At 64.9% G+C, this 56,916-nt stretch carries 53 protein-coding genes, 1 tRNA gene and 1 pseudogene (1 of these 55 cut by a window edge); 26 read left to right on the top strand and 29 right to left on the bottom strand.

Annotated features, from left to right (window positions below):
* Positions 1-586 precede the first annotated feature (586 nt).
* Positions 587-1,447 carry a DMT family transporter gene (locus AB7008_RS02365; protein ID WP_248881040.1) on the bottom strand — a complete coding sequence of 287 codons (861 nt, stop codon included), beginning with the start codon at positions 1,445-1,447 and terminating at the stop codon, positions 587-589.
* A gap of 161 nt (positions 1,448-1,608) precedes the next feature.
* On the opposite strand from AB7008_RS02365, the gene AB7008_RS02360 reads away from it, so the two are divergent.
* Complete coding sequence (locus AB7008_RS02360) at positions 1,609-2,967, top strand: PLP-dependent aminotransferase family protein (protein WP_441261176.1); 1,359 nt, start codon at positions 1,609-1,611, stop codon at positions 2,965-2,967.
* Positions 2,968-2,974: 7 nt separating this feature from the next.
* On the opposite strand, the gene AB7008_RS02355 is transcribed toward AB7008_RS02360, so the two are convergent.
* From AB7008_RS02355 to AB7008_RS02340, 4 genes are all read right to left on the bottom strand, one after another.
* A complete protein-coding gene (locus AB7008_RS02355; RefSeq protein ID WP_028158512.1) occupies positions 2,975-3,580 on the bottom strand; it encodes a GDYXXLXY domain-containing protein in 606 nt (201 codons plus the stop codon).
* Positions 3,577-4,848 carry a DUF2157 domain-containing protein gene (locus AB7008_RS02350; RefSeq protein WP_441258366.1) on the bottom strand — a complete coding sequence of 424 codons (1,272 nt, stop codon included), beginning with the start codon at positions 4,846-4,848 and terminating at the stop codon, positions 3,577-3,579. Before AB7008_RS02350 ends, AB7008_RS02355 begins: the two co-directional genes overlap by 4 nt.
* A gap of 165 nt (positions 4,849-5,013) precedes the next feature.
* Entirely contained in the window at positions 5,014-5,850 is an 837-nt protein-coding gene (locus tag AB7008_RS02345) for an alpha/beta fold hydrolase (RefSeq protein ID WP_441258365.1), read from the bottom strand.
* A gap of 36 nt (positions 5,851-5,886) precedes the next feature.
* Positions 5,887-6,492, bottom strand: coding sequence for a hypothetical protein (locus AB7008_RS02340; RefSeq protein WP_441258364.1), 606 nt, complete (start codon positions 6,490-6,492; stop codon positions 5,887-5,889).
* A gap of 278 nt (positions 6,493-6,770) precedes the next feature.
* On the opposite strand from AB7008_RS02340, the gene AB7008_RS02335 reads away from it, so the two are divergent.
* Positions 6,771-7,166 (top strand): VOC family protein, encoded by a 396-nt coding sequence (locus AB7008_RS02335; protein ID WP_014490564.1) that lies wholly within the window; start codon positions 6,771-6,773, stop codon positions 7,164-7,166.
* 17 nt (positions 7,167-7,183) lie between these two features.
* On the opposite strand, the pseudogene AB7008_RS02330 reads toward AB7008_RS02335, so the two are convergent.
* From AB7008_RS02330 to AB7008_RS02315, 4 genes and pseudogenes are all read right to left on the bottom strand, one after another.
* Positions 7,184-7,318, bottom strand: a pseudogene (locus tag AB7008_RS02330) (IS5/IS1182 family transposase); the annotation flags it as partial.
* Between the two features lie 163 nt (positions 7,319-7,481).
* Entirely contained in the window at positions 7,482-8,438 is a 957-nt protein-coding gene (gene pip / locus AB7008_RS02325; protein WP_441258363.1) for a prolyl aminopeptidase, read from the bottom strand.
* A gap of 122 nt (positions 8,439-8,560) precedes the next feature.
* Positions 8,561-9,541, bottom strand: a complete 981-nt coding sequence (locus AB7008_RS02320) for a Bug family tripartite tricarboxylate transporter substrate binding protein (RefSeq protein WP_441258362.1) — start codon at positions 9,539-9,541, stop codon at positions 8,561-8,563.
* 80 nt (positions 9,542-9,621) lie between these two features.
* Positions 9,622-11,262: an FAD-dependent oxidoreductase gene (locus tag AB7008_RS02315; RefSeq protein WP_441258361.1), complete on the bottom strand. Its 1,641-nt coding sequence runs from the start codon at positions 11,260-11,262 to the stop codon at positions 9,622-9,624.
* Between the two features lie 116 nt (positions 11,263-11,378).
* Here AB7008_RS02315 and AB7008_RS02310 point away from each other — a divergent pair, with 116 nt between their 5' ends.
* Positions 11,379-12,272, top strand: a complete 894-nt coding sequence (locus AB7008_RS02310; protein WP_441258360.1) for a LysR family transcriptional regulator — start codon at positions 11,379-11,381, stop codon at positions 12,270-12,272.
* A gap of 39 nt (positions 12,273-12,311) precedes the next feature.
* Here the strand turns inward: AB7008_RS02310 and AB7008_RS02305 are convergent, their stop codons facing one another.
* The 8 genes from AB7008_RS02305 to AB7008_RS02270 form a co-directional block, all read right to left on the bottom strand.
* On the bottom strand, positions 12,312-13,187 hold the full coding sequence (locus AB7008_RS02305; protein WP_028158517.1) for an ABC transporter permease: 876 nt from the start codon (positions 13,185-13,187) through the stop codon (positions 12,312-12,314).
* On the bottom strand, positions 13,184-14,017 hold the full coding sequence (locus AB7008_RS02300; protein ID WP_441258359.1) for an ABC transporter ATP-binding protein: 834 nt from the start codon (positions 14,015-14,017) through the stop codon (positions 13,184-13,186). Before AB7008_RS02300 ends, AB7008_RS02305 begins: the two co-directional genes overlap by 4 nt.
* On the bottom strand, positions 14,014-15,063 hold the full coding sequence (locus AB7008_RS02295; protein WP_028158519.1) for an ABC transporter substrate-binding protein: 1,050 nt from the start codon (positions 15,061-15,063) through the stop codon (positions 14,014-14,016). The genes AB7008_RS02300 and AB7008_RS02295 overlap by 4 nt, the downstream gene beginning before the upstream one ends.
* Positions 15,063-16,202, bottom strand: coding sequence for a 3-isopropylmalate dehydrogenase (gene leuB / locus AB7008_RS02290; protein ID WP_304492354.1), 1,140 nt, complete (start codon positions 16,200-16,202; stop codon positions 15,063-15,065). The genes AB7008_RS02295 and leuB overlap by 1 nt, the downstream gene beginning before the upstream one ends.
* Positions 16,199-16,846 carry a 3-isopropylmalate dehydratase small subunit gene (gene leuD, locus AB7008_RS02285; protein ID WP_304492353.1) on the bottom strand — a complete coding sequence of 216 codons (648 nt, stop codon included), beginning with the start codon at positions 16,844-16,846 and terminating at the stop codon, positions 16,199-16,201. Before leuD ends, leuB begins: the two co-directional genes overlap by 4 nt.
* A complete protein-coding gene (leuC, locus tag AB7008_RS02280) occupies positions 16,847-18,280 on the bottom strand; it encodes a 3-isopropylmalate dehydratase large subunit (RefSeq protein ID WP_439711330.1) in 1,434 nt (477 codons plus the stop codon).
* A 142-nt stretch (positions 18,281-18,422) separates the two neighbouring features.
* Positions 18,423-19,376, bottom strand: coding sequence for a LysR family transcriptional regulator (locus AB7008_RS02275; protein ID WP_247306859.1), 954 nt, complete (start codon positions 19,374-19,376; stop codon positions 18,423-18,425).
* A 159-nt stretch (positions 19,377-19,535) separates the two neighbouring features.
* Positions 19,536-19,625 (bottom strand) — tRNA-Ser (locus tag AB7008_RS02270).
* Between the two features lie 237 nt (positions 19,626-19,862).
* Here AB7008_RS02270 and AB7008_RS02265 point away from each other — a divergent pair.
* Complete coding sequence (locus AB7008_RS02265; protein ID WP_304492352.1) at positions 19,863-20,726, top strand: alpha/beta fold hydrolase; 864 nt, start codon at positions 19,863-19,865, stop codon at positions 20,724-20,726.
* Positions 20,727-21,004: 278 nt separating this feature from the next.
* Here the strand turns inward: AB7008_RS02265 and AB7008_RS02260 are convergent, their stop codons facing one another.
* Positions 21,005-22,129, bottom strand: coding sequence for an ROK family protein (locus tag AB7008_RS02260; RefSeq protein ID WP_441258358.1), 1,125 nt, complete (start codon positions 22,127-22,129; stop codon positions 21,005-21,007).
* 331 nt (positions 22,130-22,460) lie between these two features.
* Between AB7008_RS02260 and rplU the strand changes: the two genes are divergently transcribed.
* The 3 genes from rplU (at position 22,461) to AB7008_RS02245 (ending at position 23,954) form a co-directional block, all read left to right on the top strand.
* A complete protein-coding gene (gene rplU, locus AB7008_RS02255; RefSeq protein WP_014490581.1) occupies positions 22,461-22,850 on the top strand; it encodes a 50S ribosomal protein L21 in 390 nt (129 codons plus the stop codon).
* 97 nt (positions 22,851-22,947) lie between these two features.
* The gene (gene rpmA / locus AB7008_RS02250) at positions 22,948-23,217 is read left to right on the top strand and encodes a 50S ribosomal protein L27 (protein WP_011083253.1); all 270 of its coding nucleotides are present in this window, start codon (positions 22,948-22,950) and stop codon (positions 23,215-23,217) included.
* A gap of 143 nt (positions 23,218-23,360) precedes the next feature.
* On the top strand, positions 23,361-23,954 hold the full coding sequence (locus tag AB7008_RS02245; protein ID WP_041960618.1) for a GNAT family N-acetyltransferase: 594 nt from the start codon (positions 23,361-23,363) through the stop codon (positions 23,952-23,954).
* 182 nt (positions 23,955-24,136) lie between these two features.
* Here the strand turns inward: AB7008_RS02245 and AB7008_RS02240 are convergent, their stop codons facing one another.
* A complete protein-coding gene (locus AB7008_RS02240) occupies positions 24,137-25,051 on the bottom strand; it encodes a DMT family transporter (protein WP_041960617.1) in 915 nt (304 codons plus the stop codon).
* Between the two features lie 118 nt (positions 25,052-25,169).
* Here AB7008_RS02240 and AB7008_RS02235 point away from each other — a divergent pair, with 118 nt between their 5' ends.
* The 3 genes from AB7008_RS02235 (at position 25,170) to AB7008_RS02225 (ending at position 28,669) form a co-directional block, all read left to right on the top strand.
* On the top strand, positions 25,170-25,652 hold the full coding sequence (locus tag AB7008_RS02235) for a MaoC family dehydratase (RefSeq protein WP_304492350.1): 483 nt from the start codon (positions 25,170-25,172) through the stop codon (positions 25,650-25,652).
* A gap of 85 nt (positions 25,653-25,737) precedes the next feature.
* The gene (gene obgE, locus AB7008_RS02230) at positions 25,738-26,778 is read left to right on the top strand and encodes a GTPase ObgE (RefSeq protein ID WP_441258357.1); all 1,041 of its coding nucleotides are present in this window, start codon (positions 25,738-25,740) and stop codon (positions 26,776-26,778) included.
* Positions 26,779-27,034: 256 nt separating this feature from the next.
* Positions 27,035-28,669, top strand: a complete 1,635-nt coding sequence (locus AB7008_RS02225) for an alkaline phosphatase family protein (protein WP_304492348.1) — start codon at positions 27,035-27,037, stop codon at positions 28,667-28,669.
* A gap of 137 nt (positions 28,670-28,806) precedes the next feature.
* On the opposite strand, the gene AB7008_RS02220 is transcribed toward AB7008_RS02225, so the two are convergent.
* Positions 28,807-29,772, bottom strand: coding sequence for a Bug family tripartite tricarboxylate transporter substrate binding protein (locus tag AB7008_RS02220; RefSeq protein ID WP_304492347.1), 966 nt, complete (start codon positions 29,770-29,772; stop codon positions 28,807-28,809).
* Between the two features lie 195 nt (positions 29,773-29,967).
* Between AB7008_RS02220 and proB the strand changes: the two genes are divergently transcribed.
* The 10 genes from proB to AB7008_RS02170 all read left to right on the top strand — a co-directional run bounded on the left by proB (position 29,968) and on the right by AB7008_RS02170 (position 39,657).
* A complete protein-coding gene (proB, locus tag AB7008_RS02215; RefSeq protein ID WP_028169669.1) occupies positions 29,968-31,089 on the top strand; it encodes a glutamate 5-kinase in 1,122 nt (373 codons plus the stop codon).
* A gap of 229 nt (positions 31,090-31,318) precedes the next feature.
* A complete protein-coding gene (locus tag AB7008_RS02210) occupies positions 31,319-32,614 on the top strand; it encodes a glutamate-5-semialdehyde dehydrogenase (protein WP_441258356.1) in 1,296 nt (431 codons plus the stop codon).
* Between the two features lie 23 nt (positions 32,615-32,637).
* Positions 32,638-33,282, top strand: coding sequence for a nicotinate-nucleotide adenylyltransferase (locus AB7008_RS02205; RefSeq protein ID WP_441258355.1), 645 nt, complete (start codon positions 32,638-32,640; stop codon positions 33,280-33,282).
* Between the two features lie 208 nt (positions 33,283-33,490).
* Positions 33,491-33,847: a ribosome silencing factor gene (gene rsfS / locus AB7008_RS02200; protein ID WP_014490594.1), complete on the top strand. Its 357-nt coding sequence runs from the start codon at positions 33,491-33,493 to the stop codon at positions 33,845-33,847.
* A gap of 93 nt (positions 33,848-33,940) precedes the next feature.
* The gene (gene rlmH / locus AB7008_RS02195) at positions 33,941-34,423 is read left to right on the top strand and encodes a 23S rRNA (pseudouridine(1915)-N(3))-methyltransferase RlmH (protein WP_441258354.1); all 483 of its coding nucleotides are present in this window, start codon (positions 33,941-33,943) and stop codon (positions 34,421-34,423) included.
* A gap of 32 nt (positions 34,424-34,455) precedes the next feature.
* Positions 34,456-35,793, top strand: a complete 1,338-nt coding sequence (locus AB7008_RS02190; RefSeq protein ID WP_441261175.1) for a murein hydrolase activator EnvC family protein — start codon at positions 34,456-34,458, stop codon at positions 35,791-35,793.
* Positions 35,790-37,145 (top strand): S41 family peptidase, encoded by a 1,356-nt coding sequence (locus tag AB7008_RS02185; RefSeq protein ID WP_014490597.1) that lies wholly within the window; start codon positions 35,790-35,792, stop codon positions 37,143-37,145. Before AB7008_RS02190 ends, AB7008_RS02185 begins: the two co-directional genes overlap by 4 nt.
* 145 nt (positions 37,146-37,290) lie before the next feature.
* Positions 37,291-38,514, top strand: a complete 1,224-nt coding sequence (locus AB7008_RS02180; RefSeq protein ID WP_041960610.1) for a divergent polysaccharide deacetylase family protein — start codon at positions 37,291-37,293, stop codon at positions 38,512-38,514.
* A 72-nt stretch (positions 38,515-38,586) separates the two neighbouring features.
* Entirely contained in the window at positions 38,587-39,093 is a 507-nt protein-coding gene (locus AB7008_RS02175) for an RNA pyrophosphohydrolase (RefSeq protein WP_028158539.1), read from the top strand.
* Positions 39,094-39,156: 63 nt separating this feature from the next.
* Complete coding sequence (locus AB7008_RS02170; RefSeq protein WP_028158540.1) at positions 39,157-39,657, top strand: RNA pyrophosphohydrolase; 501 nt, start codon at positions 39,157-39,159, stop codon at positions 39,655-39,657.
* A gap of 147 nt (positions 39,658-39,804) precedes the next feature.
* Here the strand turns inward: AB7008_RS02170 and AB7008_RS02165 are convergent, their stop codons facing one another.
* The 6 genes from AB7008_RS02165 to AB7008_RS02140 all read right to left on the bottom strand — a co-directional run bounded on the left by AB7008_RS02165 (position 39,805) and on the right by AB7008_RS02140 (position 46,721).
* Positions 39,805-41,466: an adenylate/guanylate cyclase domain-containing protein gene (locus AB7008_RS02165; protein WP_441258353.1), complete on the bottom strand. Its 1,662-nt coding sequence runs from the start codon at positions 41,464-41,466 to the stop codon at positions 39,805-39,807.
* A 149-nt stretch (positions 41,467-41,615) separates the two neighbouring features.
* Positions 41,616-42,023, bottom strand: coding sequence for a F0F1 ATP synthase subunit epsilon (locus tag AB7008_RS02160; RefSeq protein ID WP_014490602.1), 408 nt, complete (start codon positions 42,021-42,023; stop codon positions 41,616-41,618).
* A gap of 96 nt (positions 42,024-42,119) precedes the next feature.
* Positions 42,120-43,562, bottom strand: coding sequence for a F0F1 ATP synthase subunit beta (gene atpD, locus AB7008_RS02155; protein ID WP_014490603.1), 1,443 nt, complete (start codon positions 43,560-43,562; stop codon positions 42,120-42,122).
* A gap of 52 nt (positions 43,563-43,614) precedes the next feature.
* Positions 43,615-44,490: a F0F1 ATP synthase subunit gamma gene (locus AB7008_RS02150; RefSeq protein WP_028150465.1), complete on the bottom strand. Its 876-nt coding sequence runs from the start codon at positions 44,488-44,490 to the stop codon at positions 43,615-43,617.
* 141 nt (positions 44,491-44,631) lie between these two features.
* Positions 44,632-46,161, bottom strand: a complete 1,530-nt coding sequence (gene atpA, locus AB7008_RS02145; RefSeq protein ID WP_028158542.1) for a F0F1 ATP synthase subunit alpha — start codon at positions 46,159-46,161, stop codon at positions 44,632-44,634.
* Positions 46,161-46,721: a F0F1 ATP synthase subunit delta gene (locus AB7008_RS02140; RefSeq protein WP_041960608.1), complete on the bottom strand. Its 561-nt coding sequence runs from the start codon at positions 46,719-46,721 to the stop codon at positions 46,161-46,163. The genes atpA and AB7008_RS02140 overlap by 1 nt, the downstream gene beginning before the upstream one ends.
* A gap of 636 nt (positions 46,722-47,357) precedes the next feature.
* Here AB7008_RS02140 and AB7008_RS02135 point away from each other — a divergent pair.
* Complete coding sequence (locus AB7008_RS02135) at positions 47,358-47,864, top strand: septal ring lytic transglycosylase RlpA family protein (protein WP_028158544.1); 507 nt, start codon at positions 47,358-47,360, stop codon at positions 47,862-47,864.
* 358 nt (positions 47,865-48,222) lie between these two features.
* On the opposite strand, the gene AB7008_RS02130 is transcribed toward AB7008_RS02135, so the two are convergent.
* Positions 48,223-50,433: a primosomal protein N' gene (locus AB7008_RS02130; RefSeq protein WP_041960607.1), complete on the bottom strand. Its 2,211-nt coding sequence runs from the start codon at positions 50,431-50,433 to the stop codon at positions 48,223-48,225.
* Positions 50,434-50,556: 123 nt separating this feature from the next.
* On the opposite strand from AB7008_RS02130, the gene AB7008_RS02125 reads away from it, so the two are divergent.
* The 5 genes from AB7008_RS02125 to AB7008_RS02105 all read left to right on the top strand — a co-directional run bounded on the left by AB7008_RS02125 (position 50,557) and on the right by AB7008_RS02105 (position 55,594).
* Positions 50,557-51,522 carry a tyrosine recombinase XerC gene (locus tag AB7008_RS02125; protein WP_212450931.1) on the top strand — a complete coding sequence of 322 codons (966 nt, stop codon included), beginning with the start codon at positions 50,557-50,559 and terminating at the stop codon, positions 51,520-51,522.
* A 190-nt stretch (positions 51,523-51,712) separates the two neighbouring features.
* Positions 51,713-51,943: a hypothetical protein gene (locus AB7008_RS02120; RefSeq protein WP_441258352.1), complete on the top strand. Its 231-nt coding sequence runs from the start codon at positions 51,713-51,715 to the stop codon at positions 51,941-51,943.
* A gap of 4 nt (positions 51,944-51,947) precedes the next feature.
* Complete coding sequence (locus AB7008_RS02115) at positions 51,948-53,351, top strand: class I SAM-dependent methyltransferase (protein ID WP_441258351.1); 1,404 nt, start codon at positions 51,948-51,950, stop codon at positions 53,349-53,351.
* Positions 53,352-53,356: 5 nt separating this feature from the next.
* Positions 53,357-54,895, top strand: a complete 1,539-nt coding sequence (locus tag AB7008_RS02110; RefSeq protein ID WP_441258350.1) for a sulfatase — start codon at positions 53,357-53,359, stop codon at positions 54,893-54,895.
* A gap of 108 nt (positions 54,896-55,003) precedes the next feature.
* The gene (locus AB7008_RS02105; protein ID WP_212099826.1) at positions 55,004-55,594 is read left to right on the top strand and encodes a DUF4337 domain-containing protein; all 591 of its coding nucleotides are present in this window, start codon (positions 55,004-55,006) and stop codon (positions 55,592-55,594) included.
* A gap of 186 nt (positions 55,595-55,780) precedes the next feature.
* On the opposite strand, the gene AB7008_RS02100 is transcribed toward AB7008_RS02105, so the two are convergent.
* Positions 55,781-56,311 carry a hypothetical protein gene (locus AB7008_RS02100; RefSeq protein ID WP_014490615.1) on the bottom strand — a complete coding sequence of 177 codons (531 nt, stop codon included), beginning with the start codon at positions 56,309-56,311 and terminating at the stop codon, positions 55,781-55,783.
* A gap of 33 nt (positions 56,312-56,344) precedes the next feature.
* Positions 56,345-56,916 carry the 3' portion of a dihydrolipoyl dehydrogenase gene (gene lpdA, locus AB7008_RS02095; RefSeq protein WP_304492336.1) on the bottom strand. The gene runs 829 nt beyond the window's last position, so the window shows 572 of its 1,401 coding nt (coding positions 830-1,401); its start codon lies off the right edge, out of view; the stop codon is at positions 56,345-56,347.

Raw genomic sequence — 56,916 nt, 5'->3', positions numbered from 1 at the left:
GCGGCAGACCCAGACGCCATTGACCAGCACGCGGGCGCACGTCGGTGCCGCGACGGCAGCACCTACGGCCGCGCCACCGACTACGGCGCGGCGCGTTGTTCGCCGCGCGACGCCAGCGACACTCACTGGGGTCGCTGGCCGCCCTACGCGGGCCTGTGCGCTCTGAACCGAGAATGAAAGACCATCCTCTTCCGACCACTGCACCGAGCCAATGGCTGCGCAGGCAATAACGGCGCCGGCTAACCAAAAATGAGTTCCGTGTCGCATGAGGTGCTCCTTCCCTTGCTTTCTGCGGATTTCTGTCAGTCGCGTGAGAATGCCGATCACCGTCCCATCAGCGAAGCGGGCAGACCAGCCAGGCGGATGCTGTCACTGTGATCGCGAAACAGGGCACACGATGCACCGAGGAGATAACTCTCCCATCCAGTACGACACTGCATGCGAGAACAGACGTTGATCTAGATCAACGTTGGCGGTCGCATACCGACCGCACCAGGTGATGGTCGCGAGCCAGTGACCAGGTGGAAGCGCGTTCGATCAAGCTCATCAACTTCAGACCTTGGTCGGGGAACTGCGATGCACCGCCTCAGGCATATCGCCGCGCGAAGAAGACGCAGACGACCACGAGTGCGGTCGCGGCGATCATGCTCCATGCGACCGGCTCGTGCAGCAGGAAGCCGGCGAGCGCGAGGCCGAAGAACGGCTGAAGCTGCTGCAACTGACCGACCCGGGCAATGCCGCCGACCGCAAGGCCGCGGTACCAGAAGATGAAGCCGACGAACATGCTGAAGACGGAGACGTAGGCGAGCCCGATCCAGGCGGGCACGCCGACACCGCTCCACGTCGGCGGCCATGTCAGGATGGCGACCGGCACCATCAGCGGCAGCGCGAGCAGCAGCGCCCAGGAAATCACCTGCCAGCCGCCGAGGCGGCGCGACAGCGCGGCGCCTTCGGCATAACCGAGCCCGCACAGCACGATGGCTGCGACCATCAGGAGATCGCCGGTGAGCGAGGCCGAGCCGCCGTTCGACAGGGCAAAGCCCGCGACCGTGGCGCTGCCCAGGACAGCGAACAGCCAGAACAGCGGCTGCGGCCGCTCGCCGCCGCGCAGCACTGCGAAGATCGCCGTCGACAGCGGCAAGAGCCCAATGAAGACGATCGAATGCGCGGAGGTGATGTGCTGGAGTGCGAGCGCCGTCAGCAGGGGGAAGCCGACCACGACGCCGATGGAGACGATGGTGAGCGAGACGAGATCCTTCCGCTGCGGCCGCGCCTGGCGGAGCAGGAAGAGCACGGCCACACCGATGAGTGCCGCGATGACCGCGCGCGCCGACGTCAGAAACAGCGCGGAGAAGCCGCCGACCGCCACGCGCGTCGCCGGCAAGGAGCCGCTGAAGATGATGACGCCGAGAAGCCCGTTGCCCCAGCCACTGCCTGCAGATTGCATGTCCGTCTCGCTTTTTGGGTCACGATCATCGGCCGTCGCCGGTGGCGAGACCAGCGACAATCCAGTACAATCTGGCGAAACTGTATGGATATGGAAGGTAATACACATTGGGCGGCGAGGCAGAAACGAAGGGACGGGGCGGGACGCGCACCAGCGACGTGATGGGCGCGATCCGCGCCAAGGTCGCGGCCCGCGCGCTCGGTGCCGGCGACCGCCTGCCGTCGATCCGCAGCCTTGCCGCGACAATGGGTGTTTCGCCGTCCACCGTCGTCGAAGCCTGTGATCGGCTGGCCGCCGACGGCCTGATCCGCGCCCGTCGCGGCTCGGGCTTCTATGTCTCACCGGCTGTCACCCCGCCGCTGGCGTTGACCGAGGTCGAGCCCCGCCGCGACCGGGCCGTGGACCCGTTCTGGGTGTCACGGCAATCGCTCGACACGGACGATGCCGTGCCAAAACCCGGCTGCGGCTGGCTGCCACCGGAATGGATGCCGGAAGCGGCGTTGCGCCGCGCCACCCGCGCGCTTGCCCGCACCGATGCGGGCGTTTTGACCAATTACGGCAGCACGAGCGGCTCCCCTGCCCTGCGCCGACTACTGCTCACGCGCCTCGCCGAAGACGCGATCGAGGCCTCGATCAACCAGTTGATGTTGACCGGTTCGGGCACGCAGGCAACCGACCTGATCTGCCGCTTCCTGCTCCGTCCCGGCGACACCGTGCTGGTCGACGATCCCTGCTACTTCAATTTTCGCGCGCTGCTGCGGGCGCATCAGGCGAAGATCGTCAGCGTGCCCTTTACGCCGTCGGGCCCCGATGTCGCGCGCTTCGAGCAGATCCTCGCGGCTGAGCGGCCGCGGCTCTACATCACCAATTCAGCGCTGCACAATCCGACCGGCGCGACGATCTCGCTCCAGACCGCGCACCGGCTTCTGACTGCGGCCGCGACGCACGACCTCACCATCATCGAGGACGACATTTTCGGCGACTTCGAGCCGGAGCGCTCGCCGCGCCTTGCCGCGCTCGACGGATTGAACCGCGTGATCCGCATCGGCAGCTTCTCCAAGACGCTGTCGGCCTCGGTGCGCTGCGGTTACATCGCAGGGCGGGCGGATTGGATCGAGCACCTCGTCGACCTCCAGGTCGCGACCAGTTTTGGCGGCCCGAGCCCGGTGGCAACCGAAATCATCGCCAAGGTCCTGGCCGGCGGCAGCTATCGCAAGCACATGGACGAGCTCCGGCAGAAGCTCACGCGGACGCGCCGCGACGTTGCGCGAAAACTTCAGGCGCTGGGCATCGAGCCCTGGCTGATGCCTCGCGGCGGCTTCTTCCTCTGGTGCCGGCTCGCGGGTGGGCAGGATGCCACCGCCGTCGCGCGCGCCGCGCTCGAGGAGGATGTGGTGCTCGCGCCGGGCAACGTCTTCAGCGTGTCGCAAACGGCATCGGACTTCCTGCGCTTCAACGTGGCGCATATGAGCGATCCGCGGATGTGGGACGTGCTGCGGCGGGCGCTGAAAGCCAAATGATCAGCGCCTAGTACAACGGCTCCTCATAGACCGGCTCGCCGTCGAGCAGCAGGCGCTTGATGGCGGCGCGGCCTGAGGGGAGTACAGCGGCGACGACCCGGAGTTTCTGCTGGTTGCGGGCCTGCTCGAGCTTCCTGCCCTCGCCTTCGGGCACGAAATAGCTTTCGAGACCGTATTTGATCGCCAGCTTGTCGCAAAAGGTGCGACCGGTCGAACCGCAGGAATAGCTGACGCGGCCACGGATCAGGATTTCGGGAGCCGTGACCGTGACCGGTTCGGCCGACACTGACACAGCCTCGTACAGCCCATTGGCATTCGGCGCGAGCTTGACGAACACGACGGGCTTGCGCTCGGCCGCCGGCTGACCGGCAAGCGTGCCCGCCGGCAGTTGCGAGATGTCGTAGCGGAGCACGACATAGTCGCCGCGCAGGAGATCGCGGGGATCGACCGGCTGCGTCTGCAACGTCACCTCACGGCCTTCGCGCAGGATCTGCATGCGATCGGCGACCATCAGCACCAGCAGCGTGCATTGAACCAGGACGGTGACACCGAACAGCACGGCTTTCGGGATGCGTTGCCAGAGTTTTGTCACGGACGCGGTCAGCTCCATCATCGCTGGGCCCTCGGCAGCGCGCGATTGAGCGCGGTGGCAAATACGACGGCAACAACACCGGCCGCGGCAAGGAAGGCCGAGCGGCGCAGCAGCGAGCCCTTCACCGCCCAGGTGATGCCCGCGATGACGCCGGCGATCCCGAGCCAGCCGGCGACGATCCGCGGACGCACATCATCGAGCACACCGGAGACGACGAGGCATAGCATGGCGCAAAGCAGCGCGGCATAGGCGAACCAGGGCTCGCCGGCCGTGGATGCCGGCCAGATCGGCGCGGCGAGCAGGACCAGCCCGATCGAACATGCTGCAAGGATTTCACCTGCACGCCTGGTGATGCCGGCGGACGCAAGCGCGAGGATCACGCCCGCGGCCCCGCACAGGATCGCCCAAAGCGGCTGGGCCGGCACCGTGCTGTTCCGGAAGCGGATGATGTCATCGACCGTTGTCACCTCGAGGCAAGCAACGGCCGCCAGCGAAAACGCTCCGTAGATCGACAGGACAGTCCCGAGACGCCGCGCCCGCGGCAACGGCGCAGCGGCGATCGCGAGCCCGGCGCCGAACAGCAAGGCGGCGCCGTTCGCGAGCACGAACGACGGCTGGGCACCGTCGAGCTCGAAGCGGAGCGACGTCGCGATCCACCACGGAAGCAGCGCGACCGCGACGAGATGGGCCGCCACGCGGGAATTCCATGCAAGCGCGAGCGCGGCAGCGATCAACCAGACCGCCACGAACGGAAGATGCAGGACGTCAGGCGCATCATGGCTGCGCATACAGGTCCAGATGCAGGCGGCGACGAGGGCGACCGCGAGCGCGCCGCGCGATCCGGTCAGCAGTGCGGCGGCAAATGCTCCGATCGACCACAGCAGCATGCCGCCGGCGAAGTCCTCGCCGAGATGATACATCTGGCCGACCAGCGCGATGCCCGCGCCAAAGATGATCGCCCCGATGCTCGCGCAGAGATCGGCGAGAACCGTGCGGCCCGTCGTGGCGAACCACGCTCCGAGGCCGCCGGCGACGACCATGCCGGCGACCAGGATCGCGAACCGCAGTAGCCGCGCGATCTCCGTCCAGTGCGCCGCGACGAAGGCGAGGAAGGCGGCTGCGATCAAGAGGCCGCCGACGATGGCAACGACGACGGCGATGTTGATGCCGGGCGAGAGCGGCGGCAGCGCGCTGCGGATGGAGGTGGCCGCCGCCGGCGCGATCACGCCATCGGCTTCCCATTGCGCAAGATCAGCCTCGAGGCGCTGTCGGTAGGTTTTGTCGAACATCGTCGTGAAACACCTCGCTCCCTGCCGGCTGGCGGGATGCTGTTGGTCGGGCCGCGACGGTATCAGGTTCAACCTGTGACCGCTCTGGTTGCGGGGGCACCGGGCGCGTGCCCCCACGCGACGGCGGCTTCGCGTTCACGGTCGAACCGAGTAAGTAACCGGCCGTCATGATGATGACCCGCCATGCAGAAACTGACGAACTCGAGGCAGGACGAGATCGACCGCACTCAGTTCGGCCTCATGGGTCAAGCCGTCAAGGATCACGAGCTGTACTTTGGTCGACTGCAATGCAGTCCCGATGGTCTGCGCGTTCCCGAGCGCGGCCGGGTTTTCCCGGCCAACGATCCAAAGTGTCGGGCAAAGAAGACGCCCTGGATCGATATCTTCCCAATCCAGCATCGCCGCGAGCCAAGCCACCTCAGGGCCGGCGCGACCACTTTGAAGATAAGCCCGCTCGGGGGGCGTCAACGCTTCGACATCGAGACTGCCTTCCTCTTGAGCCTTGAGGATTGGCGCCCATCGATCGCGGACGCCGGTAATGGTGGTGCGAAATTCACCGACGGCGCCTGAGCCAAACGGTATGCCCACCATGACGAACCGAAGCACGCGCTGGGATCGAGCGGCAAGATAACGCCCTACGTTCGCTCCGTAGGAATATCCCCAGAGCATAAGCCGTTCGATACAAGCGTGATCGACGACCGCGAGAATATCGTCGCAGTGCCGATCAACGGAGTAGGCGATTGGATCCCGCGGCCTTTCGCTATCGCCGTGACCGCGAATGTCTATGGCCAGTACGGTGAAGTTGGACTGGAGCTCGCTGACGTAGCCGGCCGCGTGCCAGACCTGACGCGACTGCATGCCGCCGTGGAGGAGCACGATCGCGGGTCCGGAACCGGCGCGTTCATAGGCAATGCGGCTGCCGTCGCTGGTCGTTGCGAAGAGACTTGTCATATGTCGATGGCTTTCTGAAAGAATTGACGCGAAAGCGGCGCGCGGATTCATTCCGCGGGCGCGATCGTTGAGGGGACGTCGATGGTGCTAGAGATTCCGCGCCGCCGGCCTGCGACCGATCGGAAGGCGACCACGGGTCGCTGTCAGCCGCAGATGGCAGAGGGTGCGCCAGGCGGGCGTGCCATAGCTTGCGAGGAGATCGCGCCGGGTTTCCTCCCACAGCGGTGATTCAGGATCGAGCCCCAGCATGCGCACGAAATTCTCGTCGCCCACGACGACCTGCCAGGCGTACGGAAACAGAAAGCGGGTCGCGCCATGCTTGCAGAAGGCACGAGCTTCGGCGTAGCTCGCAAACCAGTTGTTCAGCAGAAGCTGGCAACGGAAATCGTACCACAGCCCGCCCATATCATCCGTTGGCTTGGCCTGCCCGCCAAGCACATGACGTGCATGTTCCCAATCCTGGAAACCGAGCTCCGTGCAGACTATATTGAGAGCGTGGTTCAACTTCCATTTCGCGGGCCACGCCCAGCGCCGCCGCCTCGATATCCAGCGTGCATAGAAGATCACGTCCGGCGATTCATTGGTCAGATCGTTCAAGCGTAGCCGCGCGCGAATTTTGATTTCACGCAGCAATTCATCGCACGTACTTGGGAATTCGAGCGTTGCAGCACCCGACGAGAATACGGTGTTCATGACAACCCCAATGAGGCGTCCGACACTCCCGCTATTGCCGAACAAAGGGCTCGTCATCGTTAGCCTTCCCGGATGCCGATCGAAGGATCGTATCGCCGGAAGAAAACGGACAACCTCTCGAAGGGTGAGAGCCTCTTGTGCGGGAAGGCGCCCCTTCGGCACCTGCGCGAGGTTATAAGGTCGTCTTCAAAAGGACGCAAGCTGGTCGGAACGGCGGGCCGTGACGACTTTGAACCTTCCGTCCCCACGTATCAGCGGTCTAACGCAAAGGGATTCGCATGCCTCCAACTCACGCACTGACATCCATCCTTCCCTGCAACGACCTCGCCGCCTCGGAGAAATTCTACGCCCGGCTCGGTTTTACGCGCGCGGACGGCGACAAGCCGGCGGACGGTGAGGACAGCTATCGCATCCTCTCCGATGGAAAGGGTGGCCATCTCCATCTCACCGATGCCGTCGAAGGCTGGCTGATCAGAGGCCGCAACCCGTTCGGCCTCTATCTCTACACCGAGGCCGTCGACGAACTCGCGCGAGAGTTTTCGGGCGAGTTGGCCAACGGACAGGGGCCGGAGGATACGCCGTGGGGAATGTACGAGTTTGCGCTGTCGGACCCGGACGAGACCCTGGTCAGGATCGGCTGGCCGTCACGGCTGCGTCAGAACAAGCAAGCTTGAGCGGCGGAGAGGAAGGCCTAGGACGTGGACTCATTGGCGCCGAGCCATAGCCCGATTGAAGCGAGTTGGACGAAGGCGAGATAGTTGGCGGCAAGCTTGTCATAACGCGTCGCCACACGACGGCATTGCTTGATCCTGTTGAAGAAGCGCTCAGTGCTGATGCACGCGGACAATCGACGTGTCGCAGACGCTCTTCTTACGTGGAGTAGCAAGCACCCAGCGTGTCGATGATGCGGCCCCAGAGACCAGCCCGCCACCAACGGATGATTCTCCTCTTCTGCGCCCGGATTTATTCCGACTTCGTCGTTGCCCTCTTTACAGTGCTGTCGCGAAGCGATCGGTGGCGCGCACCAGTTGATCGAGGATACCGGGCTCCGACCAAGCATGACCTGCACCCTCGACCAGATGGAATGCGGCATCAGGCCAAGCCCTGTGCAGCGCGTACGCATATCGGGCTGGACAGGGCATGTCGTAGCGGCCGTGAACAATGGCTCCCGGGATACCGCGGAGGCGGTGAGCGTTGCGCAGAAGTTGCCCATCCTCCAGCCAGCAATCGTGAACGAAATAGTGGTTCTCCAATCGCGCAAACGCGAGCGCAAATCGGTCGTGGCCAAACGATGTCGAGAATGCTGGATTAGGCAGCAGCGTGATCGTTTCGCCCTCCCAAATAGCCCAAGCCTTGGCTGCCTCGAGCTGGGTGGCTCGATCGTCGCTCGTCAGCCGGCTGCGATACGCCGCAATCATGTCGCCTCGCTCGCTCAGGGGTATCGGTGCCTGGAACTTTTCCCACTTCTCCGGAAAGATCTCTGAGACGCCGAACTGATAGTACCATTGCAGCTCCGCCTTGGTGACGGTGTAGACGCCACGGAGAACAAGCTCGCTGACGCGGTCGGGATGCGTTTCTGCATAAGCTAACGCGAGAGTCGATCCCCACGAGCCACCGAACACGAGCCATTTGTCGACGCCTGCAAGTTCACGCAAGCGCTCGATGTCCGATACCAAATGCCAAGTCGTATTCGCTTCGAGCCCCGCATGCGGGGTTGATTGCCCACATCCTCGCTGATCGAAGAGCATGACATCATATCGATTGGGATCAAACAGACGCCTATGTTCAGGGGACAAACCTCCGCCCGGTCCGCCGTGCAGGAAGACCGCCGGCTTCGCGCCCGGCGTCCCCACCCGTTCGTAATAAACCCGGTGACCTTCTCCAACGTCGAGGGTGCCAGCGCTATAGGGCTCGATGGGTGGGTACATGGACCTCAACTGACTCATACGACCTCCGTTTGGCACCACGAGGTTCGATTAGCACGCCGCGATCATGGTGGTTTCGGTTATAGGAGCAAAGCGGACGAAGCCACCAGTCACATGTCGCACCGGGTCTATGGGTACGCGGCCTAGTTCGCCTTGATGCCGGCCTCGCTGATGAGCTTGCCCCATTTCGTGCTCTCGCTCTGAATGAAGCGGCCGAACTGCTCCGGTGAGGTCGGGGCGGGCTCTGCGCCGAGGGTCCGGATCTTCTCGGCCACCACCGGATCTTTCAGGGCTTTTGTGAAAGCCTCGTTCAACCTGGCGACGACGTCCGCAGGCGTGCCCGAGGGAGCAACGAGCCCGAACCAGCCCACGGATTCGAAGCCCGCAATACCGCTCTCGGCCAGGGTCGGCACATCGGGCAAGGATGGGAGGCGGCGCGCCGAGGAAACGCCGACGGCGTTGAGCTTGCCTTCGAGAATCAGTTGCCTCGATGCGGGGATATCCAGCACCGCGAAGGGGACATGTCCCGCAAGGACATCAACCGCCGCCGGCGCCGTCCCGCGATACGGAACGAGCTCCATGCTGATCCCCGCCTTCTGCGTGAACAGCGCTGCCGTCAGATGCATCGCGGTCGAATTGCCGCCATGCCCGATCGACAGTGCGCCTGGCTTTGCCTTGGCGAGCGCGATCGTCTCCGTCGCGTTGTGCGCAGGCACGCTTGCGGACGCGACCAGCACGAAGGGAATTTCGGCCAGCAGCGTGATCGGCGCGAGATCCTTTGGGTCGAACGGCATCGACGAATTGAGGTGCGGGTTCACCGTCAGCGCGCCCGCCGGCGCAACGCCGAGCGTGTAGCCGTCGGGCTTGGCCTGGGCGACCGCGGCCATGCCGATATTGCCCCCAGCGCCTGCGCGGTTCTCGATCACCAGGCTCTGCTTGAGCTCGGCAGTTACCAAGGGCTCGAGCGCACGGATGACGGTGTCGGCGCTGCCACCGGGAGGGAAGGTCACGATGATCTTGATCAATTGCTCCGGATAGGCCGCCTCGACCGCCTCCAGCGGCAACACGGCGAAAGTCGCGGCCGTCAGCGTGACCAGAATGCGGCGCCTTGCAACGTGAAACAATTTCTCCTCCCCCCATTACGTATTCTTGTTTGTAGGCACGACCAGGCTGCCGTGCGGTTGGCAGGCAGCCTGCTATTCAATCACGCCGCAGCACCAGTGATGCGCGCAAGCAGGCCTTGCGGATCTTCAGGCGCGGCCTGCCCGCGCCAGGCGATGTGCTGGTCGGGCCGCGCCAGGACGAGCTTCTCGGCAAAGGCCCCGTTCGCCTCATCCGGCGCGATGTCGACCAGCGCGAGCGGCATGCCGCGCTGTTCTGCGGCAGAGAGCAGCCGCGCCACATCGATCGCCGGGTCAAGCCGAAGCAAGGTGTAGCCCGCTCCGAAAGCATCGTAGAGCGATCGTCCGTCGCGCAGGAAAACATGCGGCGCGCGGGCGCCCGGCACGGTGGAGGGCGTAAAGCTTCCCATCGCATAGGCCGGCGGGGTTTCGCCGTCATAGGCGATGATCGGCGAGGCATCGTAGTAGTAGCCGAAGTTGAGGCCTGCGCAGCAATATTGCTGCACGTTGAGATCGTAGGCCGCTCTCGCAAGCGAAGCGCGCGCCGCGTGGCCGCGCGGCGTGTCGTCCTCGATCTCCGCCGACACGCCGCCGCGCTGCGCCATCATCTTCATTGCATGGTCCATGGCAAAGCGCGACACCTGGTCGGTAATGGGCTGACGCTCCGCCTCATAGGCATCGAGGATCGAAGCCGGTGCCCAGCCGTTCAGATGCGCCGCCAATTGCCAGCAGAGGTCGACGGCATCAGCAATGCCCGCATTCATGCCGTAGCCCGCATAGGGCATCCACAGATGCGCGGCGTCGCCACAGATGAAGACCCTGCGGTCGCGGAAGCGATCGGCCACCAGCCGGCGCCCGACCCAGTCCTCCTTGCTGAGGATTTTGTACTCGAACCGCGCGTCGACGCCGAGAATGGCGCGGATCGACCAGTCGCGATCGACCGAGTCGAATTCAGGCTCGTCGGACCTCAGATGATTGTGAATCAGCCAGCGGTCGTGGCCGTCGATGGCGACGGTGGTGCCGGAACGGCGCGGGTTGAGCGAGAGCACCATCCAGGCCGGCTTGTGCGCGCCCATCAACTCCCTCAGTTGCGGCGCCTCGATGAAGGTCGATTGCACGCGCTGGATCACCGGCGTGCCGGACAGGCTGGCGCCGATCGATTTGCGAACGAGCGAACGGCTGCCGTCGCAGCCGACCACGAAGTCGGCTTCGATGCGGAGCGCGTTTCCACTGTCGAGATCGCGACCGAGCGCGACCACACGATCGCCGTCCTGCTCGATATCGGTGATTTCCGTGCGCGCCAAAATGGTGATGCGCGGCTGAGCGGCGGCGTGGCTGAACAAGATCGGCTCGAGATAGACCTGGTTGATCCGGTGCGGCGGCTCCGGCGTCGGCCACCAGGTGTCGGGGCCGCCGGTGGCGCTGTAGCGGCGCGCGCGCGAGGGAATGTCGATGCGGCAGAGCTCGATGCCGGTCGCGGTGGTCCGGTAGGAGCAGTCGTTCGGGAAGTCCGCGGGCAGGCCCGCGTCGCGCAGCTTTGCGGCGACGCCCAGCCTGCGGAAGATTTCCATCGAGCGCGCCGAGACGTGATTGCATTTGACGCTGGGCGGATCGCCGGCGTGGCGGATCTCCGCGACAACGACGTCGATCCCGCGCGAAGCCAGATCCATGGCCGCGGTCAGTCCCACGGGCCCGGCGCCCACGACCAGCACCTGTGTCCTCATGCTCGTCTCCATCCCCTTGCACCACCACGGATTCGTTGCCCGCGCAGCATGCATTTTATTGCAGGCTCTCTTATGCGATAAGTCGGAAAGAACTCATCAATTCATGAGCTTTTCCGATGAATGTCACCTTGCGACAATTGCGGACCTTCACCGGCGTGTATCGCACGCGCAGCATCACGCGGGCCGCCCGCGAGCTCGGCATCACGCAATCGGCGGCGAGCCTCCTGATCCAGCAGCTCGAAGTGCAGCTCGGCGTCAAGCTGTTCGACCGCTCCACGCGTTCGGTGCAGCCGACGCTGGCCGCCGACGAGGCCTTTCACGCCGCCGAGCGCATGTTGAGCGATGCGCTGGGCCTGTCACGGCGCATGCATGACCTCGCGCAGGCGCGCGCCGGTCGCGTCGCGTTCGTCGCGTCGGCGGGCGCCGCTTCGGCACTGCTGCCGCAGGTTCTCGCGAAATTCCGCGCAGGCCATCCCGAGATCGACATCGACATGCGCGACGTCGCCGCCGACGACCTCGTTCCGCGCCTGATCGCAACCGATGCCGAGTTCGCGATCGGCAGCGTCGAGGGTGAGTTCGCGGAGATGACGATCGAGACGCTGACCCGCGGACGGCTGAGCGCGATCGGCCGTCGCAACGCCGACTTCGCCGCGCGGCGCGCGCTGACATGGGACGAGCTGGCGCAGCTTCCGACTATCGCGATGCGCCGCGAGACGCGAATCCGCATGCAGATCGACCAGGCCCTCGGTGCGCAAGGCAGGCACCTTTCTCCGACCTATGAGGTCACGCTGATCAACACCGCGCTCGCCATGACCGCCCAGGGCCTCGGCCTCGCCATCCTCCCCGCTACGATGCTGCCGGCCGATCAATTCCCGACGCTGATCGCGAGACCACTGATACGCCCGGCGATCACCCGCCCAGTGTCGCTGCTGCAGCGTCAGGGACGGACGCTGTCGCCGGCGGCGCAGGCGTTTGTGGCGACGGCTCGGATGGTGCTGGCGGGGCCGTGATCGAGGCAGCGTCTGGAGAGACCGCCCTGTGGTTCACAGCTACTCCGCGAGATTATGCTGCTGCCAGCGCAACAGATAGGCCTGCAATCGCCAGATCAACGCGGACAGCGCGACGCCCACTAGCATCAGCACGACGACGGCAACCATCATTCCCGATGCCTCCGCGCGCGCCTCGGATTCGATGATCAGACGGCCGATCCCGCGTTCCGCGCCGATGAATTCGCCGACGATCACGCCGATCAGGGCGAAGGAGATCGCGGGCGTCAGCGAGGCGAAGACCCAGGCCATGGTCGAGGGGATGACCACCGTGCGGGTGATCTGCCACTCGCTGGCGCCGAGCAGCCGCGCCGCGTTGACAAAGCCCTCATCGATCGAGCGCGCCCCTTCGAACGTATTGAAGAACACCAGGAAGACGACCACGATCCACGACGTCACGATCTTCGAGGTATCGCCGATGCCGAAGGCCAGCACGATGATCGGCGCCAGCGCGATGCGAGGGATCGAATTCACCGCCGTGATGAACGGCTGGAAGATCGCGCTGAGCCGGTCCGAGCGGCCCAGCACGAGGCCCGCCGCAAAGCCGCTGCTGACGCCTGTCACGAAGCCGAAGAACGTGTTCTTCAAGGTGACGGCGGTCGCGATCCAGAGATTGTTCTCGGATCGCGCCATGCAGCGGGCGAATTCGCCATTGAACCAGCCGTTGAACACGCCGAGCTTCGACTTGAGGCAGCTCAGGATCAGGAAGTGCTCGAAGATGTCGGACGGCTTGGACACGAAATAGGGGTCGAGCAGATCCGGCACCAGCCAGGGAAGGCGGCCGTGCAGATCGTACCCCCACTGCCAGATCGACAGGAAGCCGACGCAGATCAACATCTGCCAGGCCAGGGTCCTGCCGGGGCGGCGCGCTCGTCTCATGGCTTGCGGCCCTTGATGAACTCCTCGCCGAGCGAGTGCCAGATCAGCTGAAACAGTTCGGCATAACGCGGCGTCTCCCGGATCTTCACGGCGTTGCGCGGGCGGGCGAAATCCACCTCGAAACTCTCCTTGATCCGGCCGGGCCGCGCGGAAAACAGAATGATGCGGTCTGCCAGCGTCAGGGCCTCGCCGAGATCATGGGTCACGAACAGCACGGTCTGCTTTTCCCGTTCCCAGATGCGCAGCAGCACGTCGTGCATGTCGATCTTGGTGTGGGTGTCGAGCGCGCCGAACGGCTCGTCCATCAGCAGAACCTGCGGCTCGACGACCAGCGTTCGCATCAAGGCGGCGCGCTGGCGCATGCCGCCCGACAAGGCCGACGGATAAGCGCTGCCAAAATCCTGCAGCCCGGCCTGCCTCAGGCATGCATCGATGCGCTCCTTGCGCTCCGCGATCGGAACGCCGGCCAATTGCAGGCCGTAACCGATGTTGTCGGCGACGGTGCGCCAGGGAAACAGGGTGTCGCGCTGGAATACATAGCCGACATTGGGCGTCGCCTGTCCGGGGACGACGGGCGTACCATCAATCAGGATCTGACCGCTGGTCGGCTTGACCAGGGTTGCGATCATGTTGAGGACGGTGCTCTTGCCCGAGCCGGATGGTCCCAGCAGAGCGACGAATTCGCCGCGTCGGACATTGAAGGAGACGTCGCGCACGGCCTCGATCGCCGTACCCGCCAGCTGGAAAGTCTTGCACAAACCGCGCACGTCGATGCGCCGCGTGTCAGGCGGCGCATCGACGTGCGGCGTGTGTAAAGCCTGGATCGTCAAGCCGGATAGGCCTTGCGTGCCGCTTCGATGAAGCTGGTGTTAACGACGTCGGCCATCGCGAGCGGCTTGATGCCGGTCATCTCGCGGAACCAGACCTTCTGGCCGCGCGCGAAGCTGGCGGCATCGATGATGCCTTCGTAATCGGTGACCTTCTTCATGACGCCGCTGTCGAAAATATTCGCATCGCGCGACGTGCTTCCGACGTAAGGCTCGATCATATCGTAGATCTCTTCGGGAGAGTGCCCCTTGATCCACAAGGTGGCGCGCCACAGCGCCGTGACGAACGCCTGCATCTTCGCCGGGTCCTTGTCGATGTTCGCCTGCAGCGTGAAATGAGACGTCACCGGGACCTTGCCGCCGATGTACTTGGTCCAGACCGCCTCGTCCGTTCCATCGAACAACAGCGCACCCCAGCCCTGCTCCACCGAATCCTTCAGGATCGATGGCGAGTTGATGAGAACATCGACCTGTTTCGTCTTCAACGTGCCCATCATGGTGTCGACATTGCCGGTGCCGATCCAGGTCACCTTGTCGTCCAGCCCCATGGTTTCCATGTAGTATGAGGCCCAGACGTGGTTGGTGCCGCCCAGCGACGACACCGAAACGATCGGCTTTCGTCCATCGGGCCGCTTCCACTTCGCCAGCGCCTCCAGGGTGGTGATGCCCTGGTCGAACAGATCCTTGCGGATGATGAAGATCGCGGCGTTGCTTCTTGTATCCACCGGCATCAGGACCCGCGCGCTGCGGCCGTGATTGCTGAGCTGCATCGGGTGGGTGATGTCGCCGATACCGATATCCCCCTGGGACGAAGCGATGATCTCGCGCGTTTTCACGCCGCTGCCGCCCTGGATCAGCTTGCAGTCGAGGCCGGCCTCCTTGAAGAACCCGGCCCTGTCGGCGACGAATTGAGACTGATAGACCGGAATGGCCACCGGATAGATCACGCGGCCTGACGGGGTATCCGCCCACGCCCGTCCTGCCGCCATGGACGCACCGGCGCCGGCGACGATCGTCAACGCGGCCCGTCTGGTGACCCGAGTCCTCATCACGCGTGCTCCCTCTCCTTGCCGACCACCTTGTCGAGCGCGTTCAGAACCGCATCGCCCATCTCCTGGGTCGAAAGTCTTTTTGCGCCGGGCTCGGCGATATCGGCCGTTCTTGCGCCGGCAGCCAGCGCCGTATCCACGGCCTTCTCCAGCAGCGTGGCATCATCGGGCCGATTGAGGGTGATGCGCAACATCATCGCCACGCTGAGGATCGAGCCGAGCGGATTGGCGATGCCCTTGCCCGCAATGTCAGGCGCGCTGCCGTGAACCGGTTCATAGAGCGCCTTGCGGCGGCCCAGCCGGTCCGGCGGCCCGAGCGAGACCGACGGCAGCATGCCGAGCGAGCCCGACGCCATCGCGGCGCAATCGGAGAGAATGTCGCCGAAGATGTTGCAGGTCACCATGACGTCGAACTGCGACGGCGCCCGCACGATCTGCATGGCGGCGTTGTCGACATAGAGGTGCGTCAGCTCCACATCGGAAAATTCCGCTTCATGCAGCGCGGTGACCTCCTCGCGCCACAGCACGCTGGTCTCCAGCACGTTGGCCTTGTCGACGGAGCAAACCCGGCCCTTGCGCGTCCGCGCCAGTTCGAACGCGGTTCGCGCCACCCGGCGAATCTGGCTGGTGGTGTATTGCTGGGTGTTGAAACCGCGGCGCTGGCCGTCGGGCAGCGTCTCGATGCCGCGCGGCTCGCCGAAATAGATGCCGCTGGTGAGCTCGCGGATGATGATGAAGTCGACATCCTTCAGCACTGCGGCCTTGAGCGGCGCGGAATCCGCCAGCGCCGGATTGGCGACGATGGGCCGGAGATTGGCATAAAGATCGTACTTGCTGCGCAGCGACAGCAGGCTTCCCGCCTTGCGCGCGGCCGGAGGGACCTCGGTGGTTTCAGGGCCGCCGGTCGCGCCCCAGAGTATGGCGTCGGCCTCCTCCATCGCCTCGACGGTGTCATCGGGCAACACCTTGCCCGTCGCGAGATAGGGGATGAGACCGTATTGCGCTTCGCGCAGCGCCACGGGAATGCTGCGCCTCGCCGAAAACCATTTGAGAATGCGGTGAGACTGGTCGGTCACTTCAGGACCGATGCCTTCACCGCTGACCACGGCGACCTTGATCATGTTCGAGAGCGTGTTCATGCCAATCGTCCTGCCTGATGTCCTGCAAAGTGAATCCACGGCCGCGCGTCGCGGTCGGAGGCCTGGAATGCGCGGATCTCGTGGTCCCGCCGCAACGTCAGCGAAATCTCGTCTAGGCCTTCGAGCAGACCCGCGCGCCGGCGCGGATCGATCTCGAAGACGTGCCGCACGCCCGATGGCGAGGTGACCGTCTGCTCCTGCAAATCGACACTGACACGTCCCGCGCCCTGGCTCGCTTCGATCTCTGCGGCAAGGCAGTCGATGACGGCCTTGTCCAGCACCACAGGCAGGATGCCGTTCTGGAAGCAATTGGCGAAGAAGATGTCGCCGAAGCCGGATCCGATGATGGCGCGGATACCCACTTCCTGCAGCGACCACACCGCGGCCTCCCGCGACGAGCCGCAGCCGAAATTCGGACCCGTGACCAGGATTTCCGCAGCGCGATAAGGCTCGCGATTGAGGATGAACTCCGGATTGTCCGAGCCATCAGGCAAATAGCGGAGCGAACCGAACGCCCATTTTCCGAGACTGCCGCGAACGGAATTTCCGATCATGCGGTTGATGCTGATGATGACGTCCGTATCGACATTGGTGCGCATGATCGGCGCCGCCGTCGCGGTCAGTTTGGTGAAGGCTTGCGGCATCTAGCGCTCCATCGTTCGGACGTCGGCGATGGCGCCGGACACCGCCGCCGCCACGGCCATGGCCGGACTTGCCAGATGGGTGCGGGCACGCGGCCCTTGCCGGCCGATGAAATTCCGGTTCGACGTCGACACCGAACGCTGGCCGGGCGGCACGGTTTCACCGTTGGCGGCAAGGCACATCGAGCAACCGGGCTCGCGCCATTCAAAGCCCGCGTCGATGAAGATCTTGTCGAGCCCCTCGGCCATCGCATCGCGCCTGACGGTCTCCGACCCCGGCACGACCCAGGCCCGCACGCCAGGTGCAACCTTGCGGCCACGCGCGACCTCGGCCGCGGCACGCAGATCGCTGAGGCGGCTGTTGGTGCAGGAGCCGATGAAGACCCAATCCACCGGCGTGCCGGCGATCGGCGCACCGGGCTTCAGGCCCATATAGTCGAGCGCGATCTCGATCGCGCCGCGGCGCGCGGGATCGGCGATGTCGGCGGGATCCGGGACGCGGCCATCGACGCCGAGCACATGTTCTGGGCTGATGCCCCAGGTGATCTGGGGAATGATGGCTCCGACGTCGATTGAGACTTCGCGATCGAACGCGGCATCGCTGTCGCTCCGTAGCGTCCGCCACGCCGCGACGGCCTGCTCCCACATCTCGCCTTGCGGCGCATAGGGACGGCCGCGGATATAATCGAACGTCGTCTCATCCGGCGCGATCAGCCCCATCTTGGCGCCGAGCTCGACCGACAGATTGCAGATGGTGAGCCGCCCTTCGATCGGCATGTCCCTGATCGCGCTGCCGGCATATTCGACGGCGTAACCGGTGCCGCCGGCGGCGCCGACATGGCCGATCAGAGCGAGGATGAGATCCTTCGCCGTCACGCCGAGCGGCAACCGGCCGTCGAACGTCACGCGCATGGTTTTCGGCCGGCGCTGGATGATGGTCTGGGTCGCCAGCACGTGCGTGAGCTCGCTGGAGCCGATGCCGAAGGCGAGCGCGCCGAGCCCGCCATGGGTGCAGGTGTGGCTATCGCCGCAGACGATCAGGCAGCCGGGCAGGCTGAGACCGAGCTCCGGCCCGATGACATGGACGATGCCCTGTCCGGGCTGGTCGAGGTCGAACAGCCGGATGTTGCTTGCCGATGTCTCGGTCCGCAACGCCGCCAGCAGCTCCCACCCGGTCTTGATCGTGCCGGCACGCCCGGACGCCGTCGAAATCGCATGATCGGGCGTCGCGAAGGTCAGCTCGGGATTGTGGACCGGAATGTTGCGGCTTTTGAGGTCGATCAGGCCGCGGGAGCCGCCGAGGTCATGCAGCAGATGGCGATCCACATGAAGCAGATCGGTATCATCGCTGACATGGGCGATGACATGCTGGTCCCAGATTTTGGCCAGCAGCGTGCGACCTCGCGTGTCCACGATCCGTCCTCCCCTGTTCGGCATCTGATGTGCCGTGTTGCCGCCGATCATGCCGACCGGCAGCGACCTTGGAAAGCAGGATAGAAGTCCGTCGCGGAAATGTGCAGTGACGGTTGAGCAGGGAGCCATCGCGGCCGGCGATGGCTGGCCTCTGGCACGAGCGAAGTCAGCTTCTGCCGCGCACGACCGTCAGCCGGTCCGAGACGCCGCTCGTGGTGAGACGCGCATCGTCATGGGTCCGCAAATGCTCCACCAGCAGCTTCGTCACCGAAGGCAACGACTTGTAATCGCGTACGCCGATGACCAGGTCGCGGCGCGCCCAGGACTCATCGAGCGGGACGGTGACGAGACTGTCGACGCCGTAGCGGTCGCGCACGATCTCCAGCGGCACGATGCCGACACCCATCCGGGCATCGACGACACGGAACAGCGCATCGAAACTGCTGACGCGGATGCGCACCTTGAGGTGCTGCCCGAGCGCCGCGGCGGCCCTGACACACAGCGTCTCGATCGAGCTGCCCTTCTCCAGGCTGACGAAGTCGAAATCGACCAGCTCGCGGAAGCGAACGCTGTTGCGCCCCGCCAGCGGGTGATCGCGCGTAACCAGCGCGACCAGGCTGTCGCTGCGATAGGACAGCAGCTCCAGATCCTGTCCGTCGATGTTGCCGCCGAAAATGCCGATGTCGGCCCGGTTCTCCACCACCGCGCGCACGATCGCGGGGCTGAGATCCTCCTCGATGTCGATGTGGACCAGCGGATGCCGCTCCAGGAACAGGCTGAGCTCGTCTGCCAAGGCTTCGAGGATCGCGGACTTGTTGGCGCAGATCCGGATCAGCCCGCGCTTGCCCTGCCGGTATCCCGTCAGCTCGCTCTCGAGCTTGCTGAGGTTGCCGAGGATGATGCGGGCGTGCTCGAGCAGGGCGAAGCCGGCAGGTGTCGGCTCGATCCCCTTGGAATGACGATGCAGCAGCTCGACCTGGAACAGGTCCTCGATATCCGAGACGCGGCGGCTGACCGCGGACGCCGCGATGTTCTTCTTCTCCGCCGCCTTCGCGATACTCTGCTCCTCGACGATCGCCACGAAGAGCTGCAGCGTGAGGAGATCGATTTTGGCCGTCATCCGGAAGATCCTCGGGCGGGGTCTTAGACGGGGGCCATTGTGGAGAAGCTTGGCGGCCGGTCGCAAGTGCGGTGTCAGAATCCCCTAGGACGACACCAGAGGCTGCGATGCAGAGAGGCTGTTTTCTTTTGGCGGGGCTTTCTCAAAGCCGTTTTATTATGGCGGAGAGGGAGGGATTCGAACCCCCGATAGGCTTGCACCTATGCCGCATTTCGAGTGCGGTGCATTCAACCACTCTGCCACCTCTCCTGAAGGCGCCATGGTAGGAGCAGGGCCCCTGTGGTTGGGGGCGTTAATAGGCGAGGATGGCGGGCCAGACAAGGCGCGAAAGGGGAAAATCCGCTGCCTCTTTCAGCCCCTGCCCTGGAGCCGTCTCCGTCCCTGTGAATCGGAACGGGGCTCCAGATTCTTGTTTTGACCCGTTTTCTCGATGCGAACCGGTGTCCGCTTCGCTCGAAAACGCTCTCACCGCCGGGAGGAACTGCCGTGGAGCATCTCACGATCAAGGCCAATGGCGCCGATTTCCACCTGGTCCGCGCCGGACAGGGCAAACCGCTGCTTTTGCTGCATGGCTGGCCGGAATTCTGGCTGACCTGGGAGCCGGTGATATCCAGGCTTTCGGACCGTTTCATGCTGATCGCGCCCGATCTGCGCGGCTTCGGCGACAGCGACAAGCCGGATGGGCCATTTGGGCCGGACGGCCATGCGGCGGACATGCTGGCGCTGATGGACGGGCTCGGCATCGAGCGATTCGCCGTGGTCGGGCATGATGTCGGCGGCGCCGTGATGCAGCCTTTGGCCCGGCAGGCGCCGGAGCGGCTCGCGGGGCTGTTTTTCTTCGACTTCGTCTATTCCGGGATCGGACCGCGCATGGCGGCGCCCGATAGGCTCAACCACATCTGGTATCAATCTTTCCACCAGATGGAGATGGCGCCCGCGCTCGTCGGCGCGAGCCGGGACAGCTGCCGGCTCTACATCGGTCACTTCCTCAAGGGCTGGGCGCATCGGAAGCACGCCTTCGACGATGTTCTCGACGCCTTCGCCGACAACTACCTCAAAGACGGCAACCTCGCCGGCGGCTTTGCGCATTATCGCGCCTCGCATGCCGGGCGGGTCGCGATGATGAAGGGCGAAGCGCTACCGCTTCCGCCGATCAACGTGCCGACCTGCGTGCGCTGGGCCGAGCACGACCCGCTGTTTCCCTATGCCTGGACCGATCGTCTCGGCGAGACGTTTGGCGATCTCGATCTCGCGATGTTTCCTGATGTCGGCCACTTCCCGCATCGGGAAGACCCGGATCGCGCGGCCGCGGAGATCGCGGCGTTCTTTCAGCGGATCGGCTGGAGCTGAAGACAGGGGTGGGACCGCCAGACGCGGTAAACACTGGCGGTCCCGTGCCGCTCATTGAAATACTGGCTGGGAAGGGCGGCTTCGCCGGCCAGAGTGAGGCGACGATTCGACCCTAGCGAGTGTCCTGTGCGCCGCAACGCAATCCGGTCCTTAACCTAACCAGTCAAGGTTACTCTGGAGCCGCTTCCGTTCCGATGAAACCGAAACGGGGCTCCAGATTCTTGTTTTTGCGCGTTTTCTTGACGCGAACCGGCGTCCACTTCGCTTGAAAACGCTAGCTAGTCCGCCTTGCCCTTTTTCTTGCCGTTCTCGGTCGAATCCCGGTCTTTTCCGTTGCCGTTGTCCTTGCGGCGGTTGGTGAAGCGGGCGTTGCCGAGCCCGGTGCCGATGGTGAGCACGCCCCAGCGATCGACGTCCTGCATGAACGGCACCTCGGAGAGGCCCTGAACCACACCGTCATTGTGCATCAGGATCGCGGTGTCGTGCTCGCCGATGACCGGGATGCCCTCGATCAGGCTCGCCGGCAGGTTGAACTTGCTGCTCTCCCAATTGCCCGGCAGGTTCTGCGCGCCCTTCTCGATCGAGCCATCCTCCTTGATCACGCCGGGACAGGCGATGCCGATGAACGGCGCGAGCTTGAAGCCGTCTTTCCCGGCCTCGGTGATCAGCCCCTTCAGCATCTTGGTGAGCCGCTTCACCGCGCCTTCGCGGGTCGGCTCGTCATCGGCGTGACGCCACAGCTCGGACTTCACGACCTTGGCCTTGGAGAGGTCCTTGGCCTTCTTCCAGCCGGTCTCCACCAGGCCGCAGCGGATGTTGGTGCCGCCGATGTCGACGGCGAGGATGCTGTCATGGGCCTCGAAAATCCATGACGGCGCCAGATGCAGCGCGCCTATCAGGCCTGCTTCATCGGGATGGGCGCGGATCGGAACCATGTCGATCTTGAAATCCTCGGCCTTGAGGATGATCTCGGTGCGCGCGATCGCAAGCTCGCCGAGCCGTGAATCGCGGAAGCCGCCGCCGACGACGATGCGCTCGGTCTTGGCCCAGGCCTTGCTCTTGAGGAAGCGACGGGTGACGTAGGCGAGTTCCTGGGCAAAGTCCTCGATGGCGCTGTGCACCACGGCCCAAGCCTCGGTGTCATCGCCGATCAGGATGGCGTCCAGCGTCTTCTTGCTGATCTCATCCGATGGCTCCTTGCCGAACGGGTCCTCGCCGGACTTGCGCAGGGGCTTGCGCCAGCGCTCGAGGATTTCGCGGAATGCGCCCTTGCTGGCGCGGTCGCCGAGGAAACCGTCCTCGTCCTTCATCTCGATGTTGAAGCTGTCGATGTCCACCGACGGCAGCCGTGCCGCGCCGTGAGTGGCGATGCCCGTCGTCTTGACCAGTTCGTCCGTTGCCATGAAAGCCCTGCCCGGTTACCTGTTCCGGCCGGGACAACGGCGCGGGAACCCGGAAGTTGCAAACCGGCTGCAGATTCGCGGGAGGGCCGGGACGGATGCCAAATCCTCCAAATCCGGGCCATTTCCGGTGGTTTTCCTTGACTTGCGGCGTCCGGCGGCTATAAGTCCCGCAACCGGCGCGGGGCGTTTCTCGCGCTGTTTGTTTTTGCGTGGGTTTTCAAAGGGATAACTCCCGCCCGCACAAAACGCGAATAAACCCATAGCGACTGACAAAAAGCCGGCCCGGACGATTCTCGTCGCGAGGCCGGGATTTGAACACGGAGAAAAAACGATGTTCGCAGTCATCAAAACCGGCGGCAAGCAATACCGCGTCGTGCCGGATGATGTTCTCGAAGTAGGCAAGATCGAAGGCGAAGTCGGCTCGATCATACAGCTGAATGAAGTCCTGGTGGTCGGCGGCGACACGCCGGTCCTGGGCGTTCCGACGGTGGCCGGCGCCTCCGTTGCGGTCGAGGTGCTCGACCACAAGCGCGGGCCGAAGGTCATCGCGTTCAAGAAGCGCCGCCGCAAGAATTCGCGCCGCAAGCGCGGCTATCGCGACGAGATCACGGTGCTGCGCATCTCCGAGATCCTGACGGACGGCGCCAAGCCCACCAAGGGCCCGCGTCCGAAGAAGGAAAAGGTCGCCAAGGAAGCGACCACCGACGAGGCCGCCGCATAATTTGATCACGCGCAATCACGAATTGATGCGTGAGAAATTGTGAAATGATTCCGTCAAGGAATTGATCTAGAAATACGCAGGATTTTGGAGACGAGCCATGGCTCATAAAAAAGCAGGCGGTTCATCGCGCAACGGTCGCGATTCGAAGGGCAAGCGCCTCGGCATCAAGGCGTTCGGCGGCGAAGTCGTGATTCCCGGCAACATCATTGCGCGTCAGCGCGGCACCACCTGGCATCCCGGCCTTAATGTCGGCATGGGCACGGACCACACTCTGTTCGCCAAGATCGAGGGTCGCGTCACGTTCCAAGCCAAAGCCAACGGCCGCACATTCGTATCGGTACTCCCGATCGCCGAGGCGGCTGAATAGACGGTGGACCAAATTTGGAGTCCGCCGGGTCCTTGACCGAACCGGCGGAGTCCACAAGACGGCTCCAGGGGAGGCAGGGAAACCGGCCTCCCCTTTCGTTTGACTTGCTCACTTTTCACTTAGTGACTTTGACGGAGCCGGACATGTTGCAGGATTTCTCGAGCGTGACCTTGCGGGAGGCGAGACCTAGCGTCGTCGCCACCGAGCGGCTGACGTTGCGGCGCCCGACCCTGGCCGACGTCAGGACCATCGCCCACCTCGCCAACGACCGCCGTGTCGCGGAAAACACCCGCCGCCTTCCACACCCCTATTCGCAGGACGACGCCGTCGAATTCGTCCGCGCCACCGCCGCGCTCGGCAGCGAGACCGTGTTCCTGATCGAGCACGACACCGGGCCGGTCGGCATGGTCGGCATCGACCGCTCCACGCCCGACAATGCCGAGCTCGGCTACTGGCTCGGCGTCGAGCATTGGGGCCGGGGCTTTGCCACCGAGGCCGCGCGCGGCGCGATCGACTTCTTCTTCGAGGAGTTCGAGGACGATCATCTCTATGCGGGTGCGCGCGTCACCAATCCGGCCTCGCGCAACGTGCTGGAGAAGTGCGGCTTCCAGTGGAGCGGCGTCCAGCTGCATCGCTTCCTCGCGCTGGGCTCGTCCACGCCGGTCGATTGCTTCCGCCTGTCGCGCGGCGTGTGGTCGTCGCTGAAGAACTGGAGCAGTGCGCGACGGATGAGGTAGGGCGCGCGGCCACATACACTGCTGTCGTCCCGGGGCGCGACGAAGTCGCGAGCCCGGGACCCATAATCCCGGGGAGAAGTGTGGGGCGAAGCTCCCACTCCGAGTTATCGCAAAACGGCGTCCTGTGGGTATGGGTCCCGGGCTCGCGCTACGCGCGCCCCGGGACGACGGTGTGGCTGCACCTACGCCGGCGGATTGACCTCGTTGCTCGGGCGGCCGAGATCGCGTTCGCGCAAGTAAATGTAGAACCCGGCGCCGATGATGATGGCGGCGCCGATGATGGTGGCAATCGACGGCACGTCGCCGAACACGACGAAGCCGAAGATCACGGCCCAGACGATCATCGAATATTGATAGGGCACCACGACGCTGGCCGGTGCCAGCTTGAGCGAGCGGTTGACGCAGAACAGCGCCGTCACCGAGACGCAACCCGCCAGTGCGAAGATCGCGAGGCTGCCCGGTGTCGGCGGCACCCAGTGGAATGCCGACAGCACGGCACCCAGCGAGAACGTGCCGATGAATTGCGACGACGCCATCACGATGTCGGGCGTCTTGCGCAGGCTGCGCGTGATCAGCATCAGCGTCGCAAACGACAGGCTGCCGCCGAGCGCGATCAGCGCCGGCAGGCTGACCGTCTGCGCCGACGGCCGCAACGCGATCAGCACGCCGCAGAAACCGATCAGGATCGCCGTCCAGCGCCGCCAGCCGACCTTCTCGCCCAGAAAGATCGCCGACATCGCGGTGACGAAGATGGGGCCGGCGAGATAATAGGTGATGACGTCGGCGAGCGGCAGATAGACCGTCGCGAGGAAGAAGGCGGCCACTTCCAGCGTCGACAGCACGACGCGAAACAGCTGCAGGCGCGGCCGCTCCAGATGCAGGAACTGGTGACGCTGCCGCCAGACCAGCGGCGACAGCAGCAGCAGCGCCGCGCAGGCGCGCAGGAACAAGAGCTGCCCCACCGAATAGGTCCCGACCAGGAACTTGCCCATGGCGTCGCCGAACGAGAACATGAAGATCGACAGCACCATCAGCGCAATGCCGGCAAGGCGTGCGGAGCGGTCGTCATAGGCGGAGAGATTCTTGAAGAAGGGCATTGGCGCCGTTTTAATCACGTGGGCGCGCCGGACAAGCCCGCATCTGCCGATTGAACGGATTGTCGCACTCTTCGCGGCACGATAGCGATAGGCGCCTCCCCAACCAGAGAGCATGGACATGACCGACTTCGACCCGACCCGGCATCGCATGATCCCCGCGCAACGCTGGTTTGAGGATTTCGTGGTCGGCGAGCGCTTCGTGCTGCCGAGCCGCACCCAGACCTCGGCGCTGTTCGCCGCCTTCCAGACCGCGAGCGGCGACACCCATCCCGTGCATTACGACGTGGAATATTGCCGCAGCCGCGGCATGCCGCATCTGCTCGCCCACGGCTTCCAGACCTTGATCCACACGGCGCCCGGCGCCGGCCTGTTTCCGTTCATGGTCGAGGACTCCCTGGTCGGCTTCCTCGAGCAATCGAGCCGGTTCCTCAAACCGGTGTTCGCCGACGACACCATCTATCCCGCGCTCGAGGTCACGGAGCTGGTGCCGGGTCGCACGACCGGCGCGGTGACGCTCAAAAGCACCGTGTTCAACCAGCGCAAGGAGCTGGTGCTGGAGGGGATGCAGAAATTCCTGATCCGGAGACGGCCTGCAGGTTAAGCACGGGGCCAAATTCGCGGAAATTCGGCCGATTCAGGGATAAGTCCGGGTTGCCGCGCGGGACCGCCTGCCCTACCTATGGCCCATGAAATTCCTCGACGAAGCAAAGGTCTATATCCGCTCCGGTGACGGCGGGAACGGCTGCGTGGCGTTCCGCCGCGAGAAGTTCATCGAATTCGGCGGTCCTTCCGGCGGTAATGGCGGCCGCGGCGGCAACGTGGTCATCGAGGTCGCCGACGGCCTCAACACGCTGATCGACTACCGCTACCAGCAGCATTTCAAGGCCCAGAAGGGCGAGAACGGTTCGGGCTCGGATCGCCATGGCGCCAACGGCAAGGCGATCGTGCTGAAGGTCCCCGTGGGCACGCAGATCTTCGACGAGGATCGCGAGACCCTGATCCACGACTTCACCAATGTCGGCGAAAAATTCGTCCTGGCCGAGGGCGGCAATGGCGGCTTCGGCAACGCGCATTTCAAATCGTCGACCAACCGCGCGCCACGCAATGCCAATCCCGGCCAGCCCGGCGAGGAGCGCTGGATCTGGCTACGGTTGAAACTGATCGCCGATGCCGGCCTGGTCGGCCTGCCCAATGCCGGCAAGTCGTCCTTCCTCTCCAAGGTCAGCGCGGCCAAGCCGAAGATCGCCGACTATCCCTTCACCACCCTGCATCCGCAGCTCGGCGTCGTGAACGCCGACGGCCGCGAATTCGTGCTGGCGGACATTCCCGGTCTGATCGAAGGCGCGCATGAAGGCGCCGGCCTCGGCGACCGCTTCCTCGGCCATGTCGAGCGCTGCCGCGTGCTGCTGCATCTCGTCGATGCGACCTGCGAGCACGCCGGCAAGGCCTACAAGACGGTGCGCAACGAGCTCAACGCCTATGGCGGCCTGCTCACCGACAAGATCGAGATCGTCGCGCTGAACAAGATCGACGCGGTCGAGCCGGACGAGTTGAAGAAGCAGAAGGACCGCTTGAAGCGCGCCGCCAAGAAGACACCGCTGCTGCTCTCCGGCATCACCGGCAACGGCGTCAAGGAAGCGTTGCGCGCGCTTGTCGAAGTGATCGGCGAGGCCCCGGTATCGGCCAAGGCGAAGAGCGCGGCCGAAGCGGAGCCGTGGTCGGCCTGATCTCTCTCCCCACGGTCGTCCCCGCCTAGTGCGCAATTGCGCACGGGGAGCGGGGACCCATACCGCGTGATCTCTAGATTGCGGATGGTCGTAGTGCCGAACGACGAGTCTTCGTCAAACCTCTCCTGTGGTAATGGGTCCCCGCGTTCGCGGGGACGACAGCGGAATGCGCGGCCGCGGGCACGCGCATCGCCGGCTTGTCATCGCGACCGCAATAGCGCAGCATTAAAAAATCAAGAAACGGCAGGGGCGAAGCATGGCGCGCGCGAAGAACGTTCTCTGGATCATGTGCGACCAGCTTCGCTACGACTATCTCGGCTGCACCGGCCATCCGACGCTGAAGACGCCCAACATCGACGCCATGGCCAAGCGTGGCGTGCTCTTCAGCAAGGCGTATGTGCAATCGCCGATCTGCGGCCCGTCGCGGATGTCGTTCTACACCGGACGCTACATGCGCTCGCACGGCTCGCACTGGAACGGCTGGCCGCTGCGCGTCGGCGAGCCCACGCTCGGCGACCACCTCAAGAAGATCGGCGTGCGCAACGTGCTGGTCGGCAAGACCCACATGGCGCCCGATCTCGAGGGCATGAAGGCGCTCGGCATCCCGCCGGAATCGATGATCGGCGTGCACGTCGCCGAATGCGGGTTCGAGCCTTATGAGCGAGACGACGGCCTGCATCCGACCGGACGGCCGCGGCCGAAATACGATCAGTACCTGCGCAGCCAGGGATTCGAGGCCACCAATCCCTGGGAGCATTGGGCCAATTCCGGCGCAGCGGACGACGGCTCCCTGCAGAACGGCTGGCTCCTGGTGCATGCCGACAAGGCCGCGCGCGTGCCGGACGAGCATTCCGAGACGCCCTACATGACGCGGCGCGCGATGGACTTCATCAGCGAGGCCGAGACCGACGGCAGGCCGTGGTGCCTGCATCTGTCCTACATCAAGCCGCACTGGCCCTATATCGCGCCCGAGCCCTATGCGAGCATGTATTCGACCGATGACATGATCCCGGCGATCCGCTCCGAGCGCGAACGCCAGAATCCGCATCCGGTGTTCGGCGCCTACATGGACATGCGCTACTCCCGCAACATGGCGCGCGACGAGGCCCGCGAGAAGGTGATTCCGACCTATATGGGCCTGATCACCCAGATCGACGACCAGATGGGCGTGCTGATGAAGTTTTTGGAGGCGCGCGGCCTGCTGGACAGCACCATGATCGTGTTCACATCCGATCACGGCGACTATCTCGGCGATCACTGGATGGGCGAGAAGGATCTGTTCCACGAACAGTCGGCGAAGATTCCGCTGATCATCATCGATCCATCCAGGGAAGCCGACGCCACGCGTGGCACGCGCAGCGACGCGCTGGTGGAAGGCATCGATCTCGCGCCGACCTTCGTCGATTATTTCGGCGGCAAGGTGCCGGGCCACATTCTCGAAGGACGCTCGCTGCTGCCGCTGCTGCGCGGCGAGAGGCCGTCCGACTGGCGCAAGGTGGCGTTCTCCGAATACGACTACGCCATGCAGGACGTGCGGCTGAAGCTGAACCAGCCGATCGAGCGCTGCCGCCTGTTCATGGTGTTCGACGGTCGCTGGAAATACATCCACGCCTCGGGCTTCCGCCCGATGCTGTATGATCTCGAAACCGATCCGGAAGAGTTTCTGGATCGCGGCGACGATCCTGATTGTGCCGGCATCGTCGCGCGCCTTCAGGCCGAGCTGTTCGATTGGGCGCTGCATCCCAACGACCACATCACCACGCCCCGCGAGAAGATCGCGAACTATGCCGACAACCAGCTCCAGGTGAAGGGCGGCATTTTGATCGGCGTCTGGGATGAAGCCGAGCTCGCGTCGATCAAGGACGGCATCGCGCAGCGCGGGAAGATGTGAATAAGCGGAGCGCAGCTCTCTCAACGCGTCATGCCCGGGCTTGTCCCGGGCATCCACGTCTTGCGTCAAACGCGGGTGCACGTGGACGGCCGGGACAAGCCCGGCCATGACGATGGAGTATGTGGCGTGAGCGAAACCTAATTCTCGATCTTGTACCCCGTCGCCTTCACGATCGGCTGCCAGAACGCCATGTTCGCGGCGAGCTCCTTGGTCAGCCCATCCGCATTGCTGCCGACCGGGATCAGCCCGATCGCGGTAAGCTTTTCCTTCACCTCGGGCCTGGCGAGCGCGGCACTCGCGGCGGCCCCGAGCTTGCTGGCGAAGTCCGGCGGGCTGCCGGCGGGCAGCCACATGCCGTACCAGGCATCCGCGACGAGATCGATGCCGCTCTCCTTCAGCGTCGGGACATCAGGTGCGAACGGCGAACGTTCCGCACTCGCGACCGCGATGATCTTCACGCCCTTGGCGCGATGCTGCGGCAACGCATCGGCCAATGTGGTGATCCCGAACGGCAGATGGCCGCCGACGAGGTCGTTGAGGATCGGCGCGCTGCCGCGATAGGGCACGCGGCTCAGGGGAATGCCGAGGTCCTTCTCCAGTTTCGAGCCGGCGAAATGCGGAATGGTGCCGTTGCTCGGCACGCCGAACGACGTCTTGTCCGGATGCGCCTTCAGCCATGCCACGAATGACTTGAAATCTGTGGCGTCGATCCCCGGACCGATCACCAGCGCGAATTCGAACCGCGCCAGCAGCGACACCGGCATAAAATCCTTGGCCGTATCGAAGCTCGGCGTCGTCTCCACCATCGGCAGCAGGTACATGGTCGGCCCGGTCGTCACCAGCACCATGCTGCCGTCGGCACTCGCGCCCTTCACCGCCTTGATGCCGATCAGGCCGTCGCCGCCGGTACGGTTCTCGACCACGATGGTCCGCTGCAGCGCCGGCGCCATCTCCTGCGCGATCAGCCGGCAGAGCGTGTCGCCGCCCGCTCCCGCCGCGAACGGGAAGACCATTTTTGTCAACCCGGCCTGCGCTTGCGATCCGCCCGCCTGCGCCGACAGCGGCAACCCCAGACATCCGGCGATGAAGTTGCGGCGATCCATCGGTTTCCTCTCTGAGCCCATTATGGTTGGCGACAATTAGAGCCAGGCGAGCGCCCCGGACAAGCGCCGTTTACCATTCCGGCCGCCTTGCGCCGGCCATCGTCCTGCTGCAAAAGCAGGCCTTAACCGGCGCCGCCTGTCGCTCCGCCGTTTCCGATGCAGAGCAATCCGTCACACGCGCCGACACATACACACATGGCCAGCCCCGAACTCAGTCAATTCCGCCGCATCGTCGTCAAGGTCGGCTCCGCCCTGCTGGTCGATTCCGACAAGGGCGAGGTGCGCGCCTCCTGGCTCGCCGCGCTCGCCGACGACATGGCCAAGCTGCATCGCGAGGGACGCGATGTGCTCGTGGTGTCCTCGGGCTCGATCGCGCTCGGCCGCAGCCGCCTCAAGCTGCCGCGCGGCCCGCTGAAGCTGGAGGAGAGCCAGGCGGCCGCCGCGGTCGGCCAGATCGCGCTGGCGCGGATCTGGTCGGAAGTGCTCGGCGCCCACGGCATCGGCGCGGGGCAGATCCTGGTCACGCTCCAGGACACCGAGGAGCGCCGCCGCTATCTCAACGCGCGCTCCACCATCGGCAAGCTGCTGGAATGGCGCGCGATCCCCGTCATCAACGAGAACGACACGGTCGCCACCAACGAGATCCGCTACGGCGACAATGACCGCCTCGCCGCGCGCGTCGCCACCATGGCGAGCGCCGATTTGCTGGTGCTGCTGTCCGACATCGACGGGCTCTACGACGCCCCGCCGAAGAACAATCCGAACGCAAAACTCATTCCCGTGGTCGACAGCATCTCCTCGGAGATCGAGGCCGTGGCAGGCGACGCCGAGTCCGAGCTGTCGCGCGGCGGCATGCGCACCAAGGTCGAGGCCGCGAAGATCGCCACGACAGGCGGCACGCATATGCTGATCGCCTCGGGCAAGATCGAGCATCCCCTGCAGGCGATCGCCGATGGCGGCCGCTGCACCTGGTTCCTGACCCCGGCCAACCCCATCACCTCGCGCAAGCGCTGGATCGCGGGCACGCTGGAGCCGAAGGGCACGCTGACCATCGATGCCGGCGCCGTGACGGCGCTGCGTGCTGGCGCCAGCCTGCTGCCGGCCGGCGTGATCAAGGTGGAAGGCCAGTTCGCCCGCGGCGATGCCGTGGTCGTGCGCGGTCCTGATACCAGCGAGGTCGGCCGCGGCCTGATCGCCTACGATGCCGAGGTCGCCGAGCGGATCAAGGGCCGCTCGTCCCCGGACGTGATGGCGATCCTCGGCATCAGCGGGAGGTCCGAGATGATCCACCGCGACGATCTGGTGGTGGGCGGGTAAGGCGCGGAGAGCACCCGCGCCGTCATGCCCGGGCTTGTCCCGGGCATCCACGTTCCTCCGGGGCCGGCCAAGACGTGGATGGCCGGGTCAAGCCCGGCCATGACGTTGGAGCTGGGCCAGTGACCGAGCCCAGCAACCGCCTCCCGAAGCCCTGCCATACCCTCCCGACCCTTCGCAGACGCGGGATTTCCGTGCTAGGACACTGCCTTAGCAGAAGGTTGAACTCCCCATGGCCGCCCCCCTCAAAGCCGTCGACGGCAATGCCGATCTCCAGGCGCTGATGTCCGATCTCGCCGCTCGTGCCCGCGCCGCCGCGCGCGTGCTGGCGCAGGCGCCGCCGGAGCAGAAGAACCGCGCGCTCGAGGCCATGGAGCGGGCGATCCGCGCGAACTCTGCCGCGATCCTTGCCGCCAATGCCGAGGACGTCGCGGAGGCCCGCGCCTCCGGCAATGCCACCTCCTCCTTCATCGACCGCCTGACGCTGACGGCGGCGCGCGTCGAAGGCATGGCCGAGGGCATCGGCATCGTGCGCGGCATCGCCGATCCGGTCGGCATCGTCACCGAGAGCTGGCAGCGGCCGAACGGCATGACCATCGAGCGCGTGCGCGTGCCGCTCGGCGTCGTCGGCGTGATCTTCGAGAGCCGGCCGAACGTTGCGGCGGATGCCGGCGTGCTGTGCCTGAAATCCGGCAATGCCGTGATCCTGCGCGGCGGCTCCGACAGTTTTCGTTCGTGCCGCGCGATCCATGAATGTCTGGTGCAGGGCCTGCGTGACGCCGGGCTCCCCGAAGCGGCGATCACGCTGGTGCCGACGCGCGACCGCGCGGCGGTCGGCATGATGCTGTCAGGATTGAACGGCGCCATCGACGTGATCGTTCCGCGCGGAGGCAAGAGCCTCGTCGCGCGCGTCGAGCAGGAAGCCCGCGTGCCCGTGTTCGCGCATCTCGAAGGCGTCAACCACGTCTATATCGATGCCAGCGCCGACCTCGCCATGGCGAAGTCGATCGTGCTCAACGCCAAGATGCGCCGCACCGGCGTCTGCGGCGCGGCCGAGACGCTGCTGGTCGATCGCGCAGCTGCCGCCAAAAACCTCAAGCCGCTGGTCGAGATGCTGATCGAGGCCGGCTGCGAAGTGCGCGGCGACGACGCCGTGCAGAAGACCGATGCGCGCGTCAAGGCTGCCAGCGAAGACGATTGGGACACCGAATATCTCGACGCGATCATCGCGGCGAAGGTGGTGGACGGTGTCGACGGCGCGATCGCGCATATCCAGAACCACGGCTCGCATCACACCGACGCGATCGTGAGCGCGGATGAGGCTGCTGCGAAGAAATTCCTGAGCGAAGTCGATTCCGCGATCGTGCTGCACAATGCCTCGACGCAGTTCGCCGATGGCGGCGAGTTCGGTTTCGGTGCCGAGATCGGCATCGCCACCGGCCGATTCCACGCCCGTGGTCCTGTCGGCGCCGAGCAGCTCACGAGCTTCAAATATCGCGTCCACGGCACAGGTCAGACGCGGCCGTAAGTCATGTCGCGAGGCGTGGGGCATTGAGTAACAATTTCGTCGCGCCACGTTTCTTCGCGCAGGCCATTCCGCCCTACACCGAAGGCATGCGCGTCGGCCTGCTCGGCGGCTCGTTCAATCCGCCGCACGAGGCTCATCGCGCCATCAGCCGGTTCGCGCTGAAACGCCTCCAGCTCGACCGCGTATGGTGGCTGGTGACGCCGGGCAATCCGCTGAAGGAGAACGGCACGCTGCATGAGCTCGGCGCGCGCATGCAGGCCGCGCGCGACGTCGCCGACGATCCCAGGATCGAGGTGAGCTGTCTCGAATCCGTCATTCGTACCCGCTATACTATCGACACGATCAACACCTTGCGCCGCCGCCTCAGCGGCCTGCGCTTTGTCTGGATCATGGGCGCCGATAATCTCGCTCAATTCCATCGTTGGCAGCACTGGCGGCGCATCGCCGACCAGGTGCCGATTGCGGTCATCGATCGCCCACCGCAGAGTTTTCGCGCCCTCGCTTCGCCCGCTGCCCAGGCCCTCGCACGCTACCGCGTGCCCGAGACGGACGCGGCATTGCTTCCGGATCGGCCAGCGCCGGCCTGGGTCTTTCTGACGGGATTGAAACTGAACCTGTCCTCGACCCGCTTGCGGAACCCGGACGGGAGCTGGAAAGGTCCGAAGTGAGACGGAGTGTGTAGATGTTGTGGGGATTTCGGACTCTCTGGCATATTGAAACCCTTAACCCCACATGATGTAGTGTAACCAGTGAGCGTCGGATTCGGCGTTCGCGATACAGTGAAAGGAATGGTCCCTGACCACATCTGTATTGTCCAAGTCTGTTTTACCCAAGGTAGCGAAACCGGCGCGTAAAACATCGACCAAAGCTGCGGCCTTGAAGGCGCAACCCGACGCCGACAAGACGCTGAGCCTGATCCTCTCCCGCCTCGACGACATGAAGGCGGAAGAGACGGTCACCATCGACCTTCGCGGCAAATCGGCGTACTCCGACTACATGATCGTCACCACCGGCCGGGTGAACCGGCACGTCGGCGCGATCGCGGACAACGTCGCCAAGGGCCTCAAGGAAAACGGCATCAGGAACATCCACGTCGAGGGCTTGCCCAATTGCGACTGGGTGCTGATCGATTCCGGCGATGTGATCGTGCACGTGTTCAGACCCGAGGTCCGCGAGTTTTACAATCTCGAGAGATTGTACACCCAGGGCCCTGGGGCGGCGAAGGCGATCTAGGCTCATCGAGCCGATTTCGAATCGGCTGACGCGCATGCTAGCGTCGTGCGCGCGCATATTGCGCGCGGTCTCGAAACACGACCTGAAGACATCATGCGAGTTGCTGTCATTGCGGTGGGCCGGCTGAAGCAGGGCCCCGAACGCGAGCTTGCCGACCGCTATTTCGAGCGGTTCGACGAAGCCGGCCGCAAGCTCGGATTCCGCGAGCTCACCATCCACGAAATCCCCGAAAGCCGCGCGCGCGACACCACGACACGGATGGCCGAAGAGGCCGCGGCGATCGGTGCGCACATCCCGGAGAAATCGATCCTGGTGGCGCTGGACGAGCGCGGCCAGAATCTCGACTCCACCGTATTCGCACGGCACCTCGGGCGCTGGCGCGACGAGGGTGCCGGACATACTATCTTCGTGATCGGAGGAGCGGACGGACTTTCGCCCGAATTGCGCCGTAAGGCCAAGCTCGCGATCGCGTTCGGCTCTGCGACCTGGCCGCACCAAATGGTCCGCGTCATGCTTCTGGAACAGCTTTATCGGGCCGCCACCATTCTGGCCGGCCATCCCTATCACCGCGCATGATGCGCGCACAACGAGCACCTTTGCGTAAAGCGATGCGAGCGCCGATCCTCAACCTGCTGCTGATCGCTGGCGTTACAGGCGCAAGCCTCGCGCAAGCTCAGACGCAAGGTCAGACAATTGCGCCCGCGCCACAGACGGCGGCCGTCTCGCCCGATGCGATCAAGCAGCGCGAGCAGGAGCTCGAGGCCGCCCGCGCGAGGCAGAAGAGCGCCGAGGAAGCGCAGGCCAAGCTCAAGGCCGAGATCACCTCGCTCGGCCAGGACCGCACCCAGCTCAATCAGCAACTGATCGATACCGCAGCCAATGTGCGGACCGTCGAGACCAAGATCGACGAAGCCGAAGCGCGGCTGCGCTCGCTCAACGGCCGCGAGCAGCAGATGCGCACCTCGCTGGAGTCGCGCCGCGCCGACATCGTCGAGGTGCTGGCGGCCCTGCAGCGCGCCGGCCGGCGCACGCCGCCGGCGCTGTTGGTGCGGCCCGAAGATGCGCTGCAATCACTGCGCACCGCCATGCTGCTCGGTGCCGTGGTGCCGGAATTGCGCGGCCGCGCCGAGAAGCTCGCGAGCGACCTCGGCGAGCTCGTGGCCCTGCGCAAGAACATCGCCGCCGAACGCGACCAGCTCGCCATCGACCGCGACAAGGTCCGCAACGACCAGACCCGGCTCACCGCCCTGGTCGACGAGCGGCAGCGCCAGCAGGCGTCGCGCGAAAAGGACCTCGACGCCGAGAACTCGCGCGCCATCGCGCTCTCCAGGCAGGTCGGCGATCTCCAGGGGCTGATCACCAAGATGGAGCAGGATCTGCAGAGCGCCGCCAAGGCCGCCGAGAAGGCGGCTGAGGCCGCCAAGCAGGCCGAGGCCAAGGCGGCCGCCAGCGCCAAGCCCGGTCCAGGCACTTTCAAGGACCGGTCCCGGACCACCCCGGCGATCGCCTTCGCGGCGGCCAAGGGGCTCCTGCCTTTGCCGGTTAACGGTAACAAGATCAGGGATTTTGGCGGTTCCGACGGGGTCGGCGGTGTCCAGAAGGGCATTTCGCTGGCAACCAGGCCCGGCTCCCAGGTCACGACGCCGTGTGATGGCTGGGTTGTCTATTCCGGCCCGTTCCGCAGCTATGGACAACTCTTGATCCTCAACGCCGGGGGCGGGTATCATGTCCTGATCGCCGGGATGGAGCGCATTTCGGTTAACATCGGTCAGTTTGTGCTCACGGGGGAACCGGTCGCGACCATGGGATCGACCTCTCAAGTCGCCTCCATTCTCGCCACGAACGCGAGTCAACCTGTGCTCTATGTCGAGTTCCGTAAGGACGGCACTCCAATCGATCCAGGCCCATGGTGGGCCGCAAATGAAGGCGAGAAGGTTCGCGGATGATGCGCAAGACTTCAGTTATCCTCCTCAGCGCGGCCACCGGTGCTGCGCTGACGCTGTTCGTGACCCAGCCGCGCGCGGTCTTCATGGGCTCCAGCGCGCGAGCCGCCACCGCAGACACCTATCGCCAGCTCAATCTGTTCGGCGACGTGTTCGAGCGCGTGCGCTCGGACTATGTCGAGAAGCCCGATGACACCAAGCTGATCGAATCCGCGATCAGCGGCATGCTCACCGGCCTCGATCCGCATTCGAGCTACATGGACGCCAAGAGCTTCCGCGACATGCAGGTGCAGACCCGCGGTGAGTTCGGCGGCCTCGGCATCGAGGTCACGATGGAGGACGGCCTGATCAAGGTGGTCTCGCCGATCGACGACACCCCCGCTTCGCGCGCCGGCGTCATGGCCAACGACATCATCACCAATCTCGACGACGAAGCCGTGCAGGGCCTGACCCTGAACCAGGCGGTCGAGAAGATGCGCGGTCCGGTCAACACCAAGATCAAGCTCAAGATCATCCGCAAGGGCCAGGACAATCCAATCGACGTCACCCTGGTGCGCGACAACATTCGCGTCCGCTCGGTGCGCGCGCGCATCGAGGCCGACGACATCGCCTATATCCGCATCACCACCTTCAACGAGCAGACCACCGAAGGCCTGAAGCGCGAGGTCGCCAACCTCTCGAATCAGATCGGCGACAAGCTGAAGGGCTACATCATCGACCTCCGCAACAACCCGGGCGGCCTGCTCGAGGAAGCGGTCACCGTCTCCGACTCGTTCCTGGAGAAGGGCGAGATCGTCTCGACCCGCGGCCGCAATGCCGAGGAAACGCAGCGCCGCACCGCGCATGCGGGCGACCTCACCAAGGGCAAGCCTGTCATCGTGCTGGTCAATGGCGGTTCGGCTTCGGCGTCGGAAATCGTCGCCGGCGCGCTGCAGGACCACAAGCGCGCGACCATCGTCGGCACGCGCTCGTTCGGCAAGGGCTCGGTGCAGACCATCATTCCGCTCGGCTCGGGCAACGGCGCACTGCGTCTGACCACGGCGCGCTACTACACGCCGTCGGGCAAGTCGATCCAGGCCAAGGGCATCGTGCCGGACATCGAAGTGCTACAGGACGTGCCGGACGAGCTGAAGTCGCGCACCGACACCAAGGGCGAGGCTTCGCTGCGCGGCCATCTCAAGAACGACGGCGACGAGAAGACCGGCTCGCAGTCCTACGTCCCGCCGGACGCCAAGGACGACAAGGCGCTCAAGCTCGCGGACGACCTGCTCCACGGCATCAAGAACAGCGCCTCCGCGGCGCCGACGCCGGGCGACAACAAGGCCACGACCGACAAGCCCAAAGCGGCGAACTAAGTCGGCGCCTCATCTCATCTCTCGAAAAGGGCGGCTCCGAGAGCCGCCCTTTTTGCTTGGGGCTCCTGCTACCCCCGGCCTATCCCGGCCTGACGCCGCTTGACCTCGGCGTGGTATCGTCGGCGGGAGTGATTCGGGATCTCGCATGACTGAAACGGCCGATGATCTGAGCGCCCCGCTCGGACAGGACAAGCCGCGCCGGAAACGGCGGCTGCGGCTGCCGTTCACAGCCATGCAGGCCCTCGCTGTCATGCTCGGCCTGTTCCTGGTCGCCTTCGCCGGCTTCGCCATCTTCAACAAGGATCCGCTCGGCGGCGAGCCGATGACGCGGATTGCGATCCGTGAACCCAGGGCCACCGACGAGAAGCCGGCCGCCGCGGGCCTTGGCCAGGAGAGCAAGCCGGAGAGCAAGCTCGAGGCCAAGGAGGCGCCGAAGCAGGCGGGCGAGCAGAAAACCGTCACCATGATCGACGGTTCCACCGGCACGCGCCACGACGTGGTGATCGGCGGCGGCGATGCCGCCGACAAGGGCGACGCCGCGGCCGCCTCCGCCCCACCGCCCGTCATGGCCGGGATCGACCCGAAGCTGCTGGAAAAATCGCGCTACGGCATGATCCCCGTGACGGCCGAGGGCGCAAAGCCGTTCAGCGTCTACGCGGCGGATGCCGACCGCGCCAAGGCGGCGAAGATGCCTGTGGTCGCGATCCTGATCGGCGGCCTCGGCGTCGGCGCGGCCAAGACCAACGACGCGATCATGCGGCTGCCGCCGGCGGTGACGCTGGCCTTCACGCCCTATGGCGCCGACCCCGGCAAGCTCGCCGAGCGGGCCCGCGCGCAGCGCCACGAGATTTTCCTCCAGATCCCGATGGAGCCCTACGACTTCCCGGACAACGACCCGGGCCCGCAGACGCTACTGACGTCGCTCACCACCGACCAGAACATGGACCGCCTGTACTGGCACCTGAGCCGGATGCAGGGCTATGCCGGCCTCACCAATTTCATGGGCGCCCGCTTCGTGGCAACCGACGCCGCGATGCAGCCGATCATCCGCGAGGCGGCCAAGCGCGGCCTCGGCTTCTTCGACGACGGCTCCTCGCCGCGCAGCATCGCGCCCCAGGCCGCGGCCAGCCAGGCGATGCCGTTCGGCAAGGGCGATATCGCGATCGACGTGGTGCCGACACCGGCGGAGATCGACCGCGCCCTGAACAAGCTCGAATCGATGGCGCGCGAGCGCGGCGTCGCAATCGGCACCGCGTCCGCCCTGCCCGTCTCGATCGAGCGCATCGGCAGCTGGACCAAGACATTGAGCGACCGTGGTATCCTTTTGGTGCCATTGACAACCGCGATGCTGAAATCAAAATCCAGCTAAATCAACGGATTGGTACGGCACGGGCCCTCGGGGCCGGCATACCCACCAAGAACACGCGAGAGGTCTGGCGGAATGGCGCGTTACGAGGATCTGCCCTACCGTACTTGCGTCGGTGTGATGCTGATCAACAAGAAGGGTCTGGTGTTCATCGGCCGCCGCGCCGGCGGCATCGAGCATGTCGACGACGCCCATGTCTGGCAGATGCCGCAGGGCGGCGTCGATCCCGGTGAGGACACCTGGGAGGCCGCCAAGCGCGAGCTCTATGAGGAGACCAGCGTGCGCTCGGTCGAGCGGCTCGGCGAGGTTGCGGACTGGCTCGTCTACGACATCCCGCGCACGGTTGCGGGACGTGCCTGGAAGGGCCGCTATCGCGGCCAGCGCCAGAAATGGTTCGCGGTCCGGTTCACTGGCAAGGACAGCGAGATCAATGTCGAAAAGCCCGGCGGCGGCGGCCACAAGGCCGAGTTCATGAGCTGGCGCTGGGAGCCGATGAAGAACCTGACCGGTTTGATCATCCCGTTCAAGCGCCCGGTCTATGAGCGCGTGGTGAAGGAATTTTCCGCGCTGGCGGCTGAATAAATCAAATCGTCATCCCGGGTTCGGTGCTAATGCATCGCCGGAATGACGATGAAAGACGCGCGCGTGACCAATCAAAAACCCTACCGTCCCAACGTGGGGATCGCCCTCTTCAATGCCGATGGCCGCGTGCTGATCGGCCACCGCTTCAAGGGCGACGGCCCCGAGATCATCCTGCCGGGCCTCGACTGGCAGATGCCGCAAGGCGGTGTCGATGAGGGCGAGAACCTGCGCGATGCGGCCTTGCGCGAGCTTTGGGAAGAGACCAGCGTCAAGAGTGCGGACTATCTCGGCGAGACAGACTGGCTGACTTACGAATTCCCTCCCTACGACGGGCCGCAGACGCACCGGCTGGCGAAATTCCGCGGGCAGCGCCAGAAATGGTTCGCGCTGCGCTTCACCGGCCGCGATGACGAGATCGATCCGCTGACACCGCGCAACGAACAGCCCGCGGAGTTCGACGCCTGGCGTTGGGAGCGGCTCGACCGCGTCGCCGACCTCGTGGTGCCGTTCCGCCGCGAGGTCTACCGCGCGGTCGCGCAGCAGTTTGCGCCCTTCGCAAACTAAAACTGCGAAAACAACCCCATGCACAGTACAGATGGGGTTGAGATCATGAGAGATTTTTCGTCGGAAATTTGCGTGTGAGAGGGTATCGCTCTCTCCGTTCCCTCCCCCTTGCGGGGGAAGGAACCGAGCTAGTGAAATCTCATTGCATCAGTTCGTCGGCCCCACCGTGAACGGGCCGATCGCGATGACGTGGCAATCGCTGTCGCGCTTGGCGCAGTCGGCGAGCGCGGAATTGACGGCGGTCTGCTCGTCCGCGGCCTTCAGGCCGAGGCCCGGCCGGCCCGCGGTCCCGACCGCGACTGCGTTCCAGCCCATGCCATCGGCGAGCTTGCGCACGACCTCGGCGCGCGTGTCGGCGGCGATCGAGGCGTTCGACGCGGCATGGAAGAAGCCGGTGATCCTGAGCAGGGTCGGGATCGGCACGACGAAATTGTCATCGACCGCGACGATCAGGCAGGCCACCCCGGCGATGGCGCCGCACGATTCCAGCGAACGCCGCGCCGAATCGTCGACGGATGACGCGCCCAGCACCATGAAATATTGACCGCCCGGGCCGAGCGCGATCGCGCGGGATTTCGCCGCCGGAACGAACATGTTCTCGAGCCGGATTTTTGCCGGATCGCGCACCATCGGAAAATCTTTCGGCACGAAGGCCCGCTCGGTCATGGCATCGTGGCGCACCCAGGGCTGCGGCGGCATCGGCGGCTTGCCGTGCATGTAGACGACGTCGTTGCCGACCGCGTAGAGCTCGCAACGCCGCGGCGATTGTGAGGCATCGGCGCGCTTCTGGCACTGCTCGAGCGCCATGTTGCGCGCGGCTTCCTCGGTCGGCTGGTTCAACGCCGCGCCTGTGAAGCCGCCGATATTGAGCGCGAAGGCCTTGTAGTCGCCGGAGGCGGAATAGTCGCCGGCCAGATAGTTGCGGATACGCTCGTTGATGAAGGGCACGCTGTCGACGGCAAGCTTGCCTGACAACGGCGCGGCGGCCGGTGAGGGCGCGGGCATCGGTGCCATCGCGGCGCCGGCTGGGCTCATCGGAGCCATCGGCGCCTTTGCCATCTGGGTCGGCATCGGGCTCGGCGCCACGGCATTTGCCGCTGGCGCTGCGCTCGGCGTCGCGGCCGGGGCGGGCGCGGCGGTGACCGTCTGCTTGAGCTTGGTGTTGTAGAGGAAGCCGGTGACGAGGATGGCCACGACCGAGACGACGGCGACCACCAGCGGCCACATCCACACCGGTGCCGCGGCCAGCTTGGAGGCGGGCTTCTTCACTTTTGGCGTTGCGTAGGTGCCGTCCTCGCGCCGCATCGCCACCATGTAGGCGTGCACCGGCGTCGGGATGTTCTTGACCTCCTGCGCGCCGATGTCGGCGAACTGCACCGACAGCTTGTTGGCGACCTGCTCGTGCACGGCGCGGGAGACGCAGATACCGCCGACCTCGGCGAGGCCTTCGAGCCGGGCGGCGATATTGACGCCGTCACCGAGCAGATCGCCGTTGCGCTCGACCACGTCGCCGATGGTGATGCCGATGCGGAACGACATCTGCCGGCTCGGCGGATAGGCCATGTTGCGGGTTCGCAGGGATTCCTGGATGTCGATCGCGCAGCGCACCGCATCGACCGCGCTCGGAAATTCCGCCAGCACGGCGTCGCCCGCCGTGTTGAAGATGCGTCCGTTGGCCTTCGCGATGAAGTCGTCGATGACCTCGCGATAGGAGGCGAGACGCCGCAGCGTCTCCTCTTCGTCTTCCGCGACCAGTCTTGAGTAACCGGCAATATCGGCCGCGAAAATCGCTGCGATCTTGCGTTTCATCTGCTGCCAGCCCCGAAACAAATTCGCGGGCGCAGAATGCCGCTATCGGCGGCGCGGTGCAACAAAGTTTCAGCGCCCGCCACTTCCGTGACGAGCGCTGAACCTTTTCAGGAATTCTTAGCTTGAGCCCCGGAGCGGTGCGCCGGGGCTTAGTGCATAGCCGTGCTGTTGAGCTGCTGCTGGATGCTCTTGAAGTGGTCGAGCCGCTCGATCGCCTGATCGAGTTCGTCGCCTTCGTGCTCCTTCAGGCCCTCTTCCATCTCGGAGATGGTCGCGGCGAACTGGGCACGGTCGAGTTCGTCGAGCGACGTCGCAACGTCGGCGAGCACGGTGAGGCCCTTTTCGGAGACTTCGGCGAGACCGCCGAGCACGATGATCTTCACGGGCCTGCCGCCCGTGGTCACGGTGAGGATGCCGGGCCGGATCGCAGCCACGACCGGCGCATGTCCCGCCAGCACGCCGAAGTCACCCTCGACGCCGGGGATATCGACCTGATCGACCTCGCCCGAGAATGCGAGCTTTTCCGGCGAGACGAGATCGAAGTGGATGGTGGCCATTGGAAACCTGCGAATGGTGAGTGGCGAACGCGCGAGTGGCGAGCAGCGAATGGCGAATAGATTCTACTCGCCACTCCCTGTTCGCTATTCGCCGGCTTAGGCGGCTTCCGCCGCCAGCTTCTTGCCCTTCTCGACTGCCTCTTCGATGGTGCCGACCATGTAGAAGGCGGCTTCCGGCAGGTGGTCATACTTGCCTTCGCAGAGGCCGCGGAAGCCCTTGATGGTGTCCGCGAGGTCGACGAACTTGCCGGGCGAGCCGGTGAAGATTTCGGCGACGTGGAACGGCTGCGACAGGAAGCGCTCGATCTTGCGGGCGCGCGCCACCGTCAGCTTGTCCTCTTCCGAAAGCTCGTCCATGCCGAGAATGGCGATGATGTCCTGGAGCGACTTGTAGCGCTGCAGCACCTGCTGGACCTGACGCGCGGTGTCGTAGTGCTCCTGACCGACGACGAGCGGCGAGAGCATGCGCGAGGTCGAGTCGAGCGGGTCCACCGCGGGGTAGATGCCCTTTTCCGAGATCGCGCGCGACAGCACGGTGGTGGCGTCCAAGTGCGCGAACGAGGTCGCGGGCGCCGGGTCGGTCAAGTCGTCGGCCGGAACGTAGATCGCCTGCACCGAGGTGATCGAGCCCTTCTGCGTGGTGGTGATGCGCTCCTGCAGCGCGCCCATGTCGGTGGCGAGCGTCGGCTGATAACCCACCGCCGACGGGATGCGGCCGAGCAACGCCGACACTTCCGAGCCGGCCTGGGTGAAGCGGAAGATGTTGTCGACGAAGAACAGCACGTCCTGGCCCTGGTCGCGGAAATGCTCGGCGACGGTGAGACCGGTGAGGCCGACGCGGGCGCGGGCGCCCGGCGGTTCGTTCATCTGGCCGAACACCAGCGCGCACTTCGACTTCACGCTCGGATCCGGATTGTGCGGATCGGCGTTGACCTTGGACTCGATGAACTCGTGATAGAGGTCGTTGCCTTCGCGGGTACGCTCGCCGACGCCGGCGAACACGGAGTAACCGCCGTGCGCCTTCGCGACGTTGTTGATCAGCTCCTGAATCAGCACGGTCTTGCCGACGCCGGCGCCGCCGAACAGGCCGATCTTGCCGCCCTTCGCATAGGGAGCAAGAAGATCGACGACCTTGATGCCGGTGACGAGAATTTCAGCTTCGGTCGACTGGTCGGTGTAGGTCGGCGCTTCCTGGTGGATGGCGCGCACGCCTTCGGACTTGATCGGGCCGGCTTCGTCGATCGGCTCGCCGATCACGTTCATGATGCGGCCGAGCGTGCCGTCGCCCACCGGAACCGCGATCGGCTGGCCGGTGTCGGTCACTTCCTGGCCGCGCACCAGACCTTCGGTCACGTCCATCGCGATCGTGCGCACGGTGGATTCACCGAGATGCTGCGCAACTTCCAGCACGAGGCGGATGTTGCCGTTCTTGGTTTCCAGCGAATTGAGAATGGCCGGGAGGTGGCCTTCGAACTGAACGTCGACGACGGCGCCCATGACCTGGGTGACGCGACCGACCGGGTTAGCTGCTGTAGCCATGAAGCTCTCCTTCGAAATTCTTTACTTGAACGACCGTCGTTTGGTTCGTGCGTCAGACCGCCTCGGCGCCGGAGATGATCTCGATCAGCTCCTTGGTGATCTGGGCTTGACGGGTTCGGTTGTAGATCTGGGTTTGCTTGCGGATCATTTCGCCGGCATTGCGGGTGGCGTTGTCCATCGAGCTCATCTGCGCGCCGTAGAACGAAGCGTTGTTTTCCAGCAGCGCGCGGAAGATCTGCACCGCGATATTGCGCGGCAGCAGGCCGGACAGCAGTTCGTCCTCTTCCGGCTCGTATTCGTAGGAGGTCGTCGGCGCATTCGCCGCCTTTTCCTCGACGACCAGCGGGATGATCTGCTGCGCGGTCGGGATCTGGGCGATCACGGACTTGAACTGCGCGTAGAACAGCGTGCAGACGTCGAACTCACCGTTGTCGAAACGCGCCAGCACCTTCTTGGCGATGTCCTCTGCGTTGACGAAGCCGAGCTGGCGAACGCTGCGCAGGTCGAGATGCTCGACGATCTGCTTGTCGAACAGGCGGCGGAGCTGCTCGTAGCCCTTGCGGCCGACGCAGAAGAATTTGACTTCCTTGCCCTGCGCGATCAGCGCCTGGGCGCGCTCGCGCGCGAGGCGCACGATCGAGGAGTTGAAAGCGCCGGACAGGCCGCGCTCGCCGGTGCAGACCAGCAACAGGTGGACCTGGTCCCTGCCGGTGCCGGCCAGCAGCGCCGGCGCGCCGGGCGAACCCGCGGCGGCGCTGGCGATGTTGGAGATCACCGCGCTCATCTTGTCGGCATAGGGCCGCGCCGCCTCGGCCGCCTGCTGGGCACGGCGCAATCTGGACGCCGCGACCATCTGCATCGCCTTGGTGATCTTCTGCGTCGCCTTGGTGGAGGCGATGCGGACGCGCATGTCTTTAAGTGACGCCATTCTTCGTCCCCGACGATCCGACCCTTTGGCCTGATCGCAAACCTATCCAGTCGTCATGCCCGGGCTCGCCCCGGGCATCCACGTGGTACCTCACACGCCGTTAGACGTGGATGGCCGGGACGAGCCCGGCCATGACGGCACTTACGCGAAGCTCTTCGCGTAGCCCTCGACCACCGACTTCAGCTTGGCGGCGGTGTCGTCGGAGAGATCGCGGCTGTCGCGGATCGCGTTGAGGATCTCGGCGTTCTTGCCGCGCAGCAACGACAGCAGACCGTCCTCGAACGCGCGCACCTTGTTGAGCGGGAGCGGATCGAGATAGCCGTTGGTGCCGGCCCAGATCACACAGACCTGCTCTTCCATCTTCAGCGGCGCGAACTGCGGCTGCTTCAGGAGTTCGGTCAGGCGCGAACCGCGGTTGAGCAGGCGCTGGGTCGAGGCGTCGAGATCGGAGCCGAACTGCGCGAATGCCGCCATTTCGCGGTACTGCGCGAGCTCGCCCTTGATCTTGCCGGCGACCTTCTTGGTGGCCTTGGTCTGCGCCGACGAGCCGACGCGCGACACCGACAGACCGACGTTCACCGCGGGACGGATGCCCTGGAAGAACAGGTCGGTTTCCAGGAAGATCTGGCCGTCGGTGATCGAGATGACGTTGGTCGGAATGTAGGCCGACACGTCGTTGGCCTGGGTTTCGATGACCGGCAGCGCCGTCAGCGAGCCCGAGCCCTGGTCCTTGTTCAGCTTCGCCGCGCGCTCGAGCAGACGGGAGTGCAGATAGAACACGTCGCCCGGATAGGCTTCGCGGCCCGGCGGGCGGCGCAGCAGCAGCGACATCTGGCGATAGGCGACGGCCTGCTTGGACAGATCGTCATAAATGATGACGGCGTGCATGCCGTTGTCGCGGAAGTACTCGCCCATGGTGCAGCCGGTGAACGGCGCGATGTACTGCATCGGCGCCGGGTCCGAAGCGGTGGCGGCGATGATGATCGAATATTCCAGCGCGCCCTGCTCTTCCAGCACCTTCACGAACTGGGCGACGGTCGAACGCTTCTGGCCGATCGCGACGTAGACGCAATACAGCTTGATGTTCTCGTCCGGCTGCGCGTTGAGCGGCTTCTGATTCAGAATGGTGTCGAGCGCGATCGCGGTCTTGCCGGTCTGACGGTCGCCGATGATCAGCTCGCGCTGGCCACGGCCGATCGGGATCAGGGCGTCGATCGCCTTGAGGCCGGTCGCCATCGGCTCGTTCACCGACTTGCGCGGAATGATGCCGGGCGCCTTGACGTCGACGCGCATGCGCTTGTCGGCCTGGATCGGGCCCTTGCCGTCGATCGGGTTGCCCAGCGCGTCGACGACGCGGCCGAGCAGGCCCTTGCCGACCGGCGCGTCCACGATGGCGCGGGTGCGCTTGACGGTCTGGCCTTCCTTGATCTCGCGGTCGGCGCCGAAAATAACGACACCGACGTTGTCGGTTTCGAGGTTCAGCGCCATGCCGCGGGTGCCGTTCTCGAACTCGACCATTTCACCGGCCTGGACGTTGTCCAGACCATAGACGCGGGCAATACCGTCGCCGACGGACAGCACCTGTCCGACTTCGGAGACTTCAGCTTCCTGGCCGAAATTCTTGATCTGGTCCTTGAGGATCGCGGAAATTTCCGCGGCGCGGATGTCCATCAGCCTGCCTCTTTCATCGCGTGCTTGATCGAATTGAGTTTGGTGCGAAGCGAACTATCGATCATGCGGCTGCCAAGCTTGACCACGAGGCCACCGATGATCGAGGGATCGACCTTCACGTTGAGCGCGACGTCCTTGCCGGTCACCGACTTCAGGGCAACCTTGAGGGCGTCGAGATTCTTGTCCGACAGCGCTTCCGCCACGGTGACTTCGGCCGTCGTCTCGCCTTTGAACCTGGCGACGAGGGCGCGATAGGCGCGAATGACGTCGGCCACCGCGAACAGGCGGCGGTTGGCGGTCAGGACCTTCAGGAAATTGGCGGAGATGCCGGCGATGCCCGCCTTGTCCAGCACGGCCGAGAGGGCCCTGGACTGGGTATCGGCCGCGAACACCGGGCTGCGGACGAGGCGCTTCAGATCGGCGCTTTCGTTCAGCAAACCCTCGAATTTATCGAGATCGGCCTTGACCTTGTCGACCACATTCTGGTCGCGGGCCAGTTCAAACAAGGCCGTTGCATAACGGCCCGACACACCGGAAACGGACGTATCTTCTGCAGCCACAGACGCGCTCTTTTTGCTGTCAAACTCGCAAGGGAAAAACCGTCGCCACAAAGCGGCGCCAAGCGATCCAAGCCCTTGGAATTCAAGCGGGACTTCGATTTTCGGCCGACACGGGAGGTGCCGGGTCCGTTAAAATCGCGGCTTTGCTAACATAGCAGGCGCGCACGTGCAACATGACGCCAAATTAAAGGCACGACCTTCTGTCGCCAGTTCGTCGCAGCCGACGGCGCCGCGCTAGCGGCCTGCCACGTCGCGGAATGACGCGCCCCCTCTCGGCGGCTTCTCGACCATTCGTTCCTGCCCTCAGCGCATAGCGGCCATGAACACGGATCGCTGAGGCGTGAATCCGGCGTGACCCGCAACCTCCCCTGAATACTTTCCCAATTCTAAACGCGAAGTATAATTGCTTCGTTTTACAGTATTCGTAAGTAATGAATTGGTTAAAGAATTGTTAAAGCAAAGGGCTACGGAACATTGGCTGCAATATCGATGCCAGTCACAAGATATGTCATGACGACATAGAATGGAATTACTGCCCAATTCACGCCTCATTGCGAATCGAAACGCGATCCCGCTCACAAACTGATGGGGGCTCCTCTTGCCACACATGTGGCAATACTAGCTTAGGGACCACAAATGCTGTCTTTGATGACGCTGGGCACCGTGACCCGGCCACGCACGGCGATTGCTTTCGTTGCCGCAACTCTTCTCGTCGGTGGAACTGCCACCGAAGCCTCTGCCAAATCCCGGCATCACCGGCACTCTCACCATCATCACCGCCACCACGTCCAGAACGATGCCAACACGACCTCCGATTGGCGCAACGCCAACGCGTCGATGACGCCGTCGTCGGGCACGGGTCGCAGCTTCTCCGGCATGGCCTCCTATTATGGCAACGAGTCCGGTAGCCGGACTGCATCGGGCCAGCGCTTCAACCAGAACGCCATGACCGCAGCGCACCGCTCGCTGCCGTTCGGCACCAAGCTGCGCGTCACCCATGGCGGCCAGAGCGTGATCGTCACCATCAATGACCGTGGCCCGTTCATTCGCGGCCGCGTCCTCGACCTCTCCACTGGCGCTGCCCGCGCCATCGGCCTCACCGGCGCCGGCGTCGGCCGCGTCACTGCGGAAGTGGTCTCCTAAGGCGCCACCAGCGCCTCACCGACAAAGCGCAGATCTCGCCATCGTCCGCATGGACTTGTGAGCGGCGGGATCAGCGCAGGTGAAGCAAGCCCGTTGTCTTGGGGGACAGCGGGCTTTTTGTTTGCCCCGTCATTGCGAGGCATGATCCGTAGCCCGGATGGAGCCTAGCGAAATCCGGGGTCTTTGTAGGCGGATCGACTTGTCCCGGATTGCGCTGCGCTCCATCCGGACTACAGGCTTTTTGTTGTCGTCATTCCGGGGCGATGCGTAGCATCGAGCCCGGAATCTATCAGGCCGCAGAGTTGGTGGATGAATGGATTCCGGGTTCACGCTTCGCGTGCCCCGGAATGACAGGGAACTACAAAAAGCTCTGCGGATCGACGTCCACTTCGAGCTTTTGATTGCCCTTCGGCTTCGGACACACCGCCAGCCAGTTGCGCAGATAGTCCGACAGATCGAATCCGCGCGCCGATTTCACCAGGATGCGGAAACGGTAGCGGCCCTTGATCACGGCGAGCGGAGCCTCCGCCGGTCCCAGCACCACGACGCGCTCGTCGCGCGGTGCGAGCGCAACGAGGCGGCGGCCCAGACCTTCGGCGCTCGGACGGTCGCCTGCCGAAATGATCAGGCTCGCGAGCCGGCCGAACGGCGGATAGAGCGTGCGCTCGCGCAGATCGATCTCGCTGTCGTAGAAGGCCTCGCGGTCGCAGGCGATCAGCGCCTTCATCACGGGATGGTCGGGCTGGTGGGTCTGGAGATAGCCGACGCCGCGGCCCTGCTCGCGCCCGGCGCGGCCGATCACCTGGTTGAGCAACTGCCAGGTGCGTTCCGACGCGCGCGGATCGCCGTTGGACAGGCCCAGATCCGCATCGACCACGCCGACGAGATTGAGCCGCGGAAAGTTGTGGCCCTTGGCGACGAGCTGCGTGCCGATGATGATGTCGACGCGGCCCTCCGCGATCTCGGCAAGCTCGGAGCGCATCGTCTCGATCGAGGTGATGAGATCGCTCGACAGCACCATGGTGCGCGCCTCGGGGAACAGCGCGGCCGCCTCCTCCTGCAAGCGCTCGACGCCCGGCCCGACCGCGACCAGCGATTCCTCCGCCGCGCAATGCGGGCAGGTCTGCGGCCGCGGCATCGAGAAGCCGCAATGGTGGCAGACCAGCCGCTGGCGGAAGCGGTGATCGACCAGCCAGGCATCGCAGATGGTGCAGGCGAAGCGATGGCCGCAGGCACGGCACAGCGTCAGCGGCGCATAGCCGCGGCGATTGAGGAACAGCAGCGCCTGCTCGCGCTTTTCAATCGCTTTTCTGATCTCGGAAGCGAGCCGCGGCGAGATGAAGCGGCCGCGCGCCGGCGGCTCGCGGCGCATGTCGATGGCCTCGATATGCGGCATGTGCTGGCCGCCGAAGCGCGAGGGCAGCGCGATGCGCTGATAGCGGCTCTTGCGCGCATTGACCTCGGATTCGACCGACGGCGTGGCGGAGGCCAGCACGATCGGGATCTTTGCGACATGCGCGCGGACCACCGCCATGTCGCGGGCGTGATAATGCACGCCCTCGTCCTGCTTGTAGGCCTGGTCGTGCTCTTCATCGACCACGATGAGGCCGAGATTGGCGTAAGGCAGAAACAGCGCCGAGCGCGCGCCGACCACGACCGGCGCACTGCCGTCGGAGATCGCGGCCCAATTGCGCGCGCGGGTGCGCGGCGTCAGCTCGGAGTGCCATTCGATCGGACGCACGCCAAAGCGCTGCGCGAAGCGGTCGAGGAACTGGCCGGTCAGCGCGATCTCCGGCATCAGGATCAGCGATTGTTTGCCGCGACGGATCGCTTCCGCAACCGCCTCGAAATAGACCTCGGTCTTGCCCGAACCGGTGACGCCGTCGAGCAGCGCGACGTGGAACGTGCCGTTGGCCGCGAGCGCGCGCATCGTGTCGGCAGCGCTGCGCTGGAGCGGTGAAAAATCCGGACGGCCAAATTCCGGATCGGGCGCCGGCGGCGGCGGAGGCGGCGGCATCGGCTCGACCGTGAGGGTGCCTTCGTCGACGAGGCCGTCGATCACGCCGGCCGAGACGCCGGCTTCCTTGGCGGCCTCGGACTTGCCGTGCAGCAGCCGGTCCGACAGCACCTCGATCACGCGCTGCCGCGCCGGCGTCAGCCGCCGCGGCGGATCGCCGACCAGGCGCACGCCGGCGCGCACCCGCTCCGGGCCGAGATTCTCGCCCATGCGCAGGCACATCCGCAGCACCATGCCGCGCGGGCTCAGCGTGTAGTTGGCGACCCAGTCGACGACCGAGCGCAGCTCAGGCTTCAGCGGAGGAAGATCGAGCTTTTCGCTGACCTCCTTGAGCCGGTTGTGCAGGCGCGGATCGGGATTGGCGTTTTCCGCCCAGACCACGGCCAGCACTTCGCGGGGCCCGAGCGGCACGCCGACGAGATCGCCCGCCTTCAGCTCCATTCCGCGCGGCACCTTGTAGGAATAGGTCTGGTCGAGCGCGACCGGCACCAGCACGTCGACCATGCGGGTCGCGTTGGCGGGGGTGGTCGTGCTGCGCGACGAATGATCCATCAATGGTCTTTGGAGGGAGAATCGGAACCTTGGGGCCTTGAAGCTAACGCCCCCGGGCGGCCTTAGCGATCAGTAAACGGGTGTGATGCGATATACTGAGTGGAATCAATACGTCCAGAGCGCATGAGCAAAGCCGCGGCCCCCCCAATCGAGCTCGCCAGCGCCGATCCCTCGATCGCGCAGGAGATGACGCGCTGGCTGTCGCATCTCGGCGCCGAGCGGCGGCTGTCGCCGAAGACGCTGGAGGCCTATGGCCGCGATCTGCGGCAATGCCTGGATTTCCTCAGCAATCATTGGGGCGAGCGCGTGACGCTGTCGCGCTTTGCCGCGCTGGAAGCCACCGACATCCGCGCCTTCATGGCGATGCGCCGCGCCGACGACATCGCCGGCCGCTCGCTGATGCGCGCGCTGGCGGGCCTGCGCTCGTTCGGCCGCTTCCTCGAACGCGAAGGCAAGGGCAAGGTCGGCGCACTCTCGGCGATCCGCGCGCCCAAGGTGGCCAAGACTTTGCCGAAGCCGCTGCCGATGGCATCCGCAAAACGTCTCGCCGATGCTGACGAGCGCGCCGGCGAGGAACGCGAGACATGGGTTCTGGCCCGCGACGCCGCGGTGATGGCGCTCTTGTATGGCTCGGGCCTGCGCATCTCCGAAGCGCTGGGGTTGAAGCGCCGCGAGGTGCCACGGCCCGGCGAGGGCGACGTGCTGATCGTGACCGGCAAAGGCAACAAGACCCGCATGGTGCCGGTGCTGCAGAACGTGCTCGCGCTCGTGCAGGAATACGTTGCGATGTGCCCCTATCCGCTACCGGCGGAAGGCCCGATCTTCCTCGGCGCGCGCGGCGGTCCCTTGAGCCCGCGCATCATCCAGCTCGCGATGGAGCGGCTGCGCGGCGCGCTCGGCCTGCCCGACAGTGCGACGCCGCATGCGCTGCGACACTCCTTCGCCACGCATCTGCTGTCGCGTGGCGGCGACCTGCGCGCGATCCAGGAATTGCTCGGCCATTCCTCGCTCTCGACGACGCAGATCTATACCGGCATCGATTCGGAGCGGCTGCTCGAAGTCTATGCGAGCGCGCATCCGCGGCGGTGAAAATCATTTCCGGGTATTTCCGGACTGCCTTATTCGCGGAATCCGGCGGTGCAGCGGTGGCGAAATTTGGGCGACGTCCGCCTTGATGGACAAGATTTAAGGTTGCGCGCGCAGGTGGAATGCTACGCTCTGTCACAGACAGCGCGTCCGGCCCGTTATGGCCGGCCGCCATCGTCGTGACGGGGCTTCGATGAAGAAGAAATCTCCTGTGGTCTTCATGACCATGCTGGCGTGTCTGGCTGCGCTGATGCCGACCAGCGCCTACGCCTATCTCGATCCTGGTACGGGCGCGTTCGCGGTGCAGAGCCTGATCGCGGCCATTGCCGGCGGCCTGATTGCGGTTCGCGCCTATGGACGGCGGATCCTGGGATTGTTCAGGCGTTCGAAGGCTCCCCCGGAGCGCTGGCCCAAGGACTCCTAGGGCAATGGCCATTCGTGATCCCGGCTCATTCCGCGATCCCACCGGCACCATCTTCTCGTCCGGCGACACGATCCTGCGCTCCGTCAACGGCGAGGCCGCGCAGAATTTCGCGCGTCTCAAATCATCCGGCGCCTATGACGATTTGACCAGCCGCGGATGGATCATCGGGGCGGACGAGGCCGATGCGGCGCTGCTTGCGGAGGTGCCGGCGCCGGCGCGGGGCGGACGCGTCCTCGTCCACCCGAGACTGCCGTTCATCTCCTATCCCTATGAATGGCCCTTCGCGCTGCTCAAGCGCGCCGCGCTGTTGCACCTCGACGTGCAGCTGCACGCACTCGATTTCGGTTTCGCGCTGTCCGATGCGAGCGCCTACAATGTTCAGTTCGCAGGCCACCGTCCGGTCTTCATCGACATCCCCTCCTTCGTCCCGTACCAGGACGGCGACTACTGGACCGGCCAGCGCCAGTTCATCGAGCAGTTCGTCAATCCGCTGCTGCTGCGTGCGCTGTTCGGGATTGCGCACAATGCCTGGTATCGCGGCGCGCTCGAGGGCATCGCGAGCAGCGACATCGTCGCGCTGCTCGGCCGGTTCAGACGCTGGCTCGCCCCTGATATCCTGACCAACATCACGCTGCCGGACCTGCTGCAGCGACGCGCGCGGCACGCGCCTGATACGGCCACCCGCCCGGTGAGGCCGCTGCCCAGGGCTGCGCTGAAACTGGTGCTGCAGCGGCTGCATGGCTGGATTTCGAAGCTGACGCCGAAGGCGATCGCGCCGACGGAATGGCAGCGCTACGAGATCGGCAATGTGTCCTATGCCGGCGACGAAGAGCGCCGGAAGCAGGATTTCGTCGCGGACTTCGCCCGCCGCCGTCTGCCCGCCTGCGCCTGGGACATCGGCTGCAACACCGGCCGTTACGCCGAGGCGCTGCTGGCGAACGGGGCGGGATCGGTGGTCGGCTTCGACAGCGACCTCGACGCGCTGGAGGGGGCGGCATCGCGCGCGTCCGCCGGAAACCTCAACTTCCTGCCGCTGTTCTCTGACGCGGCAAACCCGAGCCCCGCGCAGGGCTGGGCCGAGGCAGAGCGGTCCGGCCTGACCTCGCGGCGCAATGCCGACGCCGTCATAGCGCTGGCGCTGGTGCATCACCTCGCGATCGGCCGCAACGTGCCGCTGCCGTTTGTCGTGGAATGGCTGGTCGGCCTCGCGCCACGCGGCGTGATCGAATTCGTGCCGAAGCCGGATCCGATGGTCCAGCGCATGCTGCGGCTGCGGCGCGACATCTTCGAGGATTACGACAGTGCGCAATTCGAGCAGGCGCTCGGTCGTCACGCCCGGATCGTGCAGCGGCTCGAACTCGCGGCCGGCGGCCGCACGCTGTACGAATTCGAACGCGTTGCGGGCTAGCCACGATGCGCCCTCAGGACGATCACTGGCTTCTCCTGCGATCGCTGCTCGCGGCCGCGATCCTGTCGACGTTGGCCTTGCTCGATTTCTACGCCGGGAATATCACGGCGCTCGCCGGCCCCTCGCGGGTGCTGCACTATGCCGCCGGCACATTGGCGATCACGGCCATGCTGGCCGCCGGCCTCAAGATCCTGCTGCGGAGGCTGCCGCTCTGGCGCATCCTGCTTGCATCGGGATTGATGATGTTCGTCTTCTTCGCCTACGACATCGACCTGATCCAGCGCGAACTGAAAGCACATCTCGGCCAACTGGCGCCACTGGTCTGGGTGCTGGTGACATTGGGCAGCCTCATCGTGACACTCGGCACGATCCGCAATCGCGCGGCTGTGTCGATCGCGCTGGTTCTGTCGATCGCATTTGCGGCGCCGTCGATCGCGCGAATTGCGACATTCGCGATGCGTGGCTCCCGCGCGCACGCCACTGGTTCTGATACGAGCGGGACGCGCGAGCGATTTGCGCTCTCGCCAAACATCTACTGGATCGTGCTCGACGGGTATCCGCGGCAGGACGTGCTCGCCGAGGATTTCAACTTCGACAACAGCGACTTCATCCGGTCGCTGCGCGGGCTAGACTTCGCCGTGCTGGGCAAGAGCCGCTCCAATTTCCCGGCCACCGTCAATTCGATTTCCAGCACGGCCGGCTTCGACTACACTGTTGAGGGCGAAGGCGAGGCACTTCGGCCGCTGCCGTTGCAGGAGATGCAGGCGCGCGTCAAAGGCAAGAACAGCACCGTGGCTCGCCTGAAGTCGGCGGGCTACACCTATGTGCATTTCGAGAACGGCTACGACTATCTGACCGAATGCGCGCCGGACGAGCCGCGATGCGTGCGCGGCCATCTGGGGCTCGACGAGCTCGACATCGCGATCCTCTCCAACACCCCGATCATCGACCTGATCGTGCAGCACCGCCAGTCGATGCCGTTCGCATGGGGCGGCGTCGACGATCTCGATGCGAAGCTGGGCACCATCCGCGCGATGCCCGCGCCGTTCTTTCTCTATGCCCATGTCCTGGCGCCGCACCCGCCGATCCGTTTCCGGTCGGATTGCAGCTTTCGCCCGGCCGATTCGGATCTCCAGCTCTGGCGCCCGGAAGCGCGGCCGGCCTTCATCGAGCAGCTCACTTGCGTCAACTCACAGACGCTGGCGCTTCTCCATGAGATCACGCGAGCCGACCCAGGCGCGCTGATCGTGCTCCAGTCGGATCATGGCACGGCCTTTCGCGGCCAATTCCAGAAGCCGGCGACGGCATGGACGGACGAGGATCTGCACGAACGGTTCGGCGCCCTGAACGCGATGCGATTGCCCCACCCCTGTCGCGCCATGGCGGCCGATGACCTGACGCTGGTCGATACGTTTCCGCTGGTGCTCTCCTGCCTGTCCGGCGCGGCGTTCGAGCCGCATCATCCACGCTTTTTCGTAACGCCGTATGACAGCGATACGGATTTCGGCCGTGCGATCGAATATCCGTCCGAACGCGTGAGATAGACCCCGGCCATCGCGACGACGGGATGCCGCGAACGCGGCTTTGAGCTTGGCGCTTGCGTCCGGCAACGCATTCGGTCAATCGTAGCGCGCCGCAGCAGGAGGGGAATCATGAGCGCACATGAAAGCATGGAGCATGCCGAGCACGCCGAGCACGCGTCCGGCTCGAACAAGAAGATCGCCCTTCTGATTGCCGTGCTGGCGCTGTTCCTGGCGATCTCCGAGACGCTCGGCAAGGGCGCCCAGACCGAATCGATCAGCAAGAACGTCGAGGCCGCCAACCTCTGGGCGTTCTTCCAGGCCAAGACCATCCGCCGCACCGTGGTGCTGACCGCATCCGAGCAGGGCAAGCTCACGCTCGCTGCCACCACTGACGAGGCCCTGAAGCCGGTGGTGCAGAAGCAGGTCGAGGACTGGACCAAGACCGCGGCGCGCTACCGCTCCGAGCCCGAGACCGGCGAAGGCACCGAGCAGCTCGCCGAGAAGGCCAAGCACGCCGAGCACGAGCGCGACGAGGCGACCGCGAAGTACCATCACTTCGAGCTGGCGTCCGCCGCCTTCCAGATCGGCATCGTGCTGGCCTCGGCCACCATCATCACCGGCATGATCGCGCTCGCTTATGTCGGCGGCGTCCTGACGCTGGCCGGCCTCCTCATGACCGCGCTCGGCCTGTGGTGGCCGCATCTGCTGCATCTGCATTAGGGAATTGAGACACTTCGCGACGCTGCTAATTCCGTCATCCTGAGGTGCGAGAAGCGCAGTGCATCAGCACTGCGCTTGAAGCCTCGAAGGATGAACGGCCGAGATGCAGCCGGGCCGTCGCCCTTCGAGGGCCGCTGAAGAAGCGGCCACCTCAGGGTGACGGTGAAAGACTGATTGTGCCGACGCTCACCGCGCCTGGTGCACGCTTTTGCGAAAGCGCTGGATCAGGCGGAGCGTGCGGGCGGACCAGCCTTCGCCATTGCCGGCGATCAGCTCACGGATGCGGTGCTTGATCGGGTCGACCAGCTCGGCGGCCTTGGCGCGCAGCTTCATCACGAGATCGTAGAGCCGCTCGAACCAGTGCATCTCCATCAGCTTGTCGCGCGTCACGTCGAACACAAAGGCGGTGACACCGACGCCGAGCAGCTTTGCGAACAGAAACGTGGAGACGCCGGTCAGCCAGTATTCATGCGTGAGCAGATACAGGCCGATCAGCTTGAGCGGAAACAGCGGGATGATCGGCACCGCGAACACGATCAGCGTCATGGCCGGCGGCAGCGCATCGACGCGCTCGGTCAGCCATTGTTTGAAACGTGCGAGCGGGATGGCTGCGACAACCCGCGCGACGATCGGCTCGAGATGGTCCCACAGCCAGGCTTCGATCAGGAAGATGATCGCCAGCAGGACCCAGACCGGTTGAAGTAGGCGGCGCAGCATGTGTTTCCCGCCCGATTCGGCTAGGCGCGTCGCCTACATATGGATGGCCCGCTTGCCCACCGCAAGCGCGGCTTCCTTGATGGCCTCCGAGCGGGTCGGATGCGCGTGGCAGGTGCGCGCGAGATCTTCCGCGCTGCCGCCGAACTCCATGAGAACGCAGGCTTCATGGATCATTTCGCCGGCTTCACGGCCGATAATGTGCACGCCGAGCACGCGATCGGTCTTCGCATCTGCGAGAATCTTCACGAAGCCGTCGGTGGTCTGATTGACCTTGGAGCGGCCGTTGGCGGTAAAGGGAAACTTCCCGACGGTATACGCCTGACCCGCCTGCTTCAGCTCCTCCTCGGTCTTGCCGACGGAGGATACTTCCGGCGTGGTATACACGACGCCTGGGATAACGTCGTAGTTCACGTGGCCGGCCTGCCCTGCGATGATCTCCGCAACGGCTACGCCTTCATCCTCGGCCTTGTGCGCGAGCATGGGGCCTGCGACGACGTCGCCGATGGCATAGACGCCCTTCACGCTGGTGGCGAAATGCGGATCGATCTGCACGCGGCCGCGATTGTCGAGCGCCACACCGGCTTCCTTCAGGCCGAGCCCATCGG

Source organism: Bradyrhizobium sp. 521_C7_N1_3 (genome assembly GCF_052075975.1).
In the GTDB taxonomy this organism is placed as follows: Bacteria; Pseudomonadota; Alphaproteobacteria; order Rhizobiales; family Xanthobacteraceae; genus Bradyrhizobium; species Bradyrhizobium japonicum.
This window is presented reverse-complemented; position numbering and strand designations above follow the sequence as displayed.

Coding starts and splice junctions, on each gene's coding strand:
- AB7008_RS02235 (WP_304492350.1), top strand. CDS start 25,170: ATGACCGACTTCGACCCGACCCGGCATCGCATGATCCCCGCGCAACGC.
- AB7008_RS02365 (WP_248881040.1), bottom strand. CDS start 1,447: ATGCAATCTGCAGGCAGTGGCTGGGGCAACGGGCTTCTCGGCGTCATC.
- AB7008_RS02110 (WP_441258350.1), top strand. CDS start 53,357: ATGCGCCCTCAGGACGATCACTGGCTTCTCCTGCGATCGCTGCTCGCG.
- pip (WP_441258363.1), bottom strand. CDS start 8,438: ATGAGTCAGTTGAGGTCCATGTACCCACCCATCGAGCCCTATAGCGCT.
- leuC (WP_439711330.1), bottom strand. CDS start 18,280: ATGCCGAACAGGGGAGGACGGATCGTGGACACGCGAGGTCGCACGCTG.
- leuB (WP_304492354.1), bottom strand. CDS start 16,202: ATGAACACGCTCTCGAACATGATCAAGGTCGCCGTGGTCAGCGGTGAA.
- proB (WP_028169669.1), top strand. CDS start 29,968: ATGGCCAGCCCCGAACTCAGTCAATTCCGCCGCATCGTCGTCAAGGTC.
- AB7008_RS02100 (WP_014490615.1), bottom strand. CDS start 56,311: ATGCTGCGCCGCCTACTTCAACCGGTCTGGGTCCTGCTGGCGATCATC.
- AB7008_RS02115 (WP_441258351.1), top strand. CDS start 51,948: ATGGCCATTCGTGATCCCGGCTCATTCCGCGATCCCACCGGCACCATC.
- rpmA (WP_011083253.1), top strand. CDS start 22,948: ATGGCTCATAAAAAAGCAGGCGGTTCATCGCGCAACGGTCGCGATTCG.
- AB7008_RS02260 (WP_441258358.1), bottom strand. CDS start 22,129: ATGGCAACGGACGAACTGGTCAAGACGACGGGCATCGCCACTCACGGC.
- AB7008_RS02185 (WP_014490597.1), top strand. CDS start 35,790: ATGATGCGCAAGACTTCAGTTATCCTCCTCAGCGCGGCCACCGGTGCT.
- AB7008_RS02165 (WP_441258353.1), bottom strand. CDS start 41,466: ATGAAACGCAAGATCGCAGCGATTTTCGCGGCCGATATTGCCGGTTAC.
- AB7008_RS02135 (WP_028158544.1), top strand. CDS start 47,358: ATGCTGTCTTTGATGACGCTGGGCACCGTGACCCGGCCACGCACGGCG.
- AB7008_RS02355 (WP_028158512.1), bottom strand. CDS start 3,580: ATGATGGAGCTGACCGCGTCCGTGACAAAACTCTGGCAACGCATCCCG.
- rplU (WP_014490581.1), top strand. CDS start 22,461: ATGTTCGCAGTCATCAAAACCGGCGGCAAGCAATACCGCGTCGTGCCG.
- AB7008_RS02345 (WP_441258365.1), bottom strand. CDS start 5,850: ATGAATCCGCGCGCCGCTTTCGCGTCAATTCTTTCAGAAAGCCATCGA.
- leuD (WP_304492353.1), bottom strand. CDS start 16,846: ATGCCGCAAGCCTTCACCAAACTGACCGCGACGGCGGCGCCGATCATG.
- AB7008_RS02220 (WP_304492347.1), bottom strand. CDS start 29,772: ATGGATCGCCGCAACTTCATCGCCGGATGTCTGGGGTTGCCGCTGTCG.
- AB7008_RS02245 (WP_041960618.1), top strand. CDS start 23,361: ATGTTGCAGGATTTCTCGAGCGTGACCTTGCGGGAGGCGAGACCTAGC.
- AB7008_RS02360 (WP_441261176.1), top strand. CDS start 1,609: ATGGGCGCGATCCGCGCCAAGGTCGCGGCCCGCGCGCTCGGTGCCGGC.
- obgE (WP_441258357.1), top strand. CDS start 25,738: ATGAAATTCCTCGACGAAGCAAAGGTCTATATCCGCTCCGGTGACGGC.
- AB7008_RS02210 (WP_441258356.1), top strand. CDS start 31,319: ATGGCCGCCCCCCTCAAAGCCGTCGACGGCAATGCCGATCTCCAGGCG.
- AB7008_RS02180 (WP_041960610.1), top strand. CDS start 37,291: ATGACTGAAACGGCCGATGATCTGAGCGCCCCGCTCGGACAGGACAAG.
- AB7008_RS02315 (WP_441258361.1), bottom strand. CDS start 11,262: ATGAGGACACAGGTGCTGGTCGTGGGCGCCGGGCCCGTGGGACTGACC.
- AB7008_RS02305 (WP_028158517.1), bottom strand. CDS start 13,187: ATGAGACGAGCGCGCCGCCCCGGCAGGACCCTGGCCTGGCAGATGTTG.
- AB7008_RS02240 (WP_041960617.1), bottom strand. CDS start 25,051: ATGCCCTTCTTCAAGAATCTCTCCGCCTATGACGACCGCTCCGCACGC.
- AB7008_RS02225 (WP_304492348.1), top strand. CDS start 27,035: ATGGCGCGCGCGAAGAACGTTCTCTGGATCATGTGCGACCAGCTTCGC.
- atpA (WP_028158542.1), bottom strand. CDS start 46,161: ATGGACATCCGCGCCGCGGAAATTTCCGCGATCCTCAAGGACCAGATC.
- AB7008_RS02150 (WP_028150465.1), bottom strand. CDS start 44,490: ATGGCGTCACTTAAAGACATGCGCGTCCGCATCGCCTCCACCAAGGCG.
- AB7008_RS02190 (WP_441261175.1), top strand. CDS start 34,456: ATGCGAGCGCCGATCCTCAACCTGCTGCTGATCGCTGGCGTTACAGGC.
- AB7008_RS02125 (WP_212450931.1), top strand. CDS start 50,557: ATGAGCAAAGCCGCGGCCCCCCCAATCGAGCTCGCCAGCGCCGATCCC.
- AB7008_RS02350 (WP_441258366.1), bottom strand. CDS start 4,848: ATGTTCGACAAAACCTACCGACAGCGCCTCGAGGCTGATCTTGCGCAA.
- AB7008_RS02105 (WP_212099826.1), top strand. CDS start 55,004: ATGAGCGCACATGAAAGCATGGAGCATGCCGAGCACGCCGAGCACGCG.
- AB7008_RS02175 (WP_028158539.1), top strand. CDS start 38,587: ATGGCGCGTTACGAGGATCTGCCCTACCGTACTTGCGTCGGTGTGATG.
- AB7008_RS02340 (WP_441258364.1), bottom strand. CDS start 6,492: ATGAACACCGTATTCTCGTCGGGTGCTGCAACGCTCGAATTCCCAAGT.
- AB7008_RS02335 (WP_014490564.1), top strand. CDS start 6,771: ATGCCTCCAACTCACGCACTGACATCCATCCTTCCCTGCAACGACCTC.
- AB7008_RS02120 (WP_441258352.1), top strand. CDS start 51,713: ATGAAGAAGAAATCTCCTGTGGTCTTCATGACCATGCTGGCGTGTCTG.
- AB7008_RS02310 (WP_441258360.1), top strand. CDS start 11,379: ATGAATGTCACCTTGCGACAATTGCGGACCTTCACCGGCGTGTATCGC.
- AB7008_RS02275 (WP_247306859.1), bottom strand. CDS start 19,376: ATGACGGCCAAAATCGATCTCCTCACGCTGCAGCTCTTCGTGGCGATC.
- rlmH (WP_441258354.1), top strand. CDS start 33,941: ATGCGAGTTGCTGTCATTGCGGTGGGCCGGCTGAAGCAGGGCCCCGAA.
- AB7008_RS02160 (WP_014490602.1), bottom strand. CDS start 42,023: ATGGCCACCATCCACTTCGATCTCGTCTCGCCGGAAAAGCTCGCATTC.
- AB7008_RS02130 (WP_041960607.1), bottom strand. CDS start 50,433: ATGGATCATTCGTCGCGCAGCACGACCACCCCCGCCAACGCGACCCGC.
- atpD (WP_014490603.1), bottom strand. CDS start 43,562: ATGGCTACAGCAGCTAACCCGGTCGGTCGCGTCACCCAGGTCATGGGC.
- AB7008_RS02295 (WP_028158519.1), bottom strand. CDS start 15,063: ATGAGGACTCGGGTCACCAGACGGGCCGCGTTGACGATCGTCGCCGGC.